34 protein-coding genes and 1 pseudogene are annotated in these 45,229 nt (G+C 67.3%); 18 read left to right on the top strand and 17 right to left on the bottom strand.

Going from position 1 to position 45,229, the window contains the following annotated elements; translation table 11 throughout:
* Nucleotides 1–283 precede the first annotated feature (283 nt).
* Together WH07_RS09425 and WH07_RS09420 are read right to left on the bottom strand one after the other, a co-directional pair.
* Complete coding sequence (locus tag WH07_RS09425) at nucleotides 284–1,813, bottom strand: amino acid permease (protein WP_046497791.1); 1,530 nt, start codon at nucleotides 1,811–1,813, stop codon at nucleotides 284–286.
* Between the two features lie 52 nt (nucleotides 1,814–1,865).
* Complete coding sequence (locus tag WH07_RS09420) at nucleotides 1,866–2,717, bottom strand: hypothetical protein (RefSeq protein ID WP_046497789.1); 852 nt, start codon at nucleotides 2,715–2,717, stop codon at nucleotides 1,866–1,868.
* Between the two features lie 539 nt (nucleotides 2,718–3,256).
* On the opposite strand from WH07_RS09420, the gene aspS reads away from it, so the two are divergent.
* The 3 genes from aspS to WH07_RS09405 all read left to right on the top strand — a co-directional run bounded on the left by aspS (nucleotide 3,257) and on the right by WH07_RS09405 (nucleotide 6,801).
* Nucleotides 3,257–4,567 carry an aspartate--tRNA(Asn) ligase gene (gene aspS / locus WH07_RS09415; protein WP_046497786.1) on the top strand — a complete coding sequence of 437 codons (1,311 nt, stop codon included), beginning with the start codon at nucleotides 3,257–3,259 and terminating at the stop codon, nucleotides 4,565–4,567.
* Nucleotides 4,568–4,818: 251 nt separating this feature from the next.
* Complete coding sequence (locus WH07_RS09410; protein WP_046497784.1) at nucleotides 4,819–5,676, top strand: hypothetical protein; 858 nt, start codon at nucleotides 4,819–4,821, stop codon at nucleotides 5,674–5,676.
* Between the two features lie 204 nt (nucleotides 5,677–5,880).
* Nucleotides 5,881–6,801, top strand: a complete 921-nt coding sequence (locus WH07_RS09405; RefSeq protein ID WP_052744311.1) for a phosphorothioated DNA-binding restriction endonuclease — start codon at nucleotides 5,881–5,883, stop codon at nucleotides 6,799–6,801.
* 11 nt (nucleotides 6,802–6,812) lie between these two features.
* Here WH07_RS09405 and WH07_RS09400 read toward each other — a convergent pair whose 3' ends face one another.
* Both WH07_RS09400 and WH07_RS09395 read right to left on the bottom strand, forming a co-directional pair.
* The gene (locus WH07_RS09400; RefSeq protein WP_046497781.1) at nucleotides 6,813–7,295 is read right to left on the bottom strand and encodes an NUDIX domain-containing protein; all 483 of its coding nucleotides are present in this window, start codon (nucleotides 7,293–7,295) and stop codon (nucleotides 6,813–6,815) included.
* A gap of 28 nt (nucleotides 7,296–7,323) precedes the next feature.
* Nucleotides 7,324–7,551, bottom strand: coding sequence for a hypothetical protein (locus WH07_RS09395; RefSeq protein WP_046497779.1), 228 nt, complete (start codon nucleotides 7,549–7,551; stop codon nucleotides 7,324–7,326).
* A 47-nt stretch (nucleotides 7,552–7,598) separates the two neighbouring features.
* Between WH07_RS09395 and WH07_RS09390 the strand changes: the two genes are divergently transcribed.
* The 11 genes from WH07_RS09390 to WH07_RS09340 all read left to right on the top strand — a co-directional run bounded on the left by WH07_RS09390 (nucleotide 7,599) and on the right by WH07_RS09340 (nucleotide 16,932).
* Nucleotides 7,599–7,814: a hypothetical protein gene (locus WH07_RS09390; protein WP_046497776.1), complete on the top strand. Its 216-nt coding sequence runs from the start codon at nucleotides 7,599–7,601 to the stop codon at nucleotides 7,812–7,814.
* Nucleotides 7,815–7,980: 166 nt separating this feature from the next.
* The gene (locus WH07_RS09385; RefSeq protein WP_046497773.1) at nucleotides 7,981–9,216 is read left to right on the top strand and encodes a helix-turn-helix domain-containing protein; all 1,236 of its coding nucleotides are present in this window, start codon (nucleotides 7,981–7,983) and stop codon (nucleotides 9,214–9,216) included.
* On the top strand, nucleotides 9,213–9,782 hold the full coding sequence (locus WH07_RS09380) for a flavoprotein (RefSeq protein ID WP_232788794.1): 570 nt from the start codon (nucleotides 9,213–9,215) through the stop codon (nucleotides 9,780–9,782). The genes WH07_RS09385 and WH07_RS09380 overlap by 4 nt, the downstream gene beginning before the upstream one ends.
* A gap of 217 nt (nucleotides 9,783–9,999) precedes the next feature.
* On the top strand, nucleotides 10,000–10,452 hold the full coding sequence (locus WH07_RS09375; protein WP_157877312.1) for an ATP-binding protein: 453 nt from the start codon (nucleotides 10,000–10,002) through the stop codon (nucleotides 10,450–10,452).
* Complete coding sequence (locus WH07_RS39650; RefSeq protein WP_046497766.1) at nucleotides 10,449–10,958, top strand: hypothetical protein; 510 nt, start codon at nucleotides 10,449–10,451, stop codon at nucleotides 10,956–10,958. Before WH07_RS09375 ends, WH07_RS39650 begins: the two co-directional genes overlap by 4 nt.
* Nucleotides 10,949–11,881, top strand: coding sequence for a glycosyltransferase (locus WH07_RS39645; RefSeq protein ID WP_046497764.1), 933 nt, complete (start codon nucleotides 10,949–10,951; stop codon nucleotides 11,879–11,881). Before WH07_RS39650 ends, WH07_RS39645 begins: the two co-directional genes overlap by 10 nt.
* Nucleotides 11,874–13,499, top strand: a complete 1,626-nt coding sequence (locus WH07_RS09360) for a carbamoyltransferase family protein (RefSeq protein WP_046497761.1) — start codon at nucleotides 11,874–11,876, stop codon at nucleotides 13,497–13,499. Before WH07_RS39645 ends, WH07_RS09360 begins: the two co-directional genes overlap by 8 nt.
* On the top strand, nucleotides 13,492–15,621 hold the full coding sequence (locus tag WH07_RS09355) for a phosphotransferase (protein ID WP_079023092.1): 2,130 nt from the start codon (nucleotides 13,492–13,494) through the stop codon (nucleotides 15,619–15,621). Before WH07_RS09360 ends, WH07_RS09355 begins: the two co-directional genes overlap by 8 nt.
* Nucleotides 15,618–16,256: a nucleoside/nucleotide kinase family protein gene (locus WH07_RS09350; protein WP_046497755.1), complete on the top strand. Its 639-nt coding sequence runs from the start codon at nucleotides 15,618–15,620 to the stop codon at nucleotides 16,254–16,256. Before WH07_RS09355 ends, WH07_RS09350 begins: the two co-directional genes overlap by 4 nt.
* The gene (locus WH07_RS09345; protein WP_046497752.1) at nucleotides 16,253–16,651 is read left to right on the top strand and encodes a hypothetical protein; all 399 of its coding nucleotides are present in this window, start codon (nucleotides 16,253–16,255) and stop codon (nucleotides 16,649–16,651) included. Before WH07_RS09350 ends, WH07_RS09345 begins: the two co-directional genes overlap by 4 nt.
* 26 nt (nucleotides 16,652–16,677) lie before the next feature.
* Nucleotides 16,678–16,932 (top strand): PTS glucose/sucrose transporter subunit IIB, encoded by a 255-nt coding sequence (locus tag WH07_RS09340; protein WP_046497749.1) that lies wholly within the window; start codon nucleotides 16,678–16,680, stop codon nucleotides 16,930–16,932.
* 48 nt (nucleotides 16,933–16,980) lie between these two features.
* Here the strand turns inward: WH07_RS09340 and WH07_RS09335 are convergent, their stop codons facing one another.
* The 8 genes from WH07_RS09335 to drmD all read right to left on the bottom strand — a co-directional run bounded on the left by WH07_RS09335 (nucleotide 16,981) and on the right by drmD (nucleotide 33,760).
* Nucleotides 16,981–17,916, bottom strand: coding sequence for a phosphotransferase (locus tag WH07_RS09335; protein WP_046497746.1), 936 nt, complete (start codon nucleotides 17,914–17,916; stop codon nucleotides 16,981–16,983).
* Between the two features lie 241 nt (nucleotides 17,917–18,157).
* The gene (locus WH07_RS39640; protein ID WP_157877310.1) at nucleotides 18,158–18,715 is read right to left on the bottom strand and encodes a hypothetical protein; all 558 of its coding nucleotides are present in this window, start codon (nucleotides 18,713–18,715) and stop codon (nucleotides 18,158–18,160) included.
* Nucleotides 18,709–19,536, bottom strand: coding sequence for a hypothetical protein (locus tag WH07_RS09325; RefSeq protein WP_157877308.1), 828 nt, complete (start codon nucleotides 19,534–19,536; stop codon nucleotides 18,709–18,711). Before WH07_RS09325 ends, WH07_RS39640 begins: the two co-directional genes overlap by 7 nt.
* 462 nt (nucleotides 19,537–19,998) lie before the next feature.
* The gene (gene drmC / locus WH07_RS09320) at nucleotides 19,999–20,751 is read right to left on the bottom strand and encodes a DISARM system phospholipase D-like protein DrmC (RefSeq protein ID WP_046497736.1); all 753 of its coding nucleotides are present in this window, start codon (nucleotides 20,749–20,751) and stop codon (nucleotides 19,999–20,001) included.
* Nucleotides 20,744–22,777 carry a DUF1998 domain-containing protein gene (drmB, locus tag WH07_RS09315; protein WP_046497733.1) on the bottom strand — a complete coding sequence of 678 codons (2,034 nt, stop codon included), beginning with the start codon at nucleotides 22,775–22,777 and terminating at the stop codon, nucleotides 20,744–20,746. Before drmB ends, drmC begins: the two co-directional genes overlap by 8 nt.
* On the bottom strand, nucleotides 22,774–26,532 hold the full coding sequence (gene drmA, locus WH07_RS09310) for a DISARM system helicase DrmA (RefSeq protein ID WP_046497731.1): 3,759 nt from the start codon (nucleotides 26,530–26,532) through the stop codon (nucleotides 22,774–22,776). The genes drmB and drmA overlap by 4 nt, the downstream gene beginning before the upstream one ends.
* Nucleotides 26,529–30,560 carry an Eco57I restriction-modification methylase domain-containing protein gene (locus WH07_RS09305; protein WP_046497728.1) on the bottom strand — a complete coding sequence of 1,344 codons (4,032 nt, stop codon included), beginning with the start codon at nucleotides 30,558–30,560 and terminating at the stop codon, nucleotides 26,529–26,531. The genes drmA and WH07_RS09305 overlap by 4 nt, the downstream gene beginning before the upstream one ends.
* Nucleotides 30,557–33,760 carry a DISARM system SNF2-like helicase DrmD gene (gene drmD, locus WH07_RS09300; protein WP_046497727.1) on the bottom strand — a complete coding sequence of 1,068 codons (3,204 nt, stop codon included), beginning with the start codon at nucleotides 33,758–33,760 and terminating at the stop codon, nucleotides 30,557–30,559. The genes WH07_RS09305 and drmD overlap by 4 nt, the downstream gene beginning before the upstream one ends.
* A gap of 727 nt (nucleotides 33,761–34,487) precedes the next feature.
* On the opposite strand from drmD, the gene WH07_RS09295 reads away from it, so the two are divergent.
* The 4 genes from WH07_RS09295 to WH07_RS09280 all read left to right on the top strand — a co-directional run bounded on the left by WH07_RS09295 (nucleotide 34,488) and on the right by WH07_RS09280 (nucleotide 39,214).
* Entirely contained in the window at nucleotides 34,488–36,569 is a 2,082-nt protein-coding gene (locus tag WH07_RS09295; protein ID WP_232788792.1) for a GNAT family N-acetyltransferase, read from the top strand.
* Nucleotides 36,566–37,135 carry an ASCH domain-containing protein gene (locus WH07_RS09290; RefSeq protein ID WP_063775744.1) on the top strand — a complete coding sequence of 190 codons (570 nt, stop codon included), beginning with the start codon at nucleotides 36,566–36,568 and terminating at the stop codon, nucleotides 37,133–37,135. The genes WH07_RS09295 and WH07_RS09290 overlap by 4 nt, the downstream gene beginning before the upstream one ends.
* A 466-nt stretch (nucleotides 37,136–37,601) precedes the next feature.
* Entirely contained in the window at nucleotides 37,602–38,291 is a 690-nt protein-coding gene (locus WH07_RS09285) for a DUF488 family protein, N3 subclade (RefSeq protein WP_046497725.1), read from the top strand.
* A gap of 89 nt (nucleotides 38,292–38,380) precedes the next feature.
* Entirely contained in the window at nucleotides 38,381–39,214 is an 834-nt protein-coding gene (locus tag WH07_RS09280; RefSeq protein WP_106409536.1) for a hypothetical protein, read from the top strand.
* A gap of 296 nt (nucleotides 39,215–39,510) precedes the next feature.
* On the opposite strand, the gene WH07_RS09275 is transcribed toward WH07_RS09280, so the two are convergent.
* The 5 genes and pseudogenes from WH07_RS09275 to WH07_RS41030 all read right to left on the bottom strand — a co-directional run.
* Nucleotides 39,511–41,784, bottom strand: coding sequence for a hypothetical protein (locus tag WH07_RS09275; RefSeq protein WP_232788791.1), 2,274 nt, complete (start codon nucleotides 41,782–41,784; stop codon nucleotides 39,511–39,513).
* 141 nt (nucleotides 41,785–41,925) lie between these two features.
* Nucleotides 41,926–42,705 carry a DUF3800 domain-containing protein gene (locus WH07_RS09270; protein ID WP_157877306.1) on the bottom strand — a complete coding sequence of 260 codons (780 nt, stop codon included), beginning with the start codon at nucleotides 42,703–42,705 and terminating at the stop codon, nucleotides 41,926–41,928.
* 181 nt (nucleotides 42,706–42,886) lie between these two features.
* The gene (locus WH07_RS09265; protein ID WP_046497715.1) at nucleotides 42,887–43,225 is read right to left on the bottom strand and encodes a hypothetical protein; all 339 of its coding nucleotides are present in this window, start codon (nucleotides 43,223–43,225) and stop codon (nucleotides 42,887–42,889) included.
* Nucleotides 43,226–43,368: 143 nt separating this feature from the next.
* A pseudogene (locus tag WH07_RS09260) lies at nucleotides 43,369–44,873 on the bottom strand (LacI family DNA-binding transcriptional regulator).
* 38 nt (nucleotides 44,874–44,911) lie between these two features.
* Nucleotides 44,912–45,229, bottom strand: a 318-nt coding sequence (locus WH07_RS41030; RefSeq protein ID WP_052744306.1) for a helix-turn-helix domain-containing protein, incomplete at its 5' end; no start/stop codon positions are given.

The following is a 45,229-nucleotide window of genomic DNA, read 5'->3' as shown; positions in this document are numbered from 1 at the left end:
CCACAAAGCCCCCGACCACGACGCCCCACCAGAACCCCACCCACCGCTCAGCGCCCGCGACACCACGCGCACACCGTCGCTGACACCGGCCCCAGCACGCCGCAGGCCCGACCGGAAACACCGGTCGGGCCTGCGGCATACAGACGGACTCAACGGTTCACACAAGCTTTCGCCACTGCCTTCTCCGCATGGGCAACGACCAGCGAAAACGCCCAGTGACCTGCCTGCTTGGCGGCTCGGCCGACAAGTTTTCAGCCGCTCCACGCCTTGGAGTACGCCGGGTCTACCAACGAGCCCCCATCGTTCCGCGGCTACGCCCGCGAGTCGGGCTCGCGTTACGCGGATGGGCAGGATTGAGGAACCACTTACGGGCCGAGGTGAGCCACCAGGTGCCGCAGAAGGCGATGACGACGCCGACGGCGATCGGTGCGTAGTTGAAGGTCTTCGCGGTGATCGGTGAGCTCTGCGGCAGCATGAACAGCACCGTGATCACCATGACCCACGCGACGGCGATCGTGCCGACGATGGTGGACCAGGAGCCGAGGTGCCAAGGGCCGCGCTCGAACCGGTCTCCCTTGCGAAGTCGCAGGAAGGTGGGGATCACGTAGGCGATGTAGAGGCCGATGGTCGCGATCGAGGTGACGGCTGCGTACGCGGTGCTGTTCCACAGGTAGGGCAGGCCAAGGGCGAAGGCACCGCCGGTGGCGAGCCAGACGGCGTTGGTGGGAGTGCGGGTGGCCGGGTTGAGCTTGTGCCACGTACTGGAGAAGGGCAGCGCGCCGTCGCGGGAGAAGGCGTAGATCATACGGGAGTTGGCGGTCACGGACGCCATCCCGCAGAAGAGCTGGGCAACGATGATGACGAGGAGCAGCCATTTGCCAGCCGCCGCGCCAAGCGCGTCCATGAGGATCTGCGCCGGGGGCACCCCCGTGTCCGTCGTGAGGGCGCCCTCGTAGGACTGGATGGCGTAGGTGAAGCCGAAGAGGAGAACGAATCCGGCCACGAGGGAGACGAGGATCGAGCGGACGATTCCCTTGGGGCCGGCGGTGGAGGCGTCGATGGTCTCCTCGGTCATGTGGGCGGAGGCGTCGTAGCCGGTGAAGGTGTACTGCGCCATCAGCAGGCCCAGCAGCACCACGTAGACGCTCGACGAGAAGCCGGTGTTGTTGACGAACTCGCCGAACACGAAGTGGGTCGACTGGTGGTGGCCGGGGACGAGCACCAGGGCGCCGCAGATGACGATGACGCCGAGGATGTGCCACCAGATGGACACCTCGTTGAGGAGGGCGACGATGCGCACGCCGAAGGTGTTCAGGACGCCGTGCAGGGCGAGGATGATCCCGAACAGCGTGATGGTGTGGCCGGGCGTGGCGGCGTAGCCGAATTGGAGGTCGAGAAGGGCGTTGAGGAAGTTGGCGGCGCCGAAGTCGATGCCCGCGGTGACAGCTATCTGGCCGAGGGTGTTGAACCAGCCGGTGAACCACGCCCACGCCGCCGCCGTGCGCTTGGGGGCCATGCGGTGCGCCCAGAAGTACAGGCCCGCGCTGGTGGGGTAGGAGGAGCAGACCTCGGCCATCGACAGCCCGACGAGAAGCGTCATGACGCCGACGAGCAACCAGCCCCACATGATCACCGCCGGCCCGCCGGTGTTCATGCCATAGCCGTACAAGGTCATGCAGCCGGACAGGATGGAGATGATCGTGAAGCTGACACCGAAGTTGGCGCGGCCGGACATCGAGCGGGAGAGCGTCTGCTGGTAGCCGAGCTGCTTGAGGCGTTCCTCGTCGGAGACGCGGGAGACATCGAGAGGCACAGGGAGTCCGTCCTTCGTACGTGAGATACCGGAGAGGGGTGGGGCGGGGTGCTCAGTGGCGCCGGCGCCGCGGCGGGCTGTAGGCCCAGGCGCGGTGCCGCAGGAACAGCTCGCGGGCCTGGCCGCAGTACGACCACGGGACCCGCGTGGCGTACGGGCCGATCGCGTCGAAGACCTCCAGGGCCTCGTTGTGGCGGTTCGCGAACGACAGAGCGTGGGCGAGGTAGTTGGCGTCATCGGCGAAGCAGGCGTGGGGGCGCGGGGCGCGGTAGCGCCACCAGTGCTCCAGCACGTGGTCGATCTGCGGGCACTCGACCCAGGGGTGGATCGTCAAGCCGTAGGACGTTTGGTCCTGCTCTTGGCGGGACCGGTGCGCCTCCGCCAGGACGACCAACGGCAGGACGGCGATGGGCAAGCCTCCGGGGGCGGCGGATGCCTGTTCCTCGGCCCACCACGCGGCCTCGCCCTGGGTGCCGTGGTTGCGGGGGAGCAGGTAGGCGACGACCTCGTGGTGCGCCTCGCGGTTCCAGGGGTCGCGTTGCTTGATCTCCTCCCACACACGGCCGAGCGTGTTCCGGTTGGGGGCGTGGGTGCGCAGCAGCGCGAGCATGACGACGAGAGGGGCGACGTCCTGCGGCCACACGTCCAGCGTGGTGCGGCAAGTGGCCCAGGCGTCCTCCATCAGCGCACGGCCCGCGTCGCGTCCGGCGATCATCGCGCGCAGGGCCTGCACGTTGGCGAGCAGGGCGAGGGCGTGCGGTGAGCGCGGTTCGGCCTTCGCCCAGGTGTCGGCGAACCTGAGCCGCGCCCCGGCCTCGGCGAGGGCCTGGAGGCGGAAGATCCGGCGGTCCCAGTCCGAGCCGGTGGAGGTCAGCAGGTCGCGTGGGCCTTCCCAGCGACCCATTGAGGCGTCTTCGAGGACCCGCCGCAATACCTCGTCGTCCCTCGCCGGATGCGTGTCGAGAAATCGTCCGGTTCTCATTCCTTCTCGCCCCCGTCCGCGCCCGACCACCTCGGCTGTCGGGCCGCCGGGCCGTGGCCCCGCGCCTCTCGCGCCCGTAGCCCGCGAGGCCGGGAGCAGGCTGATTCCCGGCCTCCAGGACCAGGCGTAGGGCGGCCGTAGGGCTCTACTTGATTGCGGGCTCGGTCGCGGTATCCGTATCCTTCTGGGCAACGCGTTGACGGAGACGAGTAGCCAGGGATCACGCGAGCCGAGAGAACCGCCGGTAGCTGCGAAGGCGGTCTCGCACCCCGAGGTGAAGACCCTCCTGAGCGCGGGGAGGAACGACCCCGGCTGGTGGTCCGATGCCCCGCCGGCCGGCCCCCGTCACCAGGCCCGAACGAGGCCGCCACCTGGTGGCGGCGAAAGTGCGGTGGTACCGCGAGTTGCCCTTCTCGCCCGCACTCCCAAGGGATCATGACGACGTCCTTCGGAGGACCGAAATGATCCACAGCGGCGTACACGTCTCCGACCTGCGACAACACGTCGGCCATACCGTTTCCGTTTGCGGATGGGTGAACACCCTCCGCCTGCAGAGCAAAATGCAGTTCGTCATCGTGCGGGACAACACCGGCATGGCGCAGGTGACCCACAAGCGCGACGGCGGCCCCCTGGAAGCCCAGCTCGAAGCCCTCACCCCCGAATCCGCCGTCCGCATCACCGGCCGCGTCGTCGACGCCGCCCAGGTGAAACTCGGCGGCCTGGAGATCGTCCCCGAGACGGTCGAGGTCCTGAACCGAGCCGCCACACCGCTGCCGATCGACGAGCACACCGGCGTGGAGCAGCGACTGGACTGGCGCTTCCTGGACGTGCGCCGCCGTCCCTCCACCCAGCTGATGTTCGCCGTGCAGACCACCCTGGAGCAGGGGATGCGTGAGTACGCCTACGCGCAGGGCGCCACGGAGATGCACACCCCCAAACTCATGGGCACCGCCTCGGAGTCCGGCGCTGAGGTCTTCAGGCTCGGCTACTTCGACCGCAGCGCCTACCTGGCGCAGTCGCCGCAGTTCTACAAGCAGATGGCGATCTCGGCCGGCATCGACAAGGTCTTCGAGATCGGGCCAGTCTTCCGCGCTGAGCCGTCGTTCACGTCCCGGCACGCCACCGAGTTCACAGGCGTCGACCTGGAGCTCGCCTGGATCGACGGCGTCGAGGACGTGATGGCGTTCGAGGAGCAGATGCTCGCCCACGCGATCGCCAAGGTCGCCGACGCGCATGGTGAGGCGATCGCCGAGCACTTCGGCGTCGAGATCACCGTTCCCACGACGCCCTTCCCCCGCGTCACGATGGCCGAAGCGCACGAGATCCTGCGCAAGGGCGGCTGGGACCCGGAGGGGATCAAGGAGGACCTGGACCCGGAGGGCGAGCGGAGCATCTCGACTCACATCAAGGAGGCCACCGGGCACGAGTTCGTGTTCATCACGCACTACCCGGTCGGCATCCGGCCCTTCTACCACATGCGGCCGACCGACGACCCGAGCGTGACCTTGAGCTTCGACCTGCTGTGGAACGGGCTGGAAGTCACCACCGGCGCCCAGCGTGAGCACCGGTACGACGTCCTGCTGAAGCAGGCCGCCGAGAAGGGCATGAGCCCCGAGCCGCTGCAGGACTACCTGAACGCGTTCCGGTACGGATGCCCGCCGCACGGCGGGCTCGGCATGGGCCTCGGCCGGGTGCTGATGGTGATGCTCGGCCTGGACTCCATCCGCGAGGCCACCTTCCTCTTCCGCGGACCGAACCGGCTCACCCCGTAACCGGCCGCGGGTCGCGTCCCACGACACGGGCCAGTGCCTCGTGTCGTGGGACGCGGTCTCAGTAGCGGACATTGCGCAGGTCATGCGTCCACGTCTCAGCGGGGTTCTTGTCCCAGTCGGCCCGCAGCACCAACTCCCTTTCGGAGAGGTGGCCTTGGTGGCGCAGTCCGCCGCGAGAAGAGCTCTTCCACTCCCTCTGGGAACTCGCATGCCCCTTCTTGCTAGCGTCGTTCCGTCGCCATGGAGGTCTAGTGCCGTCTTCTCTGTCCGCTACACCCCACGTGGACCTGCGAGTTGAGCCGGTCAACGAGGTACTCGCCCAGGTTGAGCGCGCCTTCCAAACGTCATTGGACCGGGAGACGCAGGTACGTAAACGGCGCTCGCTCGGTGCGCGTACCGACCGTGGCACCTGGGTGCGGATCGAGCGGCGCCGGTTCGACAAGATCGGGAGCCAGGGCTGGAATGGAACCGAATGCGCCGCCCTGCTGGACGGGGTGGCCAGGCCCCAATGGCACCGGGGCACGGCTTGGCGTGAGCCCGATGACGCCGTGATGTGGCGGGCCGACGAGACGGACCTCCTGCCTGGAGCGCCGATCGGCAGCAGCGTCCTAGCCACCGACCCCCACCTGCCGGACGACTGGTGGCAGGCGCTGAATACGTCGCTGGACGCGCTGGCCATCCAGCAGACAAGGCGCGTGGCCACCCCGGACACCGTCACGATCACCCAGAGCGGTGTTACTGAGGCGATCCAGCGGTTCCTCCCTGCCGGAACCGACACGGCGTTGCGCCAGTGGCGGCCGGCACACGCCGACCTCAACTGGGCGAACATGACGGGACCACGGTTCTGCCTGTTCGACTGGGAGGACTGGGGCATGGCCCCTCAAGGTCTGGACGCGGCGTCGCTGTGGGGGAACTCACTAGCCGTCCCAGCGCTGGCCGAGCGCGTCCGCCACGAACGGCGCGACAACTTGGAGAGCCGGGACGGCAAGCTGATGACCTTGTTCGTCTGCGCGAAGATCCTGGCCTCGGACGCCCACCCCGAGAACCCTCGCCTGGAACTGGCCCGCGACATGGCGGCACGAGTCGCGGACGACCTTCAGAGGGGCTGACGACCTGGTCGTGAGCGAAGGAGCCTCGCCGAAGCCGTGGGCCACCACCCCAGCAGCGACCACGAGCACCGCCGCAGGTGGGAAGGAGCAAGGAAGACAGACCGGCCCATGAGCCTCGGCCGACCTGACCGACCGTGGAGGTCGGCTCCTCTGCTCGCCAGGTACACAACAGTTCTGTCTGCCGGTTGATGGGAGAGTGGCCGTGTGACAGGTGACGAACTGTTGAGCGCGTTGGCGACGTTGCGGCGCGCCCAGATAGGCAACCGCCGCGCCCCGCACAAGCCGCTGCTCGTGCTGTGGCTGCTGGGGCGGTTCGCCGCTTCGGGAAGCACCGCGGTCACGTATGACGAAGCCGAAGAGCCCGTCAGCCGGCTGATCAATGACTTCGGGCCGTCGATGGCGAACCGTTCGAGGGCCAGGGACCGGGCCGCCATGCCCTTTGTCCATCTTGAGCGTGATCTGTGGAACCTGCGGGACCGGGACGGCAACCCCATCGGCCCGGATGCCCCGGAACGCGGAGGCTGGCTGCGTACCAGGGGAGCCCATGGCCGGCTGCATCCTCACATCGAGGGCCTGCTGGCCGGTCCGGGCACCTTGGCGGCGGCAGCCCGGCTCCTGCTCGACCAGCACTTCACCCCAGCCCTGGAAACCGCCATCTGCGACGCCGTCGGCCTGGACCTGCTCGGGCTGGAGAGCGCGGCGCACCACGGGCCGGCGAAGAAACGCCGTCGGCGGGCCGGGTTCGCGGAGGAGGTCCTTCAGGCGTACGCGTACGCCTGCGCTTTCTGCGGCTTCGACGGCGCGCTCGGACGTAACCCCGTCGGACTCGAAGCCGCACACGTCCGGTGGCACAGCCAGGACGGCCCGGACGCGGTCAACAACGGCCTGGCACTGTGCTCCCTGCACCACGCCCTGTTCGATCTGGGTGTCCTTGGGCTGACACCCGCCCTGCACATACAGGTCTCCCAGTCCTACGTAGCGCGCAGCCACGCGGGCCGGGCCATCGACGCTCTCCACGGCCGGCCCGTCACCACGCCCCGCCCCGGACTGCCCGGCATCGACCCCGACCACGTCGTATGGCACGGACTCCAGGTCTTCAAACGCCCCGCAACCCAGGCTGCCTAGAAACGCGCGGATCAGCCCTCGGCGCCGCGGCCCGCCCCGTTCTCAAGGTAGGCGGTTGCTGATCGCGCACGAGCACCGATCGCCGCATGGACACGGCGGGCCAGCCGAGGGATGAGCAGCCCGTCGATCTGGTCGGCCTGGTGGAACGCGAACTGGTCGACTTCCACCCCGTCCAGGACGATCTGGGCTCGCTGGTCAGCCGAGAGGATGCCTCCGTCGAAGACGAACAGCAGCTTGTCGCCCTCGGCCGGGTGGGGTGCCCAGTCCGCGACGAGGAGGCGGCCGATGGGCGGGGTGATGCCGATCTCCTCCTTGACCTCCCGAGCCGCGCCTTCGCTCGGGGTCTCGCCCGGGTGGAGGTAGCCGCCGGGGATCTCCCAGCCGGGCTTGTACGTGGGCTTGACCAGGAGCACGCGCCCGGCCTCGTCGAAGAACAGCACCCCGGCGGCGGTGCGGGGCCGGGCTACCGCCTCGTGGGCTTCGGAGTCGCTCATGGCAACGACTGTAGCCGTCGCGCACCAATCACCCGATGACGCGTAGCCGCTGAGCCACGCCGGCCAGCAGATGGCTCGGCTTGCCACGCTGTTGCCGTACCCAGACGGTCACCAGGTGGCGAGAGATGAAGTGGTAGCGGATCTGCTCGGGCGCGAGCTCCTCCGCGTCCAGGACGAGGGCGAGAGCTTCGTCCGTGCGGTTCTGAGCACTGTACGCGCGGGCCAGTTCCAGGCTGTGCCGGACGAGACTCTCCAACGGCAACCCGAGATGGGTGAAAGGACCGCTGCGCGGCCTGCGTCAGCGTGGAAGGCACCATCCTCCAAGCCGTCGCCATCATCGGAGTCCGCGGAACCCGCTGCATCGGCATGGCCAATTCGCAGCTCACGCTCATCCTCACCGCGACCGCCATCAACCTGATCCGCATCCACACCAGGTGGAACGCTCCCGCCCGCACAGCGCAGTTTGCCTATCGTCATCAATCGCCGCGCAGCTCATCGTGCCCGGCCGTTCGCAAGTAGCTTCCGCTGACTGCTCAGTCCCGGACAGATCGTCCGTGCCTCCGCACACCACTGCCCTCACGCTGAGCTCGTGCAGCGCAAGGATCGTCCAAAGCTCCGGCCTCATCCGTCACGTTGCCGCGTCGCTATCGTGGGGAACGCCCCTACATCACGGAAGGCAGCACGTATGCGTGGTCTCGGAGATCACCTGAGCATCGGCGAGCGGATCGCCTTCCACCGCAGACGCCGTGGCTACACGCAGCAGGTACTGGCCGGGCTCGTCGGCCGTAGCACGGACTGGCTGGCGAAAGCGGAGTCCGGTCGGCGCAAGCCGCCGCGTATCGACATGCTGGCCGAACTGGCCCGTGTGCTTCGCGTGCCGCTCGGAGAGCTGGTCGGCCAACCCGTGCTCATGGAGGATGAGAGGCAGCAGGACGATGTCCCGGCCGTGCGGGACGCGTTGATGAGTCCGCGTCGTCTCTCCCGGTTGCTGTTCGGGCCGGAAGCCGAGGCACAGCTCCCGAGCCCCGGCCCGACAGCCGAACTCGTAGAACAGACCTGGGACGACTACCAGTCCGGCCGGCTCGGCAAGGTGATCGCCGGGCTCCCCGGCCTCCTCCAGACCGCCCAGGAGCTTGAGGACCGCGCCGCGCGCTCCGCTGCGGAACGCCGGGACTGCTGGGCCGTTTCCGCTCGGGTGCACCACCTCGCCGCCACGACGCTCGCCAAGATCGGGGAGTCCGACATCTCGTGGCTCGCCGCCGAACGAGCCATGCGGGCCGCCGACGAATCCGGCGACCCACTGGTCCTGGCGTCCGCCGCGCGGTCCGGCACACATGCCTTGCTGGCCAATGGCCGGTATGACGACGCCATGGAGCTGGGCAACACCGCGTCGGCGTGGCTGTCGGCCCGGGTCGATGAGACCGATCCGGCCGCCCTGAGCCTGCTGGGCATGATCTATCTACGGGCTGCCATCGCGGCGGCTCGGCATCAGGACCGGGCCACGGCGACGAGTCTCCTGAACAGCGCAGAGGTGCTCGCCGACCAGCTCGGCTCCGACGAGAACCACTGGCAGACGAGCTTCGGGCCGACGAATGTCGTGCTACACCGGCTGTCGGTGGAGCTGGACCTCGACAACATCTCGTATGTCGTGGAGCACGGTGAGATCGATGTGGACCACATGCCCCCGGAACGCGGTGTCTCCCACCGCATCGACTACGCCCGTGCCCTCTCACTGGCGGGCCAGGGCGACAGCGCGTTCGCAGAGCTGCGTACAGCCGAGCAGGCGTCGCCACAGCTCGTGCGGAACAATCCCCGGGTACGGGACACGCTGCGCGACCTGATCAAGCAATTCCCGGTCACCGGCAGCGCTCGTTCGTCGGAGTTGTTCATGATGGCTCAACGATGCAGGGCGGTGGAGTGAACACCAAGAAGCGCGGAGTCCTCGGGGTCGTGGGCACGAGTGCTGGCGGAGTCGAAGCCTTGCGCACGGGGCTGGTGGAACCGGCTATGGCGCGTGGGTGGCGGGTCGCCGTGACGCTCACTCCGACGGCCGGCCGGTGGCTGCGGATGAACGGTGAGGTCGACCGGCTGGAGAAGCTGACCCGCCTGCCGGTGCGAGACGAGCCCCGGCTGCCCGGCGAGGCAAGACCGCACCCGAGCGTGGACTGCTACGTGGTCGCCCCCGCCAGCGCGAATACGGTCGCCAAACTCGCGACGGGTATCGCCGACAACCAGGCGCTGACGCAGGTGGGGGAAGCCATCGGCACCCTGGGGCTGCCGGTCGTCGTCTTCCCAAGGGTGAACGCCGCTCACGCCCGCCACCCCGCCTGGCGGGGCCATATCGCCGCGCTGCGAGAGGCCGAGGTTCACCTCGTCTACGGCCCGGACATCTGGCCGCTGCACGAGCCACGCGCGGCCCCCGCCGGGCGGGATCTGCCATGGGGGGCGGTGCTGGACGCGATCGACCGCGCCACGGATGCCGTGTAAGCCATGGAATGACGGCTCGTCAACTGCCTTGATCTGCGGGAACAGAGGACCCTGACAAACTGTCCGGGTCCTCTGTTCATGGCACGTCGAAGCTTGCTGCCATGCCGGAGATGGTCGAGCGACACAGCGCGGGGACCGCACAGACGGACCACCGCAGCCAGCGGTACGCCCCGTTCAGGCGCCTCGATGCCGTTGTCCGGCAGGGGTGGTGGCAGCGGTGACAGCGACCCTCCCCAGCGGGGAACCGGCGTCTGTCGGCACTGGGCTCCAGCAGGCAATCTGCGTGGACATCGCCCCGCAGCTCCACCTCGTGGCCCCCGTACGACACGCGGTCGTTGCCGCCCTCCGGCTGTGGGGTGTCCCCGAGGTCGCGGACGACATGGGACTGATCGCGACCGAATTGGTCGCCAACGCCATCCACCATGGCAACCCAGGCGGCGTGACCGCGATCCTGACGGTCCAGAACAGCGACGCGGTGCTGGAGGTCGAAGACGACAACGGCGGGCGCCCGGCCATACGGCAGGCCACCGAGGTTGACGAAGGCGGCCGGGGCCTGATCCTCGTCCAGGCACTCGCCGACCGGTGGGGATACCGGCCCGGCTCCTGCGGGCGGAAGACGGTGTGGGCGTCGCTCGCGCTGCCGGGAGCCAGGCCGGAGGATGCGTCGTGATCGCCTCCCGTCCACCGCACCATGGCATGTTCGACGACCGGAGGCAGGCCGCCGCCAGCATCGACCGGGTCTGGCGCCGCCCGCCGCCGTCCCAGCTCTTCCGCTGCGAAGCCTTCGCGATCCTGGACAGCCCGGACCGCCAGAGCGCGATCATCCGGCCGCTGTTCTGGCTCAGCAGAGTTACCGTCTCCGGCCCGGAAGCGGCTGTGGCGTGGGCCGCCGACCGGCTGGAACTGTTCGCCCGGTTCCTGGACGGGCCCGACATCAGCCGGGCCGGCCGGTGGACCGGCGACGAAGAAGCACGCTGGCGGGCGCTGCTGGCCCTGCGCGCCGGCAAGCGGCTGTCCTTCGAGGTCGTCGACCGCGACGGGGTCCACTACCAGGCCGTGGTCTGTCCCGTACGCGAGCGTCCCCGTGCCCGGCCCCAGGCTCCGCCCCTCCCCCGAGGACAGACGACCAGCGCCACCGGGCGCTACATCGACAGTGGAGGACGAGCATGCGGATGAGCATCGTGGTCGCGGTGCGAGGCAATATCGAAGCCTTGGGCGACCTGGCCAGGGCGGTCCGGGCACAGGACTATCCGGCCGAGGACCTTGAGCTGGTCGTGGTGGACAACCATCCAGCGCCGGTCCTGCCACCGGGACCGTACCGGTTGGGGCGCACGCCATGCCGGGTCGTGCACGAAGCACGGCCGGGGCTGTCGCGGGCGCGCAATACCGGGATCCGGCAGGCGCACGGCGAGATCGTGCTGATCACCGATCCGGACGCCCGTCCCGAGCCGGACTGGGCCCGGCGGATGGCCGCCGCCCTGAAGACCACGGGAGCGTACTGCGCGGGCGGCAAGGTGATCCCGTACTTCACCGGCGGGACCACCGCCAACGTACCCGCCGACGTACTCCAGTTGTTCGTACCACCTACGTGGCCACAGGCCACCGCGGAACTCGCCGCCCCGTTCTGGGCGGTCGGCTGCAACCTGGCGATCCGCCGGAGTCCGCTGCCGCGGTTCGACACCCGGCTCGGCGTTACCGGTCGGCGCCATCTGAGCTGCGAGGAACTGGAGTTCACCGTCCGTGCCCAGCTCAGCGGTCATCTGGTGGTCGTCGTGCCGGATGCCGTGGTGCACCGCGCGATCCATCCGGCCGACCTGACGCCCGCCGCCGTGCGGGGACGTGCTCTGTGGCACGGCGTCTCGGTGGCCCGGCTGCTGGCGATCCACCCCAGCGCGGACATCTACGACAGCTACCGACTGCGCGACGCACTCGCTCCCGCACGCCTGCGTAGCCGCATAGGTCGCCGCGGGGCGGTGGCCGACGTCGCGCGGGTCGTCGGGCTGCGGGCGGAACGACTCCGCCTGGCCATGGCCAGGACACGCACACACACCGCGAGCGCGGAGAAGTCCGCGACGAAGAAAGAGGTCTTCCATGAGTGACGTGCCAATAGCGGTCGGGTTAAATCTCGGACACGACGGCGGATGCGCGATCGTCGTCGGCGACCGGATCGTCGCGATCGCCGAGGAACGCCTGAACCGCACTCGGTACAGCGGCGGCTGGCAGGCCGCCCTCGCCTACTGCCTGGACGCGGCTGACCTCACCCTCGCGGACGTCGGCATCGTGGTCTTCTCATGCGTCGGTCCCCGTCTGGAGGACGGCTTCACGGGCGGTCTTGACCGCTACGGCATGGACACTCGCCGAATCGTGTCCGTCGACCACCACATGTCCCACGCCTACGGAGCGTTCTGCCTGTCCAACGCCGACGAGGCGCTGGTCGTGGTCGCGGACGGATCAGGCAACGACCACCAGACCGAGAGCTACTTCCTCGCCGACCGTACGGCGCTCACCCGGGTGGGCGGGAACCGTACGGGCAGGACTCGGGCGGGCGGAATCGGTGCGACGTACGAGGCGGTGACGAACTGGCTCGGCTTCGACGGGCAGGAGTCCGGCAAGACTATGGCCCTCGCCTCATACGGCGACCCCGAGGCCATCGGTCTTCCGCTCTTCGACGTCACCGACGCCCAGGTCGAAGGCCGTCTGGCACGGACCCACGACCGAGGGCTGGCGGAATTCGCCGCCGCGTCCGGGCTCGATCTCGGGAGACCGTACGCCTGGACCGAGCCACGGGCACGCGATCTGGCCGCCTGGGTCCAGACTCAGACCGAGGAGGCCCTCGCCGGGATCGTCACCCACCTGATGGCAGTGCACAGCCAGACCAACGTCTGCTTCGCCGGCGGAGTCGCGATGAACTGCGTCGCGAACGAGGCGATCCGCCGCCGCACCGGCGCCGACCTGTTCGTGCCCCCTCCGGCCTCGGACCGTGGCCAGGCCCTCGGGAACGCCCTTCATGGCATCCACCGGCTCACCGGCCGGATTCCCAGGATGCCACTGGCCGGACGGGACTCGTTCGGCCGGGCCTACACCGACGACGAAATCCATCTCGCGCTGCGCAGACACCCCTCCTCCGGCCTGACGGAGCGGCATCCGCACCGCCCGTTCGCCTACCGGCGCGAGTCCGACCCGGCCACCGCGGCGGCCGAACTGATCGCGCAGGGCAAACTGATCGGCTGGTTCAACGGCGGCAGCGAACTCGGCGCCCGCGCTCTCGGGTCACGCAGCATCCTCGCCGACCCCCGCCGGGCGGCGACGAGGGACGTGCTCAACACCAGGGTCAAGCATCGCGAGTTCTTCCGCCCGTTCGCCCCCGCGGTGCTGGCCGAGCGCGCCGACACGTGGTTCGAGGTCGATCGAGCCAGCCCTTACATGCTCTTCGCGCCGCAGGTGAGAGCACAGCGCCGCAACCAACTCGGCGCGGTCACCCATGTCGACGGCAGTGCGCGCGTCCAGACCGTCGATCGGGCCGTGCATCCGGCCTTCCACCGCCTGATCACCAGGTTCGGGGACCTCACCGGCGTGCCCGTCGTATTGAACACCTCCTTCAACGACACCGAGCCGATAGTGGAGACCCCCGCGCACGCGGTGGCCACGTTCTGCCACACCGACCTGGACGCCCTCGTCTTCAGCAGCGGCTTCGTAGCGGTGAAGACCGATGCCTGAATCCCGCCAGAGGCTTCGGGTCACGGTGCTCTTCGACACCGCCGGCTTCCAACGCTCCCTCCCGCTGACCGGAGCCGCCGCCCGCACACTGCACCTGAACCGGCATCTGGCCGAGGCCGGAGTAGAGTTGACGCTGCTGCTGTGCGACCTCAACCCCCGTTCCAGGCCCACCCGGCGCTGGCCGTTCCCGGTCCGCTATCTGCCCTACGACGCCGTGTACGAGGACACCGGGCCGCTGACCGCGCACGTGAAGGACCTCGCCCCCGATGTGCTGGTGATGTCCAACACGCAGTTGACCGTCCGCTACGGGCGCGCCCTCGCCGACGCCGCCGGGGCCGCCCTCGTGTACGAGATGCACGACGACGAGGCCGCCGTCGCCCGGACGATCGGCAACGCCGAGTGGGAGTGCCGCCAGGCCGCCGTCCTTCAGGCGGCAGCCGTGGCCGCGGCAGATGCCGTGGTGGTCTTCACCCGCCGTGACGCGGACCTCGCGACCGCTCTGCGTGCGACGGCGGTGCACGTGGTGCCGTGCGGTGTGGAGCCCGGTCCGACCCCACTTCGCGAACGTGAGACTCCGGGCTCGGCGGCGTTCGTCGGCAACCTCTTCTACGAGCCGAACGCCCGCGCCGCCGGCTTCCTCCGTACCCGGCTCGCCCCGGCGCTGGCACCGCGGGGCGGATACGTCGACGTGTACGGCCGGTACCCACGAGCCCTGCGCGCCCTCGGCACCGGCAGCACCGTACGGCTGCACGGCCCGGTACCGGATCTGCCGTCCGCGCTGTCGACAGCCGAGGTGGGGTTGGCGCCGCTGGACTCCGGCGGCGGGATGAAGCTGAAAGTGCTCCAGTACATGGCCGTCGGCCTGCCGGTCGTCGGCACAGCCGAGGCATTCGCCGGACTGCCCGCCCCGGACACCTTCGCGCTGGTCTCCACCGCCCCGTCCATGGACGACATACCCGGTCTGGTGGCCCGACTCCAGGACGACGCGCCCCTGCGCCGACAACTCGGCACAGCGGGCCGCCAACTGATCGAGACCGAGTTCTCCTGGGCAGCGGCAGCCGGACTGGCACATCGCGCCTATCGATCCGTACGCGGTATCTCAGGACCGGCGACAACACCGGCGGCCGGGTCGGGCGAAATCGAGAAACTCGCAGGCCAGACACCATACTGGCTCCACGAATGGCGAACACGGAAGGAACCCACCATGGGCGAAACACCTACATCGGCGAACGGCCGCGAGCACCCGGTGCTGGCACGGCTGGCAAGTGAGATCGACTGTGCGCGCCACGCCGCCGAATCCGCACTCGACACTGTCTTCGACCAGGCAGCGATCGTCGGCTACGGCGGCCGGTCCATGGTCTTCCTCTCCAAGGCCGCAGTCCTGAAGATCTATACGCACCGGCCCGCCGAACGGGCACGCCGCGAAACCATCGGCCTCCGCCTCGCCGCGTCGGTACCTGGTCTGCGCGTGCCCGAAGTCCTCGGCAACGACGATGTCGAAGGCGCCCTTTCATGGATGGCCGCCACCCGCCTGAACGGCACCGCCCCCGACAACACGCACGACGAGGACGAAACGTGGACGCTCGGCGAAGTCGCCGCGCGCCTCCACTCCCTGCCCGCCGACGCCCTCACCGAACTGCCGCCGTTCGGCCGCAACATCCGGCCCTTGGACGAGGACGCCCACCCCGTACGGGCCCGCCTGTCCGCAGTTCTCGACAAGACCGAACCCGACCAACAGACGGTGTGCGTAAGGGGGTTCGTCCACGGCGACTACTCCGCCCGCAACCTCCTGCTCACCCCCGGCCTGCCGCCTGGCCTGATCGACTTCGAAGGCTGCGGGGTGGGGTGCGTGTACGAGGACCTCACCAATCTGTACGTCCAGAACTGCCTGATCGACGGCCGCGACCCGGCCCTCGCCCTGTCCGGTTACGAAGACGAGAGCGCCCGCCTCGGCCGCCTCTCAGAGGTGGACGCCCGGCACCTGCTGTGGCACACCGCCCGCTACTTCCGGTGGGTCCTGCAGTGGGCCATCGAGATCGACACCGCGCTCGCCGACCAGATCATCGCCCTCGCACCGGGCGTTCTGGACGCTCTCGAATCCGACGGGACACCCCGGCTGTGATCGTCCTGGACGGCATGCCGGGCGCCGGCAAGACCACCCTGCTCCACCAACTCCAGACCGCGTTACCGCACCATCTGCTGGTCTTCCCCGAGGCCCAGCCCCCGGAGAACAGTTCCTCGGACACCGCGACCGCTCGGTTCCTCTTGGACGAGGCCCGAGACCGCATCAGCACCGCCCGGCACCTGTCGCGGACCCACCCGGGGGTGATCGTCGCCTCCGACCGGTGCCACATCGGAGTCCTCGCCTACCGCTACGCGCTGGCTGCCACCGGCCGGGCCCCGCACCGCGACTTCGAGCAGGCGTTGGCCCTGTGCCACGACCTCAACCTCGTAGGGCCGCACCCGGACCTCACCACTCTGGTCCTGCTGACCGACCCTGGCACCTCGATATCCCGGCGGTCCGCGTACGCGCACGATGAGCGCTACATCCTGTGGTTCGACCTCGGCTTCCTCACCGCCTACCGCCACTTCCTCGACAACCTGCCGGTCTGGATCCCCGCTGGCACCTTCACCACGCTCGACGTCACCGACGCCTCGGGCTGGCCAACGCTGCTCGACGCACTGCCACCCCACCTCGTCCGCCAGCTCTCGCCACGAGAAGCACTGACCGGCGGCCGATCAACGGAGGCGGTATGACACACGAGCCCGCAGCGGCGACCACCCGCCGCCTCCTGACCGCTTTGGCGGCCCCTCCCGACGACACGGCCACGACCGAAGCGGTGAACGGACTGCGCGCCACGGCCGCCGAGATACGAGCCTTCCTCGCCGACGCCGACGAACACGACACCGCGGCTGTGCCCTCCGAGGTCCTGCACGAGTGGCGGAACGCCCTGGCCCGATCCCACCGTGCACTGGAACAGACCGCCCCGGATGAATGGTCGCGTTGGCGGCTGCCTGGCACCTGGCTCGACTCCCACCTGCGCCTGCGGTCGCTGATCGCCCACGAGGTCGGCAAGGCGTACTGGGACGGCCGGCCCGAAGTCCATTACGCGGAGATCGACATCGAGCGGTATCTGTGGGGCGCCCGATGACCTCATCGTCTGCACAGGAAAAGCCCATGGACAAGTACGTGCGCACCGCCGCCGTCCTGCGCGACCTGCTGGGCGGGACCGACAACATCGTCTCGCTGGCGCACTGCGTCACCCGACTACGACTCACCCTCACCGACCGCGCCCGCGTCGACGACACCGCTCTGCGAGACCATCCCGCCGTCCTGGGAGTCCTGGAACGGGACACCTTCCAGATCGTGGTCGGCCCGGCCGCCGTCACCCCGCTGGCCGCAGCCCTCGCCCAGCTCCTGGCCGCCCCGTAACCACAGCCCCTGCCGACGCGTCACAGCCGGACCGGCACAACCGGCTCATCACCGCCAGCCGGTCCGGTACGCCGTCCATGCCAGCGCCGCCGCGGCCTCCCGGTCCTGATACGCCCGCAGCGCGGGCCGCGACGGGCGGCGGCGGGCCAACTCCCAGTGCCCGGCTACCGACACGGCCAGTGCCGTGACCGTGTCGGCATCCGCAGACTCCCATGCGGGAACCCCGGCCAAGGCCGCTTCCGCCGATGCTGGCGTATGACCATCCATAATCAGGTACGGGACAAGCCAGGCAGCGTCGAACCACGCGGCCCCGCGATACCCGAACGCCCAGTCGACGACGAACACGGTCCCGGTGGCATGCTCGCGCACCATGTTGTCCGGCCGCAGATCAGCGTGCAGAAGAGTGTCGCCCTCCGCCGCGGGCATCCACCGCGTCTCCCACTCGACCAGGTCAGCGATATGCCGCACGCACCACGAGGCGAGGTCGCCCGGCCGGTCGGCGGCCAGCGTCCGCCAGCAGCTCGAAACCCGGGCCATCGCCTCAGCCACCGGCCGCGCACCGGCATACGCGCACGGCGTCAGCACCTTCTCCATCGACGCCACGGTGTCCAGGCCCCCCGGAAGATCGGCAGAGCCTGGGGCCAGACTGGGATGACGCCCGTCAATGTCATCGAAAAGCAGCAGCACCCAGTCCTCGATCCCGCCCGACCACAGCAGAGCCGGCGAAGAGAAGCCGGTCGGAACAGCCGCCGCAACGGCCGCCTCCTGCTCATACATCCCCGCCAGCGGATGCCCCACTGGTATCCCCTTCACGAACAAGCGCCGACCATCCGCCAGCAAGAGCCGCGCAGCCAGACCCGACGTAAACCCGCCCTCCTGCGACACGGCCCGCAGCACTGGGGCACCGCTGCGGTCCGTGATTTCACCGCGTACCCCGGGCGGGAGGTCCTGCCACAGCAACCGAGGCTCTGAACTAGCAGCCATCAACACTCCTTCAAGAACAGCAGCATTCGACGCCGTCGGCCAACGGGCAACGCCGGTCGCCAGTCCTTGTCCGGGGGCTGCCACGGTGGCCGCGATCACACACTCGACTTGCTGCACAGCTGCCGCCGGGAGTATGGGAGTGCCCTTCTTGCAGCCAGTGTCGATGCCAGTGCCGACTCCCCTCAAATCCCGGAATCCGAGCGTCATAGCAGGGGGTTTCTAATCGGTCGACCCGCGGGAATCATTCAGACTGCGCGTTCAGCCAAGCCTCTATAATCATCGACGCCTCCTTTTGTTCGACTGCGGACTGTTCCAGATCTTCTTCCCATTCCACGCTGCTAAACAATCCTCCCTGCCGCCATTCATTCAACGGTGCTTCGAGGTCTTCACCATTAGCCTCGTCGAGAGCGCGCTTTGCCGCACTGTAGACCAATCGCAATTCGGCACCGACGACATGGTAGTCATCGTGTTCCGGAAGAAGCTGCTCATGCAGGGGCAATTTCTTGTCTACCTCGACGTATCCGAGATAACTGGCAACAGCTTCACGCATCGCCTCGTGCAGGTCCGCCGCCTGCTCCTCACTCAGCCCAGAAACGGTAGCGACAGCGAGGTTACAGGACCGGATCAGAGTAGTAAGCCCAGGCACTGTGAGGGACTTCCAGAGCGCGGGTTCCCTGGCAAGGAAACGAGCAGCGAGGTCAGCGGGCGCAGCACCGTTACCGTCGAAGAATAGACTCGCGACGGCCATACCCAGATCACGCCGATACTCTGGGACGACTCGCGAGACCTGGGTCAGCACATCTCGATCGATCTGCCCGGGCACACTTTATCTTCATCGAATAGTAGAGCGACACTTTTGCGACTCACGTTTTCCCTTCCCTGCGATTGAACGCCGTCGAGCTGCAACAGCTCCGAACTTGACAATTCATTACAAAAGTCCGCCAACGTCAAACCGGGCGGCTCCGGCAGAACAGAATTCTTCATATACTCAAACTGAGCCTGCACCAAGGTCTCCGGCTGCCCGAACACAAGCGCGGATATTCGAATGTTCCCCTCTTCCGATACCGACGCCACAGTTCCGATACCCGAGAAAACCAGCGGATTCCGAGCAGCTTCATGAAGCGTTGTATTCGCCGTCGCCGTCGTCAGCCAACGCGGGTCGAAGGTAATGATCACCTTCCTTGCCCCGACAGGGAAAATGAGGTGAGGATCCTTGGTCAGGACTCCAGTCGGCTCCTTCAGCGGAACCTCGGGCGGGTTGCTGCAGCGCATAGCGCTTTCGAAAGAGACCAGAAGGCCACGATGCACCTTATCTGCGGTGCGCTCTAAGAGCGTCATCGCCTCCGCGTCCCATGTCTCGAACAAGGGGCGAACGATCCGGACAAACTCCCCCGGCGCCATCCCCTGCCCGCCAAACGGTCTCGTGATGTCGAGTCCGGCTCTCCGTGCCGCAGCCGCCACCGCGTTGCCCTGCGTGAGCATCGCCACCCGTGGCAGGTTAACCAAGTCGACACTGGAGAACCGGGCTCGCCAGATCTGTGACGACCTGCGCAATTCCTCGGCGAGGGCCTCATCGGTATCCTCGGCTACCGGCAGCGAGCCCGGCATTGTGATATTCACGCCGCCATGGATCGTCCCTGCTTGGATAGCCGGGCCAGTCACCTGCCCAGAGAGCTCGTTTCTGACATCAGACGGTTCCGGGGAGGCACCCTCTCCGCCCCCTACTTGCTCCACTGCTGCCTCCCCCTCATTCTCAAAGCGCGTGATCAGCCCATCAGACAGGCAGTAAACACCATCTGCCGTACCTATAAAGGGTGTTCAGGACAACCCGAAGATTGCTACCTGACGGCACGGAAAGGCCGCTCCCAGCGGCTAAGGGGGAGCGGGCAACCAACTCAGAACCAATGGTGAACGGGCCACTGGGAGCGGCTCGCCGAGCTCATGCTGCAGTGACAGCCAGCGGAGCTGGTCTCATTCGGCTCGCCCGTCCGGACGGGGCCACCCCGAGCGCTACGCCCCAGGTCAGAACACCCACGGCCGTCGCCGAACCCCCAGACTAGCATTTGGAGAGCTGCGCGGTATCTATAAGCGGTTGACCGGGTAAGAGATCCGCTCGTACAAGGCCCCCTCTGCCTCCCGCAGCTCGCGCTCGACGGCTTCGGTGAGGTTCGGGTTGTCGATGAGGACGCCGAACTCGACGTTGTTGTTCTCTGCGCTCCAGGAGAAATTCGCGCTGGTGACCAGGAGGAGGTGGTGGTCGATGGCGAGGAACTTGGCATGATTGCGGACGCACCCGTCGTCGAATTCCTTGGTCCGCCATACCTCGGCAGGAGCCAGGTGCGCGGCTACCTCTGTGGTTGACGGGGACCAGTGTTGTCCGCCGCCGTCGGCGGCCCGGGTGTCCATGTAGACGCGGACGGCGACGCCGTCGCGCTGCGCGGCCGTCCGCAGCGACGCCCAGAGCGCCGAGCTGCGCTGGAAGTTGAAGGTTGAGCAGGTGATCGCGTGGCGAGCGCTGTCCACGAGGCGGGTGACTGAGGTGGTGAGCGGCCCGGTCTGGGCGAGGTGCCCGGGCATGGTCCACAGCGGTGACAGTGTGGTCGGATGTGCCCGTGCCCCCTCGATCGCCCGCAGGACCAGAACCTGCTGATACGTCGCTCCGACGTCTCGGGCCACCGCCACCAGTAGCCGCCGGACCTCTGCTCGCTGGCCGACCGCGACAACCTTGAGTGCGGTGGTCAAAGTGTCGCCGTCGGCCAGGCGGTCCGCTATGTCCTTGGCCTCAGTTCCGGTCAGGAGCCGGCCGAGCTGGCGTGGCGCGTCCGCGTCACTCATGGGCCTGGAAGAAGCCGAGGTCGCTGCCGGGCAGGTCGAGCAGGAAGCGGCGGTCGAGGAAGCGGTTGGCGCGCTCGCAGGAGGTCTCCGAGGCCATGACGCAGCAGTGGCAAGCGGCGCCGTGGAGGAAGTCCTCGGGATCCTGTGGGGTGCGCTTGGAGCAGATGGGGTCGGAGGAGCAGCGTGTGGCCTTGCGCAGCGCAGCGCCGACGACCCGCTGGAGGCGTGTTGGCTCGCTGAGCTGTACGAGGCCGCCGAGGGTGCCGTCGCTGTCGGAGGCGGTGGTGCAGATGAGAAGGCCGGCCGCAGGGTCGCGGCCTTCAGCGGCAGGCCATGCGTAGAGGCGTTCGCTGAGGCTGGCGGCCGAGTAGCCGCAGGTCAGGGCGAGTTCGCGGATGAGGATATGGGCGAGGGTGTGGACGAGCCAGTAGCGCGGGGGCTTCAGTCGGCTATCGGGGTCGATCTGGCCCGCCGTGTCGGAGAAGCGGCGCTCGAAGTTCCTGCGGTGTGCCTCGCGGTGGAGTTTCCACAGGTCGGTGTCCAGGACACGCTTCTCCCATGCGGCGACAGCGTTCTCGTCGAGTTGGAGGAAGATGCCTTCGCCGCGGTCCTCGGTGGCCACGGTCCAGCTGGGCCGGGACGTACGCGTCAGTGGGGCTAGGCGGCGCGGGAGGTCGCCGACGCGGTCCATGTCGTCGATACGGGTGAAGCCGACCAGGGCATTCACCTTACGGAGGCGCTCGACCGCGAGTACACGGGTGATCTCAGGCTGCAGGGCGTCACCGCGATCACGAGTGGCGAGGGTGAGGCCGCTCTTGGGGTCCTCGACGCGCGTGCCGACGATGTCACGCAGCAGGTAACGCCATTCGGGGACGAGGAGGTCGACCGGGTCCCAGTCGCGGAGCTTCTCCTCCTGCTCCTCGGGGGTGTCGGTGGGGGCGGAGGCCGCCTGAAGGACCTGCTCCAGGTCGTGGTCGGACAGGCCGGTGACGTCGACGCCGCCGTCCATGCCAAGAAGGTCCCGGATCAGGTCCAGCTTGTCGCGGTACTTGGCGAGCTTGTCGCCAAGCGCGGTGCGGACCCGGTCAGCCAGGTCGCTGGCTTTCTCCTCCTGGGACTCCGGCATCACGATAATCGACTGGGTGGCGGGGAACCACAGGTTGGAGGCGCCGACGAGCATCAGCCGGGTCTCGTTGCGGCAGCCCTTGGGCTCGAAGGCGTCCAAGTGGGGGTGGCGTCCGCGGCACTGCGGGAGTTTCGCCCTGCCGGCCTCGCCCTGGGCCTCGTTCATGGGCCGCCGCATGTCGCAGGATGCGCAGTGGATCACAGCCGAGGCTCCCTTGCCGGCGGTCCGGTCGACCATTTTCAGAGCTGGCAGCTCCGCTTGGCTACACGGCTGTCCGCGATGCACCCACAGGTCGTACGGAAACTCGTCCAGGTGTCCGTCGACACAGGCCAGCAGATACCGGGCCGGGATGGCGGTGCGGCGCATCGGCTTGCGGGAGCTGGCGCCCGCGCGGCCCATGCATTTGGCGTGCTCGAAGACGGCCAGGTCGGTGCGGAAGGGGTGCGTGTTGCGGTAGTCGAACTGAGCGAGCAGTCCGAGCATGTCGCAGCCCGTGCATCGCAGCCATTGCGGGAAGATCCGGGAGGGAACTCCGAGGTCGTTGCCTTCGGCGGATCGCATGTGCTTCTTCGGCTGCCAGGGATACGGCCGCAGCTGCACGTCGGGCGAACGCAGCATCATCCGAACCACGTCACGTAGGCGCGGGGCGTGGATCTGCGGGGGCGCGGAGTCGCGGCGCCGCCAGATGCGGTCCCAGTCGTCCAGGCCGGTGGGCATGATCGTGAACTGTGGCAGGTCCATGATCGCGCCGGGGCCATAGGTGTACAGCAGGGAGGAGGGGCGGGCCGAGCCGACCTTGGCACGGTTGTGCTTGGTCGCCTTCTCCGCCTCTTGCTCCAGGTCGCCCAGCGGGTCGACGGCGCGGGCGACGTCGTAGACGAAGCGCGTCTCGTCACTCACGAGTTGTCCTCCGGCATCTTCCACTGAGGGGCATGGTCGGGTGCGCGGTACACCAGTCGCTCCTTGATCGGGCTCACCAGGAGGTTGATCTCCGGCTGCACCTCGCGCATCGAGTTCGCCACGATGAACGGCGCGGCGTCACGGGTGTCGATGCCCGCCTTGGCGTTCTCCGCGCTCATCATCAGCGCGTCGTGCCGACCGTCGTCCAGAACCCTCTCGTACACCAGCGACTTACGGTCCTCCATGAGGCTCTTGCGTCGCTTGCCCCATTGGTCTAGCCGGTTCTCCAGGCGTAGGCGGGCGCGGGTGGCGGCATCCTCGTCGCCGGCCCGCGCGACGCGACGCACGAGGGCGTCGACGAGTTCGCCCGCGAAGTGCTGCTCGGCCTCGATACGGGCCGCCCCATCCTCCGGGGACAGCCCTTGGCCGGCCTTGGCGGCCTGCAGAACACGGGCGGCGCTGACCAGCACGCCGTCCAGGCCGCGCTCCAGGGAGGTCACCGAGAACGGGGTCACCGACAGCGCCTCCACCTGGGCGTAGAACGTCTCGTGGTAGTGGCGGAACTGCTCGAAATGGGCGAGGTCCCTCGGCCGCGCCCAGTTCCCGAGTGCGACCACCAGACCCGGCCGGTCCGCCGTACGGCCGACACGGGAGGACGCCTGGATGTACTCCGCAGTGTTCTTCGGCTGCCCGACCACAAGCATCAGCCCAAGGCGAGTCACGTCCACACCCACCTGGAGCATGGAGGTGGCCAGGACCACGTCGTACGGATTGACCTCACGCGTGGGTTCCGGCTTCTTCGCCTCCCGCAGCGCGCGCCGGTTCCGCTTGCCTGCGGTGGAGTCGAAGCCCGGGTCGAATGCCGTCGCCATCTGGTCCAGGGTCGCGGTGATGTCCGCACTCGCCACGCGCGAGGTCAACTCGGCGACGTGCAGCGAACCGTAGTCGGTGCCGGTGCGGCGGGGGAGCTTCGACCAGGGGCGGCCCTTGGCGAGCGCGGTCTGGATGTCGTCGCTCATGTATCGAGCCATGCCGGCGAGTTCACGGGTGGCGCTGAAGTAGCCGACCAGGCTCATGTACGGATCGGCCGCGCGGCCGGAGCGGTCGATAAGCAACTGCCCGCCAGCCAGGAGCACCTCGGCGACCCGGATCTCCGCCGTGGTCAGGCGCACGCCGGACGTGCTGATCCCGACGTACCGGCGTCCCGGGTGCTTCTCGGAGACGGGGATCTCCTTGGAGAAGTAGGTGTTCCCGGCGTCCAGGACCTGCGGCGGGAAGATGGTGACGTCGCGCCCGTACAGTGCACGCACCTGCTCCGACGCGTTGCGGGCGGTGGCCGTGGAGGCGACGAGCAGCGGACGCACCGGGCGCCCGTCCTTGGTCCGCCAGTCGGTCATCACGTCGATGGCCACCTCGAACAGGCCCACTGTCGTGCCGAGTGCCCCGGTGATGAGGTGCAACTCGTCCTGGATGACCAGATCCGGGGGCCGCAGTCGCATGGCCGGGTGAACGGGGGCCGCCGGCAAGCCGTCCTTCTTGGGATGCTTGCTGCCGTCCTTGATGTCGCACTGCTGATAGTCGGGATGCACGAATCCGTGCCGTTCACAGCGCCGCGAGACATGCCCGAACAGCGAGGCGGCCTCGCCCTCCCGCGCCAGGCGGGCGAACTTGTCCACAGTGGCGATGACGAACGCCGGCGCGAGCCGGTAGATCTCCTCGTCCACCGTGAGCACCGGCAGCCCGTCCGGTACATCACCGCCGTCGGCGAACGGGCAGTCGGCCAGCTCGTCCCCGCAGTACACGTACACCCGGCGCAGCGCGGGCTCCGTGCGGACATCGCGCGCCTCGACGCGCGTCCCGCACCACGGGCAGCGCTGGATCTGCAGCACCGTCAGCCGATAGCCACGGCCCCCATGGGCCTTCTGCAACTGCTCGGCGGCCTCGTCGTACCGCTTCGGGCTCACATCGGTACCGACCCACAGCCCGATCCGGAACGGCTCCTCACCCCACGTCGCCACATCATCGCGCCGCGCCAGCTCCGCCGCGCACACCAGGGCGGTGGCGCGCTGGAACTGCTGGGCGGTGAGCAGCCGCAGCGTGTACCGCATGAGGACGGCGACCCCGGATTGCCCGTTCAGCGGACCATCGAAGGCATCCACGACGCCCTGGCGGCGCCGGATCGCGAACGTGTACGCGGCCAGACCCAGATACGCCTCCGTCTTGCCACCACCAGTCGGGAAGAACAGCAGCTGCGCCTTGGCCAGATCCCCCGACCGCTTCTCGGCCGCCGGGTCGGACAGCAACGGCAACTGCATGAGCACGAAGGCGAGCTGGAAAGTACGCCACGAATGCGCCAGGGCCCCCTTCTCCGTGAGGATCGCCTCGCGAGCCTCGTCGATGCTCTCCTCCGGCCGACTGGCCCGCCGCTCCGCGACCTGCGACTGCACACGCTGATCAGCCATAACACGGTTCATGAACCGGAAGCAGCGCAACGCCTCCTCGTCCCCGAGGAGATGCTTCAGCCCCTCCTCAAGCTGGCGTTGCACCCTGCGCGCCTCGGTGACCGCGTCCAGACCCTCGGACCGCAGATACTTCGGAAGAGCCTTGGCCCGCTGCTCCTCGCCGTCCAGCCAAGCGGTGTAACCCGCGACGATCGGCTCAAGGCCCGTACGCAGCTCGTCGATCGATGCCTCCTGGAGCTTGCGCATGTCCAGCAGGGCCGCGCCGATCTCCTCGGCAGCCGTCTGCGGTGTCTCACTTACTGGCAGCCATGTCGTCCAGACCTCGCTGGCCCGGCGCGCTCCCTCGGCTACCTTCCAGTCCACCGAGCAGGTCCGGCCATGGGCAAACTCCAGACGGTTGCGATACTGAAGCCGCAGTCGCCGCAGCTCGTCGTCCGGCTCCTCGCGCGTGTCCAGGAGTACGTCATTGACCGGCAGGAACACTTCAACGCCACCAGCCGACACCGACAGCTTGGTCTGGTACAGCCACGCTTCGACCGGGATCTTACGGGGGGTCTCCTGGTCGTTGCACAGCGCCACCTCGATCAGTCGACAGCCACGCTCGGAGTCGTCGTACCGATCCACCCGGAGCAGGATCTTGTCCTTGAGTACGATCTCGGTCGTACGGGACGGCTCCAGGTCGGCAACCTTGATTGTCTTCGCTATGGCGTGCGGGGTGCGCTGGAAACGACGGAGAGCCGGAGCGGCCGCCGCGCCCTCGCCCTCGCCGTCTGCGGTGCCCTCGCCGCGCTTCTCCTTCACCGGCTCGTACGTGCCCCACGAGGCGGTCACCGTGAACTCGTCCAGGTCGTCAGGGATCTGGAAGCGCAGCCCCATCGACGCCGGGATCATCAGCCCGCGTTTTTGCGGCTGGTCCTCGACCTCGTCCTCGTCCGAGCTCGCGCTGCTGTCGTCGACGGCGGTGAGCGGCACGCCCCGGCTCTCGGCGGCGTCCACGGCGTCGCCCACGTCGGTCGCGGCGTCGTCCGAGCCAGTCTCGCCTGGGTCCTCCTTGCCAGCGGTGAGCCGCACGGGCGCGATCCGGCCGATCAGATACGCCGAGTCGGGGACACCGTCGAGGACCTCGTCCGGGCCGTTGGCCGGGCCGAGGAGCTCACGCTCCAGGATGTCGACCAGGTTCTCGCGGGCCGTCCAGGAACGGTCGTCGGGCTCGAGGGCGAGACGGTAGGCCGGGGCCTGGGGGACGCTAGACGTCGCCGCAGGCTGGGCGCCGTTGCGCCGGGGGGTGGTCACTCGTTGCCCTCCTCTTCCTCAGTGGCCTCATTGTCGTCACTGGGACTGACAGCGCCCTGAGAGGCGGCTCGACGGTGATTCTCTTCGAGGAGGCGGTCAAGGATCTCCACCCGGGCAGCGGGACTCACCGTCCAGCGCTCCATCTGACGGTAGGTGTGGAATCCGTGTTCCAGGGGGACATCATCCCACCCGTAGGCGGCCATTACTGCTCGATCGAGTGCCACGTGAATCTCCCGGAGGCAAGCCACATCTGGGTCGGAGGAGCCGTAAATGCCGGGGTCGTTGATCAGGCTGTAGAGCTTGGTGAGGCCGAGGTCTCGGCGCAGCATAATCTCACTGCGCTCAGCGTTGAGAATTCTACCGAGCTCGGCCAGTCGACCATCGTCCGCTGGCGGGAAGGGAAAAGTCTCGAAGACGCCTGACGGGGTGTATCGCGGGTCCTTGCGCAGGCCAGATCCGTATTTGATCGCCCACATCTGGTGCGGCGACGATGAGAGAACCGCCTGATCAAAGAATGATTCAGTCGCAAAAACTACCAACGCATCCCCGAATACTCGATCGTTGGCAACCCGACTCGGCATTGCCGTGACGGAGTGTCGAGGCATAGCGAGGACTTCGCTCAATTCGGAAATTGCTTTGCGTAGACCAGGACGCTTCTCGGCGAACTGCCACCAGTAGTCGCGATAAACCTTTCGATTGTTTTTCAGGCGCTGCGGCCTGACTTGCGTGAACGCCCTCTCGTACGGCAATGAATATTTTTTCGCCGAATCTTCTTGATGATTGGTGAAGTCAATGATGTGGCGAGAAGCAGAGCTGTCTGGGCGGGAATTTAGGTCCTCTCCTCCGAGGTACGGTAGAACCACCTCGCGGTTTTTAGGATCGACCTCTGCCCACTCCTCTGCTTCGGCTGAAGTAACTACGAATCCCGATCCAGTGGGTTTACACCCCTCGAATGTGACACCCAAATTCTCGGCCAATCGAACGGGATTCCCTTCAACTCTCCCGGCAGGTTCCAGGAGTGTTGAAATGCGCCCCACCGCGACATCATCCGCAAATCTCGGAACGTCCCCTGCTACCTTTCGATAGGTGCCCCAAACAGCCGCATACTCCAGACTGGCGCTCACGGCAGGCCACGGTCGACTTTGAATGGACCGAGTGATGGTAAAGCCGCTAGAACTCATTCTGTCGAGACTTACCTCGCGACTCTTCCCTTGGGCGATGCTATTGGTTGCGATGAGCCCAAGCCCCCCTGTCGAGGTAAGGAGTTTTTCCGCGCGAAGGAAGAAGTATGCGACCACGTCGGCGTTTGCGCGATACCCGGATGCGCATACCTCAACGAGCCAATCCCGGACGTTTGTGCCCATTGCTCCCGTGATGTCGGAACCAGCGAGGAATGGTGGGTTGCCGATGACTGCGTCGAACCCACCCCGCTCCATCACGTCCGGAACGGCTAGGATCCAGTGCAGCGGCTTCCACCGCTCGTAGTCCGTGGTTACTGTCGGGGTGAGCCCAGCCTTCTTGATCCCGTCGAGCATCGTCCGGTCTGCCTCCCCGGCATCCGCCGGATACGCGCTTTCCACTGCGACGCGCAGGTTCTCGTATGCGGCTTTCAATTGCTTCCCGGGCTTTCCGCCCCACCGTAGCCCGGCCGCGATCACCCCGTCCGCGACATCGGCAAGCTGTGCCGTCAACGCCTGGTACCGGCGCCACTGCCGCCGCTTCGTAGCGGCCGAACGCTGCGGATCGTTGTCATCGACCTCGGTGGCCAGTTGGCGACGCAAACGACTGGCCTGATCCAGGATGTCGTCCACGTCCAGGGCGAAGATGCTGAACTGGTTGCCAGCCGCGGCGGGGTCGATGTGAAGGCGGCGCAGCTGGTCGGCGTCGGTCAGACCGAGCAACGCGTTGCCGTGCAGCACCTTGTCGTCGACAAACGAGAACGGGAGCTTCGGGTCCAGCGACACCAGCCACAGCGACAGCTTGCACATCTCCACGGCCATGCCGTTGATGTCCGCGCCGTACAGGCAGGTCGCGACGACGGTCCTTATGGCGTGGACGTGCAGGTCGTGCGGGGTCCTTCCGTACGCCACGCCCTCGCGGTGCCATGCCTCGACGAGCCGGTCGGCGAGGTACCGTGCTGCGGCGACGAGGAAGGCGCCGGAACCGCAGGCGATGTCGGCGATGCGCAGGTCGAGGATCTGATCGGAGTCGATGGGCCGCCAGGCGTCCTGGTCGGCGGTCTGGTGTGGTCCGGGCGAGTAGACGAGAGGTTCCAGCGCGTACCGAACGACTTCCTCGGCAAGAGAGCGGGGCGTGTAGTGCGCGCCGGCCGAAGCACGCGACGGGGTCTCCACCAGCAGGACGCCGCCGGGCTCGACCACCAGCGGTCGGTTGCGCAGGTCTCGGCGGATGATTCCGATGTACGGGCGCAGCCGGTCGCGCAGTTCGGGGTCGTCGGTGACGTCGCGCAGGGCGATCTCGGTGTCGTCGAGGGTGTCGCCCGCCTTCAGAGTCTTGGCGAGGGCGGCTTTGCTGGACGGTTTCGCGGCCGGCTGGTGCTGCTTGATCCAGGCGAGGATCGCGTCGGCCAGCACGGTCTCGGTGCGCTTGGCCTGGCTGAGTTCTTCGAGGGTGGCGAGGGGGATCTCGGGTTCGGATCCCGCGCTGCCGGTGAGACCGACGATGATCTCTTCGGCGGGTTCGCAGGAGTAGCCGAGCAGGCCCTCGTAGATGTAGCCGATCTGTTCGACGTCGATGTCGCGGAAGGAGATTCGTCGTGCCCCGCCAGGCAATTGGGCGATCTGCACGGCGCGCAGGACTTCGAGCATGACGCGGTCACTGACCGTGACGGCCAGGGTGTCCTGGGAGTTGCAGGCAGTCAGGAAGGGGAAGCGGGCCGGGTCGAAGAGGGAGCCGCCATACTCGGGCAGGCGCAGATCCTCGAAGCTCGCGCCGCGGTACAGCGCCTGCGAGGTAGCCAGAAGCCGGTGCCAGGTCAGGAAGGTGCCGTCGAGGGCCTTTTCGCCCTCCTCCTTCTCACGAGCGTCAAGGAGGTCGAGTTCGTCGCTGATGCCGTACCCCATCGCGAAGAGGCGGCTCTGCGGCAGCAGCCCGCGTTCTTCGGCGAAGAGGAGGAAGACCACGCGCATCATGACGGTGACGGCGGCCTCATAGACCTCGCCCCTTGCCGCCGGCAGCGGGTCGGGCTCGCCGCGTCGCCGCGCGTCTAGGGCGCCTTCGGACAGGGCCTGGACGATAAGTTCGACAGCGCGACGGACCTGGGTGCCGAGCGCTTCGGTGATCTTCTCGGCGGCGGTGACGGACTCGCCGAAGAGTTCGGTCAGCCGGTCCTGTTGTTTACCACCGACCAGTCGGCGGCGCTGGAGGAGTTCGATGAAGGCGTTGCGGGTCTGGGGCTCCTCAATCCAGGTCTGAGCATCGACGACGCCGGAGGCAACCATGGTCTGCGGCCGGGCACTGACGATCGCCCACCAGCGGCCGTCGGTGACGACGCCGATAGGCACATCGGAGGCACGCAGCAGCTCCTCCATGCGGTCAATCGGGCTGGCCGACCAGCCGTCGGTGAGCGGGTCGCGCAGGGAGTCCGTGGGGTCGGTGACCAGGACGAGAGCCCCGGTGGTGTCGCCGTGGACGAGGGCGCCGTCGGCGCGCACAGTGACGGTGTAGTCGGGCGAGCGGACCTCGGCGGCGACCGGGGCGGGCACAGTGTAGGAGGCGCCCCACCGCAGTCCCTGGCGTAGGACGAGGTCGACCCAGTTGTCGCGGACCTCGCGATACAGGTCGAGAGCGGCTTCGTCACCCGGGTGCTCGTCCCAGCTCTCCCATGCCTTCTCGAAGGCTGGCTTGGCGTCTTTGATGGCGTCGAGCGCCCGGGAGTCGGGCTGGGGGATGCCCTGCGGGTAGACGCGCTCCAAGGTGGGGATGGCGAGGAACGGACCGTCAGCGTCGACGAGTTCGAGCCAGGCACGGTGCAGATCGGCGACGGTCTGGGGGTAGCGGCGGCTCATACCTTGGCCATTCCGTTCTTCGCGTCTTCGGGGGTGAGGGCGAACACGACCGCGGCGGCGGATACATACGGCCTGATGTCGCTGTAGCGCTCCTGGATCGAGGCGATCTCGCGCGCTTCCTCGTCGTCCAAGCTGTCGAGGCGCTCGTTCATGTGATGCAGGTCCCGGCGTCGCTGCTTCTGCTGGTCGTCGGTGAACAGCAGCTCTTCCTCGGCGCGGATGGCCTGCTCCAGGCGGTCGCGGGACTCGCGCAGGTTGAGCCGAAAGGCGTCGAAGATCTCATGGGCACGCTTGATGTCGGAGTCCCGGCGCTGTGTGAGCGCCTCGGTGACCTTCTCCTGGCGGCTTGCGCTCTTGCGTTCCATCGCGGTTAGCAGGCGTGTGCGCAGCCGAGAACCGTCGTCGTTCCACTGCCCGGCAAGGTGAGCGCGCACCTCCTCATCGGCCAAGAGCAGATCCTCGGAGTCGAGGGTTTCGTCAAGGACCTGCTCCACCTTGGACTCGGCGAGTGCCTGACCGCGTAGCCGGACGCCGGTGAGGAACACCTCCTCGTGGAGTCGCAGCCCGCCGCGTCCGACCAGGACAAGCCGGGAGACGGCGGCTACACAGGACTCGGGGAGGCCGGGGGCAATGACGGCGGTGACCCGGTGTACCGGGGAGTCCGTGCTGAAGAGCGCGGAGCGCAGGGTGCGGGTGGCGCGCTGCATGAGGGCGTGCCCGAGGTGAATGTGGACCAGGTCGGTGCGCTGCTGGGCGGCCTGGTCATCGAAGGTGATGGGGCGCGGGACGCCCGGCTCCAGGCGGGTATCCAGGCCGCGGAGGGCCGGCTGCCAGGAGCGGCCGAGGTTCGGGATCTCGAAGACCTGCGCCTCGGTGCGGTCGTCGCCGATCTCGATGAGCGGGGGCTGAGAGGTCAGGGTGAGCGCGGTGTCAACCACTCGGCGGGCATTCGCGGGCGTGAGGTGCATGGCGGCCTTGTGCTCGTCGTACGTCTCCGACAGCTGGGTGAGCTGGCGGTTCAGTTCCATCCCGCCGGCCAGCACGCGGGTGATCACCTCATTGCCGTCGTCCGGAGCGGTCAGCCGGGCCCTACGCGTCGTTCGGGTAGGGGCGAAGTGCTCCTGCACCTCGGCGTCGATGACCTGGTTGACCTTGCCAAGGTCCTCGGTGGCCTGGCCGACCTTGGTCGCGATGATCCCCATGAACTTCATGTCCGCGTCGTACGTCGTGGAGCCGGAGACCGGCACGAAGTGGAAGATCTCCGGGTTCTTCGTCTGCCCGTACCGGTCGATCCGGCCGATGCGCTGCTCCAGGCGGGACGGGTTGAAGGGGATGTCGAAGTTGACCAGGCGGTGGCAGTGGGTCTGCAGATCGATGCCCTCGCCGGCGGAGTCGGTGGCGAGCAGGACGCGGACCGGGTGCTTGTCTGGGCTCTCGGTGAAACGGGCACGGATCTTCTCCCGCTCCTCAGTCGGGGTCGAGCCCTGGATGACCTCCAGCACGTCGTTGTAGCCGCGTTGCCGCAGCACGCGCTCGATCCATTCGAGGGTGGCCGCGTACTCCGTGAACACCACGACGCGTTCGTTGCTCCAGTGGGTGCCGTCCGGCCGACAAACCGCGGCGAGGAAGGCCAGCAGTTCTTCCAGCCGGGAGTCCGGCTTGTGCTCATACCGGCGCCCCCACTCGATGAGCGAGTCGATCTCGTTCCTTGTGGCCGCGACCAGCGGGTCCGAGCCCTTGGAGTGACGCAGAGCGGTGAACTCGGGGTGCTCGGCCGCACCCTCCTCCTCGTCCGACTGACCGCTGCCCAACACCTCCGTGTAGTACTCGTCATCGTCGTCTACCCGAAGCTGCCGGTCACCCCCGTCCGCGCCCTCGTACAGCTCAAGGGTGCGGGCGAAGGACCACGGGCTGGACAGGAAACGCTTCTTCAACAGCATCGCGACGATGTCGCCGCCCGAGCCCTTGCCGTTCGCCCGGGCGCTGTCCGCCAGCAGCCGCTCCAACCGCGCGAACTGCCGCTGCTCCTCCTCCGACGGCGTGAACGGGAGGGGCCCCAACTTCCGCGTCTTGAACCCCTTGTCCGGAAGATCGGTCTTCAGCCACCGCACCATCACCTCCTTCAGCGCGCTCTCATCGATGCTCGCGCCGCGGGTAAACCTGCGACCGTCGATCATCTCCAACAGGGCGGTGAATGACTCCGAATAGCCGTTATGCGGCGTCGCGCTCAGGAACAGCCGGTGCTCGCACGCTTCCGCGAGCCTCATCGTCGCCGTCGTCCGGTTGCTGTCCACCGCATAGCCACGCTGCCCCGGCGCCGTCGTCGGACTGGCTGGCGCCACATGGTGCGCCTCATCGACCACCAGTACATCGAACGCGTACCGCCTGGCCGTCCGGGAGCTGCGCACGTCCGCCAGCACGTCACGTAGCAACCGCTGCGCCCGCAGCGACGGCAGCCACGCCATGCTCACGATCACGCGAGGGAAGAGTCGGAACGGGTTGGCGTTGAGCCCGTGGCTCCGCCGCACCTTTGCCATCAGCTCACTGTTGACGATGACGAAGTCGAGGCCGAACTTCTCCCGCATCTCGTCCTGCCACTTCAGCGACAGGCTCGGCGGGCACACGATCACTACGGATCGTGCACGGTGCCTCAGCAGCAGCTCCTGCACGACGAGGCCTGCCTCGATGGTCTTGCCCAGACCGACATCGTCCGCGAGCAGCAGATTCGTACGCGACGACTGCAGCGCACGGCTGAGTGGCACCAGCTGATACGCCTCCACATTGGCGCCGCTCCGGAAAGGGGCCTGATAGGAATTCGCGTCCGCCGAGGTGACCGCGCCCCAGCGGACCGCGTCCACGAACGCGGCGAGAGTATTCGGGTCGTCGAACGCATCCGCCCGCACAGTCTCCGGAAGGCCCTGGTTCGGGGCGACGGTGTGCCCCACCTCCAGCTCCCAGACCACCGTCAGTTCCTGCCCGAGCCGGTCCTCGTCCAGCGACTGCAGGCTGACCACATGCGTGAGCCCCGGCGCCCCCTCGTCAGCGGGGCTACGGGGAAGGCCCTGCTTCTGGATGTCGGACACCGCCCAGGTGGATCCACGGACCTTGACGACCTGTCCCGGCTCTGGGACCGGTGGAATGGCCGCCGTATTCGGGGTACTGCTCGCCGATCCCTGCGGATACTCCGTCACAGTCGCCACCTGGGCAGACTCCTTCATCAACGCCATCATTGCCGGAGCGCGATCACCCGGGCACACTACGTGCAGCCTGGCCGCGGGGGTCACAGAAATACCAGTATCTCCGACCCCGGGTACGGCCCGCTTCAGGTTCTCAAGGGTCACGGGCATCTTGGTCAGCGGATCCTGGACGGCTGGACTGAACCGCACAGGCCGCTGTTGTCAAACCCGCTACACGCCCGGTCTCCTGTTGCTGGGGCAGGGCTGGAGAGCCCCCCGAGGCGGGCCTCCGGCATCGGCGAGGAATTAAGCAGCCCGAACCCCGACCAGCGACGCATCCCAAAGAACCTGGAAGACCACTGCTTGGCTGTCGACGCGTGGCGTCCGTCGTCACATCACCATCCTGCAGGAGCTCGCGGGCCGCGGTTGCCGCGCTGCACGGTTGAAGCCCAACCGCCTCGAAGTACCCGAGGGGTCCGGTGATCAAGGTCCCCTGCGTTCACCTCTGAGTACCGGTCCAGCGAACGCGGCACCGCTGACGCCGAAGACGTCGGCTGCGGAGGCCGTGCGTCGTGGTTGACCAGGTACGTCGTCAACCAGAGGACGCTGCTGATAGCAGTGCCCGTCAGTCCGGCGTCGAAGACCCGGAACCTACCGCCTTCCCGCGGCAGCGGACGCTGATGGGTGCGGCGTACCAAGAGTTGATCGAAAAACCTGCGCATCGCAACACAGAAGCCGCAAGACTGGCACCATGCAGAAGCCGAAGCCTGCCCCCGCAACAGAGATACTCATCAGGCTCGTTGGGGCCCGTGACGAGGAGCTCCTGGCAGCGATCGTGGAACTCGGCGATCGCTTCAACAAGAGGCTGGGCTTTATGCCGCCTGCCGCTTACGCGCAAGCGGCTGCGGAGAAGCGATTGCTTGCCGCGATGGACGGCCGAAAGCTCGTCGGCTACACTCTTTTCTCCCTGCCACGGCAGCAGATCCGTCTCACTCATCTGTGTGTGGACCCTGATTCCCGGGGACAAGGCATCGCCCGCCTCCTCGTGGACGAGATCTCCGCTCGCCACCACGACCGGTCCGGCATCGTACTCAAGTGCCGCAAGGACTACGGCTACGACGCGATGTGGCGGCAATTGGGCTTCGAGGCCCGTAACGAGGTCGACGGCCGTGGCAAGGACCGTAAGCCTCTTGTCGTCTGGTCACGGGATCACGACCACCCGCATCTGTTCTCCGACCTTGAGTCGACCGCACTTCTGACCGTGGCGATGGACTGCAACGTCTTCGCGGACCTGCATTCATCCGGACAGCGGCACGGAGCCGAGGAGTCCCGGACACTCACCTCGGACTGGCTTGCCGGCTTGGTGGATCTCGCCGTTCTGCCTCAACTCAAAGCAGAGATCGGCAAGATCTCCGACTCTGCGGAGCGGCGACGGCAGCTCCAGGCGACCCACGGCTACGCCGAGCCCAGTGTGAGCCGGAACGACGCGGACCGCCTGTTCGCGGAGCTTCGGTCCGCAGTCCAGATTCACATCGGCGACAAACGGCAGCTCTCTGAAAACGACCTCCGCGACCTGCGCTACGTAGCCGAGTGCAGCGCCAGCGGCATCCTGTTCCTGGTGACCCGGGACGGTTTTCTCGCTTCCTTGTCGGACATCGCCATGTCGGTCTGTGAGGTACGAATCCTCAGACCCTCGGATATCGTCCTGCACGTGGACGAGCTCACCAGAGCCCAGGTCTACCAGCCGGGCGATCTTCTCGGCACATCACTCACGGTCCGGGCCGTCCCTGCCGGCCAGGAGCAAGGGCAACTCGCCTTCCTCAACAAGGCAGCCGGAGAGCGCCGGAACGACTTCGTCGCGGAGCTCCGTCGACTCGCGGCGCATCCGGCACGTTGGGTCCGCCAGCAGGTGATTGACGCCGAAGGTACCGTCGCGGCTATCTACGGTTATGGAGTACGCGACGGCCAATTGGTCGTGCCACTGCTACGGGTGCTCGACGGCCACCCCATGCACCAGACACTGGCCCGTCAGATCCTCTTTCGCTTGCGTGATCACTGCCGCCGTTCAGGCGTTCGCCTGCTGTCTCTCACCGACGGACGCCTCCAACCGTCCGTACGCATCGCAGCCCGCGAGGACGGCTTTCGCGAGCATGCCGGGACCTTGGTCACGCTCGTCCTGGACGTCTGCGCAGATGCCCGGGCCGTAGACGAGCAAGCACAGTTCGCAGCCGCCCTCGTCGGTCTCCAGATACCAGCGGTACCAGCCGCCATGCCAGCAGCGGCGGCTGCCGCGCTCGAGCGCGCCTGGTGGCCCGCGAAGATCACTGATTCACAGCTGCCGTGCTTCCTCGTTCCCATCCAGCCCATGTGGTCCAGCGATCTCTTCGGTGTCCCCAGCGCGCTCATTCCCCGAGACGATCACCTTGGCATCAGCCGCGAGCACGTCTACTACCGCGCCGCACGCTCCCGAGGAGAGAAGGTCCCGGCCCGGATCCTCTGGTACGCCAGCTCGGACAAGAACCAGTCCGTTTCCGCCGTGATCGCCTGCTCCCGCTTCGATGCCACCGTCGTCGACACCGGACGCTCCTTGTACAACCGCTTCAGGCACCTGGGAGTGTGGGGGCTGGATGACATCCTGCGCGTGTGTGGTGATCGAGGCCAGGCACGCGCTCTACTGTTCTCCGACACAGAGATCTTCCCTCGACCGGTGGGGCTACACAAAGTGAAGTCACTGGCCGCGCAGCGCCAGCACCCACTCGGCGTGCAGTCGGTCTTCGAGATCACTCCCGATCTGTTCAGCGCCATCTACCAGGAAGGCCAGCCAGCCCAGTGAACGAGCACGAACGCTCACTCCTGATGTCCCTCCACCCGCGGTATGCCACGGCCATCTTGGATGGCAATAAGTCCGTGGAACTTCGCCGCCAACGCGTCGCCGTGCCACCGGGGACCACGGTCATCCTTTACGCCACATCCCCCGTGATGGCCTTGGTGGGCACCGCGACCGTCACTGCCGTGCAGGTCGGCACGCCGTCCGAGATCTGGAAGTCGCACAAGAGACATGGCGCTATCAGCCGCCGCGACTACCTCGCTTACATGGAAGGAGCAGAACAGGCATCCGCTCTGCTCCTTGATGCCGTCAGGCGCTTCTCCGACCCGGTTCCGCTCGCCCACCTCCGTGCCGGAGGTCCGTTCCACCCGCCTCAGAGCTATCGCTACGTCGACCCCGACACGTTGCGAGGCTGGGTGCAGGGGCATCCGACAGCGGAAGAAGTACTCCGGGGAGTCAGCCCCCGGCAAACAGCCGGTGAGGCCAGACGCACAGCCGAGAAGCAGACACAACGAGATACGAGTTCACCGCTCGGCGGCAGCATGGTTCTCGCGCAGCATGTGGCCGCCTAGGACCGGCCGAGCCTTGCGCCGGCAGGTCCTTCCCTGTTAAGGGTTGAGGGGTACCGCTGGGAGCCGTCTGGGAGCCGACCCGCTCCCGAAGCCCCCTCCACACCACCTGAGACCAACCGGGGCCACCCACCTGACCTGTGCAAACACAATCCAGGCAGGAAAGATCATTAACCGAACCTCGTTCGGGACGAAGAGGTCGTGGGTTCAAATCCCGCCACCCCGACGCCGTAGTACCAGGTCAGGGGCCTGATCCGCAGTGCGGGTCGGGCCCCTGAGTGGTTCCTGGAGATCGCTTGGGAGAAATCTGGGAGAAGATCTTGGTCGGCTTCTCCCAGAAGCAGTCTCCAGTGCCGCAGGAGGATCGGCGCTCACGCGCCCTCTGGCCTGCGCGTTCGCGAATCCAGGGCTCGTAGCTGACCAGGAAGACCGCGGCGGGCCACCCCAACGGTCGTTAGGAACACCGCACATGGCAGGCCATCGCTCAGCGCCTCCCCACGACCACGCCCGTGCGCTCGCCCAGCGAGTACGTGCGTTGCGTGAGGATCGCGGGTGGACGCGGGAACGGCTGGCCAAGGAGGCGGGCATCGCCGTCGTGACGCTGGGTCGTCTGGAGAGCGAGGGAGCGATCCAGCCAGGTTTCTTCACCGTCGGCGCGGTGGCCAAGGCTCTCGCGGTCTCCCTCGATGATCTGTTCCAGGCAGCCCAGGTCCCGTCCCTCACGCCCGGTCTCTGGTCAGCCGGATACGAAGGGCGGGACATCGACTCGTTCGTCGCCTCGCTCGTCGACAGCCGTATCGGGGTCGTGGCGGATGTACGACTTACCCCGATCAGCCGCAAGAAGGGCTTCAGCAAGACCCGCCTCGGGGAGGCTCTGGCCGAATCCGGCATCGAATACACGCACCTCCGCGGCCTGGGCAATCCAAAGGACAATCGGGAACCTTTCTGGGACGGACGCGTCGAAGTGGGTCGGGCACGCTTCCGTGGCCTGCTGCGGTCCGAGGAGGCCCAGGCCGACCTTGACCGCCTCGCAGAACACGCCCGAGCGTCGCGGGTCGCGGTGCTGTGCTTCGAGAAGGACGAGAGCCGCTGTCACCGGCGGGTCGTCCTGGAGACGGTCCGCAGCCGGGTCTCAGTGCCGGTGAACCCCTTGGCCTGACTTCGTCCCCCGGCTTTCGCACGCGCCCTTGCCGGCCATGCATGCCTCTCTCCCAATCAGATCGGGGAGATCGGCGGAGGGGGCACACCATGGCGTCGTCAGCATTCGGGAAACGGCAGCGCGCAAGGATCATGATCACGGTCAAGACGTATCCGGAGCTGTCCAACAAGTACCGCGAGACCAGCTGCGTGGCCGGCATACGCCTGGACCATGGCGAGCCGCAGCACGTACGGCTCTTCCCGGTGCCCTTCCGGCTCCTGAGCGAGGACGCCCAGTTCTCCAAGTACTCGATCATCGAAGTCGACGTGGAACCGCACCGCCCGGAGCGGGACTCCCGCCCGGAGAGTCTCCGGCCCGACCTCGACACGCTGGAAATCGTGGGTGAGGTACCGTCCGACGGCGGCTGGAAGAAGCGATATCGGTACGTGGAGCCGCTGGTCGCGCCTTCGCTCTGCGCCATCAAGCGGGATCAGGAGAAGCGAGGAACGTCCCTCGGCGTCTTTCAGCCCGCCGAGATCACCCGCTTCCGACTGGAGCCCGCCGAGCCCTGGTCCGTCTCCAAGGCCGCCCTGGCCGACCAACTCGACCTGTTCGAACAGGAACTGAACCCATTGCAGTGGGTGCCGCTCGACTTCCGCTACAGCTTCCGCTGCGCCGATGACGACTGCCCGACCCACGACATGGGGCTGAAGGACTGGGAGGCCAGCCAGTCGTACCGCAAGTTCCTGCGCAAGTACGGCGAGAGCGGTGTCCGGGAGGCACTGCGCGAGACTTGGTACGACCGGATGTGCGCCCCGAACCGGGCCGTCCACTTCCTCGTTGGCAACATCGCGGCCCATCCCAAGACGTTCATGCTTTTGGGCCTGTTCTATCCAGATCGCAAGGTTGTCCAATACGTCCAAGACGATTTGTTCACACTCTGAGGCCGGTGCTCGACAGCCTGCACGCGGACGCGGTTAAGCACCGAGGAACCGACTCCGGCCGCCGGACCAGATCCGTTACCACTCATGACCGCATCCGCTGGCGCAGTGCAGGGTCCGCCTCCGGGTGCCAGCGAGGCTGACGAGCCCGACGAGCAGGCCAGATGACTTCGGGAGGGCCCCGAAGATCTCGGAGTGCCGCATCAAAGGCGGCGCCGACAAGCGGCGCACCTGCTCCTTCGGTGAGAAACTGCCGGGCGGCGAGGCCGAGCGTAACCTCTGTCAGGAATGGACGAGTCTCAATCCTCGTCGTCCTCGGTCTCCGCAGGGGCGGTTGGGTCCTCCCCTTGAACGTTGCGCCGCAGGTTCTCCAGGTCCGTCTGCAGGTCCAGCAGCGACTGGCGCAGGTCACCGAAGTCAGCAGATTCGATCACCGGCGGCCAGCTGCCGGCCGTACGGTCGATCTCTGTCAGACCATCCAAGGCGATCCGGGCGCTCTCCAAGCCAGACCGCAGGGTCCGCCGGAAGTCGGCGGCCCGCCGACCACTCGGTACGCCGTCGCTGGAGCCACTGAACGAGGCGTCGCCCGGCTTGGTATCGGACGATGTGGTTTCGCCGCCCGTAGGCTCCCCGTTTCCACCGCCCGGCTGGCTCTCCTCAGCGCCCGTACCAGTACCCGGGGAGGGAGCGGGGACGGGCAGGAGACGCAGCCTGTGCTCCGTGTAGGCGACGCTAGCGCGCACCTGGTCGGAGGCCCACACGACGTCCCACTCGAACAGGGGCACGGGGACACCGTTCTCGTCCCGGGCGACCTTGTCCGGCTGCTCCAGGTCAATCTTGAGGTGGACGTAGGCCGGGCCCTCTTCGTCCTTCCGGTCCCGGCGCACGAACTGCCGCACGGACTGCGCGTTCTCGGGCAGCGAGTCGGCCCGGAACCTGTTGGCGGTCAGCGCCAGGGTCCACAAGCCCAGCTCATTATCCTCGGCCGAGAGGTTCTCGACGACCAGGTGGACGTCGGACCGGAAGGGCACGCCGCCCTTCTCCTTGGGGGCCATCAGAGTCGAACCGACGTTCCGAGTGAGGAGCTTGTCGGCGATCAACGCGATACCGCCGGCCACTGCCAGGGTGCAGCGGGCATCGGCATCGCCTGCCATGGCCGGTTCGACGAGGGTCGTGAAGTCGTCTGTCAGAGTTGGCTCCCACTCCTTGAGCACGTCCCGCGTCAGCACACCGCCATTGCTCCAGGCATTTCGGGCCTGCTTCGAAACGGCCTTCTTGGCGCTGCGCCACGGCAGGTCGATGATCGGACCCATCAGCTCGGCGAAGCCCTTGGCGCTCATCCGAGAGCCGCCCTTGATGGTCTTTGCCTGGTCCTTAAGCCGTTCGTACAGCTCGGGCCGGGTCAGGGCGTAAACCAGTTGGATCCCGCGCCACAGCGCGGTGCCCGGCAACCGGCTATCGCCGTACTCCTTCGGAAGATCCTCCGGGACGGTACGTCCAACAGCCAGGCCGTAGACGACCTGAAGGCTCTCCTTGGCAACCGGCGCGTCACCGAGCTGGATGACGCGCTTGAGGGCGCGGGTGGCCACCTCGACATTCTGAGCCGCCGAGTCCCACGCCTTGAACTCGACGTGCACGCTGGCAAGGATCGAACGCATGGCGTCGTCAAAGACGTCTTCGGGGGCCAGCAAGTGTCCGGGGTGCCCCACGGCACCGACCGCCACCTGCGCGGGAACCACATAGGTCTGCGCGATGTGTATCCCGCGATCCCCCGGCTCTGGTCCGGCCATGGCCTGCTGGAACTCATCGGCAAGCGTGTTCCGCCAGTTCTCGCGGACCGCCGCCAGCCGCTCACTGAGCGTCCGACCATCCGGGGCGGACCCCCGCGAAACTCTTCCGAACAGCGACTCCACCATCAGGTCGGCAGCATCTGCGGCCTCGGCGTCCGAGCCCGCGAGGACGGCCCAGGCGCTGGCCAGACGCGTGATGCCGTCCCGTACGACAAGCGCGTGAAATGACTCGGTGCCGTCCTCGAAGGTGAACTCCACCGGGTGGGTGATCAGGGGACGGGTCACCTTGCGCCCCAGAATGGAGACCGCATAACTGTTGAGGGCTAGGGTGCTGTGCACCGTCTGCCGGACATAATCCTTAAGGTGCTCGAGGTCGCGGTACCGGTAACGCACGACGGCGCAGGGCTCACCCCTTTCGGTGGTACCCACCACTTGTGGGTCTGGGACGTCCATCACCTCCATCCCCGTACGGGGCTGGATGCCGGGCAGTAGTTCGCTGAGCCATACCCGGGTGTTGAAGGTCCGGAGGGTGGCGCCTTCGACGTTCTCCTCCAGCAAGAGACCGGCGGGCTCCTGCGCGGTGGGCCGCAGCATGACCGCTACGCCCTCCGGGTTGATTGCGGCACGTGCCACAGCCTGCCAGGCGTCGCCGGGCAGGGAGGTAAGCGGGTTGGCAGCACCGACGGTGGTGACCTCGTAGCGGGCCGACTCGGCAGGCTGTGAGGGCAGTTTGCGTTCGACACTGGAGATCGCGACGTTCTCGCCCTTCCAGGAGAGCGTCACGGATAGATGAGCGGGACTGGACATGCGTCCTCCGGTCATGAGCTGTGGATTGTGTGGGAGACTCGATCTGCGGTCCTGGCCCGAACTCCCGGAGCACCAGGTCCGACCCGGGCCCCAGCTTCACCGCGGGGTCCGGACCTTTCAGAGGAGCCGTTCGACATTCATCGGCGCACTGGCCTCAGGAAAGACCTGGCGGTACCAGTCCCACATAAAGGCGCGACTGGGTATCCGGACCACGGACTGGTGCGCGGCGTACGCCACGAAATCAGCCGCCTGCAGCAGCGGAATCCGCCTGGCCGGCACGAGCAGAGGATCCCCCAAGACGTGCCGTCGGTCGGCGGGCAACCGACGGTGAGCCGCCCGCAGCACCCGTTCCGTGCCATTGCCGTCGACGATGAACTGGCACGAACTGCCCTCCTCCGCATGCCAGTTGTTGACCATGCCTACCAGGTCGGCGTATAGATCCTCGCGGGTCGCGCCATGACGGTAGACGGCGCCAACGGCGAGCCCTGGCTCCAGGGCCAGCGTCCGCAGGCCCTGGAGCACGATGTTCGCGGCCTCGATTCTCTGCCGTTTAGTCGGGGGAGCACCGCCAGCCGGATGCAACAGCCGACCCCGCCCAGCAACCAGATCAACGGCGTGCAGCGGATAGTCCGGCGTGTAGGTGATGTATGGGTTGACCTGCAGTTCCTTCAGGAAGTTCGTCCACGCCGCCTCGGCCGTTGACCACCCGTCCACCTGCGGCACTCGCAAGAACCCGAATACCGAGATATCTGAATTGCCCGAATCATCCAGAAAGTAAAGGCTATCCGGCAATGGTGGACGCGTCGGTGCAAGGAAGTCAGCGAAGGCATTACCTCTGGATATCGGGACGATCACCTGAGAGCGGCAGCGAACGCGGCACTGCCCATCGAAAGTCATGCAGTAACTCCGTTACGCCAGAGACTTTAAGACCAAGTAGCCCTGGCGCAACACTGAGACTATGGAGCCGCCAGTGAACTGCGTTGGGTAGTTCGACTGTAGAGCCCTCCACTCACCGATGCGACAAGTACGCCCGCAAGTACTAAAGTTGATCGAAATCGATCAAACCGCGACTCGTTTCTTACGTCAGGTGACGCCTCGCTTCCGGAAATCTTTCAAAAAGTGCCGGAAGTACCGGCGTCCCCATCTTCTCCATCATTGCGACAGATGCTGCGATGATCACAGCCTCACCGAGCGGGCTGCTCTTCTGGATGACGAAGACGTCTTCGGTTTCGGAGGTAGGAAGCCGACGAGGCAAGGTCGTCAACCCGAGGCCATCCAGAGCCTGCGCCATCTGCTCGCAAAGCTCGACACTGAGCCGAACCCGATCGGGCGCCGCACATCGCTTAATGAAGCGCATCGAGAACCGCTTGATGCCATGGTCCACTTCGACGGCATGGGCGACAATGGTGAAATCCATAAGTAAGTAGTTAACTCAGTTACGCCATGGCCGTCAACGCCCTTGACAACGCCGTGTGTTCACCTTGGCCGCCCCAGGTCGGCCGGTCCTGCGAAGAGAGCCGTCCGCCTGGGCGGACCATGACGCTGCCTGCCTCCACCCGCCTATTCGCGCCTGCGGAGGAGCCTGTCAAGCACGGCGACCGAGGAGCCCCAGTGCATCGTTCGGCGCGTGTCGAGCGTTGTCTCCCACTGCTCGGTCAGGCCAAGCATGAGGCGCTGGCGCATGCCAGGGGTCACGTGGGCGTACCGCGCCGAGACCGAGCCGTCGATGTGGCCCATGCGCTCGTCCATCAGCACCTTTTCGGTGCCGAGGTCCTCCATGTGCGTGCTGTGGGAGTGGCGCAGGCCATGCGGGGTGAGCCCCCTGGCGATGGGCAGCCAGCAGGCGTCGGCCCGGCCTTGGGCGTTGCGGCCACGGACCGGGACACCGGGCCAGGGCTCGCCGAGCAGCGGGACCGGGCGGGCCTCCTGGGGTGCCTTCTTCGGGTACCAACCGGAAGTGGCGGGCGCGAACAGCCAGGTGGCGAAGCCATTTCGGCGCCAGTGGGCGGCATTCTCCGTCGGGGTGCCGCCACGGACGAAGTTCAGATCCGCGATGGCGACTTCGACGCAGGCGCGGGTGTCCTCCTGTACGCGATCGGGGTGGTTGAGCACGTTGGACACGGTGCCGGTGGAGACGCCTGCGCGGCGGGCGACGTCCACCAGCTTGGCACCGGTGTGCCCGCCGGTGCGAGCGGTGCCCTGGCCGCGGAAGACGTAGCGCTTTCCGTGGCAGGGGCACAGCGTCGGTTTCGTACGGGCGACGTGGTCGGCGACCAAGGCCGACAACCAGTCATCGCGTCGATGGTGCGGTAGCTGTCGTCCTTGGGCGGGCAGCGGATCAGCTCACCCGAGTCCAGTTCGTACAGCTGGTGTTCCACGCGTACGGCGCCGGGCCGGGCGAACTCGGTCTCCAGGCCGACGATTTCGCCCCAACGCATCCCCGTGTAGCCCTTGAGGATGACGGCGACGAACTCGTCGTCGCGGCCCGACAGCAGGGATGCGCGTTCGGCGATGAGGAGCAGACCGAGCGGGTCGGTGATCACCTTCTCCGGACCTCGGTCGCGGGAGCGGCCGGCGCGTTTGCCGCGCCCGCGCCGCTTGGCTGCGGGGTTGGACGCGATGAGGCCCTCGTCCACGGCGTCTTCCAAGATGAGGTGGAGCGTCGAGCGCCACGTCTTGACACTGGATGCCGCATAGACGGCCTTCTCTCGCTTCTCCCAGGTGTCCACGTCCGTGCGGAGGATGCCGGCGAGCGCCTTGTCCTCGAACTCCGGGAGCAGGTGCTCCTCGATGTGGCGCCGGTAGTTCTGCATGGTGGACGCGGCCAGGTCCTGGGCGTCGTACCAGCGGCTGGCGTACTCGCCGAACGTCTCCTGTCCGGCCGCCGGATCGCGCCAGGTGCCGCGCCGGACCTTGGCTTCTTCTTCGTCCGCGGCCTGCTTGGCCTCCCGCTTGGTGGCGAACTTGAGCACCGCGCCCGTCGGGTCGACGACGGTGCCGTACTTGCCCTCGCTGACCTTGTATCGACCGCGCCAGTAATTGCCGCGCTTCTCTGCGAAGCCCACGCCTCGTACCCCTCCTTCCTCGGATGTGCCGGGTACAGCTACGCAGCAGTGCCGTACTGGGACCTGCGGGGCGGTCGAGCCCTGAGACGTGGGACGGAGGACGTGGAGGGCCGCGTCTGCCGAGTCGGACGCGGCGACGTCATAGCCGACTCCGGCGGACCGGCCGGTGACGGCGTCCCCTGGGCTCGCTGTGGCGCCGGCTCCTCGTGGATGCGGATGATCTCGGCGAGGTGGTCCGCGGTGAAGCGGTAGGTGCGGCCGACTCGCGTGTGCGGTATCAGACGCCGGCGCGCGCGGTCCTTGACCCACCAGGCCGAGCAGCCGAGGGTCTCGGCGATCTCCTCGGGGCGGTAGAG

The organism is Streptomyces odonnellii (genome assembly GCF_000981895.1).
GTDB lineage: Bacteria > Actinomycetota > Actinomycetes > Streptomycetales > Streptomycetaceae > Streptomyces > Streptomyces odonnellii.
The sequence above is the reverse complement of the archived record's forward strand: the minus strand, read 5'-3'. Positions and strand labels throughout refer to the sequence as shown.

Coding starts and splice junctions, on each gene's coding strand:
- WH07_RS09295 (WP_232788792.1), top strand. CDS start 34,488: ATGCAGAAGCCGAAGCCTGCCCCCGCAACAGAGATACTCATCAGGCTC.
- aspS (WP_046497786.1), top strand. CDS start 3,257: ATGATCCACAGCGGCGTACACGTCTCCGACCTGCGACAACACGTCGGC.
- WH07_RS09335 (WP_046497746.1), bottom strand. CDS start 17,916: ATGGCTGCTAGTTCAGAGCCTCGGTTGCTGTGGCAGGACCTCCCGCCC.
- WH07_RS39645 (WP_046497764.1), top strand. CDS start 10,949: ATGCGGATGAGCATCGTGGTCGCGGTGCGAGGCAATATCGAAGCCTTG.
- WH07_RS09280 (WP_106409536.1), top strand. CDS start 38,381: ATGGCGTCGTCAGCATTCGGGAAACGGCAGCGCGCAAGGATCATGATC.
- WH07_RS09340 (WP_046497749.1), top strand. CDS start 16,678: ATGGACAAGTACGTGCGCACCGCCGCCGTCCTGCGCGACCTGCTGGGC.
- WH07_RS09345 (WP_046497752.1), top strand. CDS start 16,253: ATGACACACGAGCCCGCAGCGGCGACCACCCGCCGCCTCCTGACCGCT.
- WH07_RS09420 (WP_046497789.1), bottom strand. CDS start 2,717: ATGGGTCGCTGGGAAGGCCCACGCGACCTGCTGACCTCCACCGGCTCG.
- WH07_RS09285 (WP_046497725.1), top strand. CDS start 37,602: ATGGCAGGCCATCGCTCAGCGCCTCCCCACGACCACGCCCGTGCGCTC.
- WH07_RS09355 (WP_079023092.1), top strand. CDS start 13,492: ATGCCTGAATCCCGCCAGAGGCTTCGGGTCACGGTGCTCTTCGACACC.
- drmC (WP_046497736.1), bottom strand. CDS start 20,751: ATGAGTGACGCGGACGCGCCACGCCAGCTCGGCCGGCTCCTGACCGGA.
- WH07_RS09265 (WP_046497715.1), bottom strand. CDS start 43,225: ATGGATTTCACCATTGTCGCCCATGCCGTCGAAGTGGACCATGGCATC.
- WH07_RS09305 (WP_046497728.1), bottom strand. CDS start 30,560: ATGAGCCGCCGCTACCCCCAGACCGTCGCCGATCTGCACCGTGCCTGG.
- WH07_RS09270 (WP_157877306.1), bottom strand. CDS start 42,705: ATGACTTTCGATGGGCAGTGCCGCGTTCGCTGCCGCTCTCAGGTGATC.
- WH07_RS09360 (WP_046497761.1), top strand. CDS start 11,874: ATGAGTGACGTGCCAATAGCGGTCGGGTTAAATCTCGGACACGACGGC.
- WH07_RS09400 (WP_046497781.1), bottom strand. CDS start 7,295: ATGAGCGACTCCGAAGCCCACGAGGCGGTAGCCCGGCCCCGCACCGCC.
- WH07_RS09385 (WP_046497773.1), top strand. CDS start 7,981: ATGCGTGGTCTCGGAGATCACCTGAGCATCGGCGAGCGGATCGCCTTC.